Source organism: Variovorax sp. YR752 (assembly GCF_943372545.1).
Map to the genome: position 1 here is coordinate 1 of NZ_CALRZC010000002.1, position 54,795 is coordinate 54,795.

Here is a 54,795-nt window from a genome sequence, read left to right on the forward strand (position 1 = left end):
TGCGCTTCTCGTCACCGCCCAAATCGCCCCCAGCGGGCAGCGCCTGCCGCGAAGTCCACCACTTGGGGGCCCGCGACCGGCATGCCACCGATGGTTCAGCAAAGGCGCGCCCGGGCAGGTGGAGGCGCGCCTCTGAGGCGCCGAGAAGCGCAGGGCTCGTGGCCGCGCGCGCCAGCGCGCTTCGTTGTCTGACTCGTCGCGGTTGTTTGAACGCAGCGACCGCAGGTCGCGAAGTGAGTTCTGCGACGCGGCCGCGAGACCGAGCATCGCAGGGGAGTCGGTGCGCAGCACCGACCGCCGAGGCGAAGCGCCGGAGCCTGCCCGGGCGCGCCTTTGCCGCGCCGACCGCAACCCAGAGAGCAGACGTCGAAGGGCAGCTCAGGGCCACGAGCGTGCTTGACCGGATCCCACAACGACCCGTGGACCTTCTCCGAGGCTGTCAGCCCAGCGCCTGCAGCCCCAGCAGCGCCAGCGGCAACCCGGCCATGCCGATCAGCGTCGACAGCGTGACCAGGCCGGCGACGAAGCTGCCGTCGCCGCCCATGCGCGCGGCCAGCACGTAGGCGCTCGACGCCGTCGGCAGCGCCGCGAAGGCGACGACGATGGCCTGCTGGGCCGGCGGCATCTTCAATGCGATCGTCATGGCGATCGCCGCCGCGGGCAGGATGGCATGGCGGATAGCCAGGAAGGCCGCGGCCAGCCCCGGCGCCCGCTTCAGCCCGCCGAAGGTGAGCCCGGCACCCACCGCCATCAGGCCCAGCGGCAGCGCCGCCGCGCCGATGCGCACCAGTGTGGTGGTGGCCAGTTCGGGCAGTTGCAGGCCGATCAGGTTGCAGACCAGCCCGGCGGCGGTGCTGACGATCAGCGGGTTCTTCGCCAGCTCACGCCAGAAGCCGTGGCCGCCGTGGCGCGCCAGCGGCCAGACCGCGGCGATGTTGCACACCGGCACACACAGCGCCACCAGCAGCGCCACCCAGGCCACACCCTGGATGCCGGCCAGGCGCTCGGCCAGCGCCAGAGCGACGTAGGAGTTGAAGCGGAAGGCCACCTGCGCGCCCGAGGCGTGCAGCCGCGCATCGACACCTGGCCAGAGCTTGAGTGCATAGGCCAGCCCAATGCCCAGCCCGACCACGCCCAGCCCGCAACCGGCCAGCGCCGCCGCGGCCGAGGGTTGCAGCGGGTAGCGCAGGATGGCGCTGAACAGCAGCGCCGGGAAGAGCAGGTAGTAGACGAGGCGCTCGACGCCGTCCCACACGGCGCGGTTCAGCGGCGTGTGCCGGCACAGCAGCCAGCCGATCACGATCAAGGTGAAGTCGGGCAGCAGAAGCAGTGCGTCGGGCATGCGGCGAGTGTGCCAGCGGCCCGCCACGTCTCAGGGCGGACCCTGTTCGTGGTATCCACAAGGCCGGCGGTCGGCGGCTGGTGCAGCATGCGCGTTGAGGACGGGTCCGGGAACCTCCGGGCCGACCCACGCACCAATCCGCGATGCATCTTCTTCGCCTGTTCCTGAGCGCCGTGCTGTTCCTCTCCTTCGGCACGGCCCGTGCCGTGGTGATCGAGGGCCAGCATTTCGACGACAACATCCGCCTCGCCGACACCGATCTCGTGCTCAACGGCACCGGGCTGCGTGCCGTGGCCTGGTTCAAGGGCTACGCGGCCGGGCTCTACCTGCGCGAGAGGACGAAGGCGGCCGAGACGGCGCTGGCCGCCGATGGCCCGAAGCGGCTGCGCATGAAGATGATGGTCGAGGTGGAGTCCAAGGAATTCGTCAAGGCCTTCGGCAAGGGCATGCGCCGCAACCTGCAGGCGGCCGAGCGCGCCGCGCTGAGCGACCGCATCGAGCGCTTCGACCGCAGCGTCGCCGAACTGCTCGTGCTGAAGAAGGGTGACGTCGTCGACCTCGACTGGATACCCGGGCGCGGCATGGTGCTCAGCATCAACGGCCGGCCGCGCGGCGAGCCCTACGCCGGCGCACCGTTCTACGCAGCCATCCTGAAGATCTTCATCGGCCCCGATCCGGTCGACGACCGGCTCAAGGCCGGGCTGCTCGGCCAGACCTGACCCTACACTCGCCTTACCTCTCTCAACCACAAGGAGAACCGACCTATGCATCGACGCACCCTCATCGCCTCGGCCGCCCTGGCGCTCGCAGCCACGTCGCCGCTCGTGATGGCGCAGGCCTTCCCCAACAAGCCGGTTCGCCTGGTGGTGCCGTTCGCGCCGGGCGGGACGACGGACATCGTCGCCCGCATCATCTCCGAGAAGATGGGGGCCGCCCTCGGCCAGACGGTGGTGGTCGAGAACAAGGCCGGCGCCGGCGGCGCCATCGGCGCGATGGAGGTGATCAAGTCCGCGCCCGACGGCTACACGCTCAGCGTGGCGACGGTCTCGACGACCGCTGCGAACCCCGCCATCAACCCGAAGATCCCGTACGACCCGATCGCGGACTTCGTGCCGATCATGAACATCGCGGCGACGCCCAACCTGATCGCCGTGCATCCGTCCTTCCCGGCCAAGGACTACAAGGCCTTCATGGCGCTGCTCAAGAGCAGCCCGGGCAAGTTCAGCTACGCAAGTTCCGGCACTGGCGGCATCGGTCACCTGCAGACCGAGCTGTTCAAGAGCCTGTCGGGTACCTTCATCACGCACATCCCGTACCGCGGCGCCGGCCCGGCGCTGAACGACACTGTGGCCGGGCAGGTGCCGATCATCTTCGACAACCTGCCCTCGGCGCTGCCCTTCGTCAAGGAAGGCCGTCTGGTGCCGATCGTCGTCGCCGCGCCGCAGCGCCTGGCGGCGCTGCCCAACGTGCCGACCTTCAAGGAGGTGGGCCTCGAGCCGGTCAACCGCATGGCCTACTACGGCCTGCTCGCGCCCAAGGGCACGCCGAAGGAGGTCATCGACAAGATCCATGCGGCGGCAAAGACGGCGCTGCAGGACCCCGGCGTGCGCCAGCGCATCGAGGCCACCGGCTCGCTGATCGTCGGCAACACGCCGGCGGAGTTCGCCGAGCAGATCAAGGCCGAGCTGGCGGTGTACAAGAAGGTTGTCGCCCAGCAGAAGCTCACGCTGTAATCGCGCCCCGGCAGACCACGGCACCGGAAGCCACCTGCGGGTGGCTTTCCTCTTCATGACCCAGTCTTCCCCACCGATCGACCGCTTCATCGATGCCTTGTGGATCGAGGAGGGCCTGGCCGACCTGACCCTGGCCGCGTACCGGCGCGACCTGAGCCTGTTTGCCGACTGGCTGCAGCGTGAGCGCGGCCTGTCGATCGAGTCGGCCGGCGAGGCCGACCTGCTCGCCTACGCAGTGGCCCGCCACGCGGGGAGCAAGGCCAGTTCGGCGAACCGTCGGCTGAGCGTCTTCAAGCGCTTCTTCCGCTGGGCGCTGCGCGAACATCTGGTGCGGGCCGACCCGACGCTGCGGCTCGGCGCCGCGCGCACGCCATTGCGTGTGCCCAAGACACTCTCGGAAGCGCAGGTCGAGGCGCTGCTCGCCGCCCCCGATGTCGACACGCCGCTCGGCCTGCGCGACCGCACCATGCTCGAGCTGATGTACGCCAGCGGCCTGCGCGTCAGCGAGCTGGTGACGCTGAAGACCGTGCACCTGTCGCTGACCGACGGCGCGCTGCGTGTCACCGGCAAGGGCTCGAAGGAACGCCTCGTGCCCTTCGGCGAGGAGGCGCGCGTCTGGCTGGAGCGCTATCTGCACGAGGCGCGGGCCGCCATCCTGCACGGCCAGGCCAGCGACGCGCTGTTCGTCACCGGGCGTGGCGGGCCGATGACGCGGCAGATGTTCTGGAAGCTGGTCAAGTCGCATGCGCTGCGCGGCGGCGTGCACGTGCCGCTGTCGCCGCACACGCTGCGCCACGCCTTCGCGACGCACCTGCTCAACCACGGCGCCGACCTGCGCGCGGTGCAGATGCTGCTCGGCCACGCCGACATCTCGACGACGACGATCTACACCCACGTGGCGCGCGAGCGGCTCAAGTCGCTGCACGCGCAGCATCACCCGCGCGGCTGAACTTCGGCTAACCTCGCGGCCCATGCGCTACATGCTCCTGATCGTCGAGCCGCCCGGCCAGCGGGCCACCCGCAGCCGCGCCGAAGGCGAGGCTGCCTATGCGGCGATGCGCGAGTTCGGCGAGCGGCTGCGCGAGCGCGGCCAACTGGTCGCGGTCGAGTCGCTCGCCTCCCACAGCCAGGCCGCACGCGTACAGCGCAGCGGCGCGAAAGTGAGCGTCGTCGACGGCCCCTTCGCCGAAGCGAAGGAGATGATCGGTGGCTTCTTCATGATCGACGTTCCCAGCCGCGATGACGCGCTGGCCATCGCCGCCGAATGTCCTGCGGCGCAGTGGTGCCCGGTCGAGGTGCGCGCGCTGGCGCCCTGCTTCGACGATTCGGTCTGAACTGCACGACTGTCGAAAGCGCGCGCTGCGGTTCGTCGTGGGAATGAGCGGGGCAGGGGCCTCGCCACCGTCGCGAGGAGAAGTCAGATGCGCTACATGATCATCGTGCGGGCCACGGCCATGTCCGAGGCCGGCATCATCCCGGACGATCCGACGCTGCTGGCCGACATGGCCACCTACCACGAGGAACTCGCCCAGGCCGGCGTGCTGCTCGACGGCTCGGGCCTGCAGCCCAGCGCCAAGGGCTGGCGCATCCGCTGGGGCGTCGGGAAGCCGGTCGTGGTCGACGGCCCGTTCGCCGAGACCAAGGAACTGATCGCCGGCTACACGGTGATCCAGGTGCGCTCGCCGGAGGAGGCGATGGAGTGGTCGCGGCGTTTCCCGCGCCCCTTCCCGGCCGGCGTGGACTGCGAGATCGAGGTGCGCCGCCTCTACGAACTGGAAGACTTCGGAACCGATCCCGCGCTCGATCGCATGCGCGAGATCGGCCTGGGCCGCAGCGAACGCTGAGAAGGAGCGCACCATGGGACGCCAGATCTTCGTCAACCTGCCGGTCAAGGACATTCCGCGCACGCGAAGCTTCTTCACCGCGCTCGGCTTCGAGTTCAACCCGAAGTTCAGCAACGACCAGGGGCTGTGCATGCGGATCGCCGAGGACATCTTCGCGATGCTGCTGGCCGAGCCCTTCTTCCAGGGCTTCACGAAGAAGCCGGTGGCGGATGCGACAAAGACCACCGAGGTGCTGCTGGCGCTGTCCTGCGAAAGCGTTGCCGAGGTGGACGCACTCGTCGCGAAGGCGATCACTGCGGGCGGCCGCGCGCCGGTCGAGCGCAAGGACCTCGGCTTCATGGTCCAGCACGGCTTCGAGGATCCCGACGGGCACCAGTGGGAGGTGTTCTGGATGGACCCGAAGGCCGCGCCGCCGCAGGGCTGATGGCCGACGCCACGCATGCGGCGATAGCCGCGGTCTGGCGCATCGAGTCGGCGCGCATCGTCGCCGGGGTCGCGCGGATGGTGCGCGATGTCGGCCTCGCCGAGGAACTGGCGCAGGACGCGCTGATCGCCGCGCTGGAGCACTGGCCGAGCGAAGGTGTGCCCGACAACCCGGGAGCCTGGCTGATGACCACCGCGAAGCACCGCGCGCTGGACCGGCTGCGCCGCGACCAGAACCTGGCGAAGAAGCTGGAGGAGATCGGCCTCGACCTGGAGGCGCAGCAGGCGCTGGTGGTGCCCGACTTCGTCGACGAACTGGACGCGAAGCGCGCCGACACCATCGGTGACGACCTGCTGCGCCTGATCTTCACCGCCTGCCACCCGGTGCTGTCCACCGAAGCGCGGCTGGCGCTGACGCTGAAGCTGCTCGGTGGCCTGTCGACCGCCGAGATCGCGCGCGCCTTCCTCGCCACCGAGCCGACCATCGCGCAGCGCATCGTGCGCGCCAAGCGCACGCTGGCCGAGGCGCGTGTGCCCTTCGAGCTGCCGCGGGGCCAGGCGCTGCGCGAGCGGCTGGCCTCGGTGCTGGAGGTCATCTACCTGATCTTCAACGAGGGCTACACCGCCACCGCTGGCGAGGACTGGATGCGCCCCGCGCTGACGCAGGAGGCGCTGCGCCTGGGGCGTGTGCTGGCCGAGTTGATGCCCGACGAGCCGGAGGTGCAGGGCCTGGTCGCGCTGATGGAACTGCAGGCCTCGCGTTCGGCGGCGCGCGTCGATGCGCAGGGCCGGCCGGTGCTGCTGATGGCGCAGAACCGGGGTCGCTGGGACCGGCTGCTGATCCGCCGCGGCCTGCTGGCGCTGGCGCGTGCGGAGTCGCTGTGTCTGGCGGCGGGTGGCGCACTCGGCCCCTATGCGCTGCAGGCCGGCATTGCCGCCTGCCATGCACGCGCCGGCACGCCGGATGCGACCGACTGGCCGCAGATCGTGGCCCTCTACGACGCGCTGGCGCAGGTCTCGCCGTCGCCGGTGGTCGAGCTCAACCGCGCGGTGGCGGTGGGCATGGCCTTCGGTCCGGAGGCGGCGCTGGCCATCGTCGATGCACTCGCCGACGAACCGGCGCTGAAGAACTACCAGTGGCTGCCCAGCGTGCGAGCCGACCTGCTGGCCAAGCTCGGCCGCCGGGCCGAAGCGCGCGCCGAGTTCGAGCGCGCCGCGAGTCTTGCGCGCAACGCGCGCGAGCGTGAGCTGCTGCTGGAGCGCGCCCGCGCGATGGAAGGCTGATCGTCAGGCCGCGACGACCGGGATCTTGCCGATCTTCGCCTGCCACTCCTTCGGCCCGGTGTTGTGCACGCTGATGCCCTGGGCATCGACGGCCACGGTCACCGGCATGTCCTGGATCTCGAACTCGTAGATCGCTTCCATGCCGAGGTCGGCGAATCCGGCCACGCGCGACTTCTTGATCGCCTTGGAGACGAGGTAGGCCGCGCCGCCCACCGCCATCAGGTAGGCGCTCTTGTGCTTGCGGATCGCCTCGATCGCCACCGGGCCGCGCTCGGCCTTGCCGATCATCGCGATCAGGCCGGTCTGCGCCAGCATCATCTCGGTGAACTTGTCCATGCGCGTGGCCGTGGTCGGGCCGGCCGGGCCGACCACCTCGTCGCGCACCGGGTCGACCGGGCCGACGTAGTAGATGACGCGGTTGGCGAAGTCCACCGGCAGCGTCTCGCCCTTGGCCAGCATGTCCTGGATGCGCTTGTGCGCAGCGTCGCGGCCGGTGAGCATCCTGCCGGACAGCAGCAGCGTGTCGCCCGGCTTCCAGCTCGCCACCTCTTCCTTCGTCAGCGTGTCGAGGTTGACCTTCTTCGACTTGTTGTAGTCGGGCTGCCAGTGCACGTCGGGCCACAGGTCCAGGCTGGGCGGCTCCATGTAGGCCGGGCCGGAGCCGTCGAGCACCACGTGGGCGTGGCGCGTCGCGGCGCAGTTCGGGATCATCGCCACCGGCTTGCTCGCCGCGTGGGTCGGGAAGGTGGCGATCTTCACGTCGAGCACGGTCGTCAGGCCGCCCAGGCCCTGCGCGCCGATGCCCAGCGCGTTGATCTTCTCGTACAGCTCGATGCGCAGCTCTTCGAGCTTGTTGCTCGGGCCGCGCTGGAGCAGGTCGAACATGTCGATCGGCTCCATCAGCACTTCCTTGGCCAGCAGCATCGCCTTCTCGGCCGTGCCGCCGACACCGATGCCCAGCATGCCCGGCGGGCACCAGCCGGCGCCCATGGTCGGCACCGTCTTCATCACCCAGTCGACCAGGTTGTCGCTCGGGTTCATCATGATGAACTTGCTCTTGTTCTCGCTGCCGCCGCCCTTGGCGGCCACGGTCACGTCGAGCGTGGCGCCCGGCACCACCGTCATGTGGATCACCGCCGGCGTGTTGTCCTTGGTGTTCTTGCGGTCGAACAGCGGGTCGCCGAGCACCGAGGCGCGCAGCGTGTTCTCCGGGTCGAGGTAGCCGCGGCGCACGCCGTCGTTGACGGCGTCCTCGATGCTGCCGGCGAAGCCCTCGAAGCGCAGGTCCATGCCGATCTTCAGGAACACGTTGACGATGCCGGTGTCCTGGCAGATCGGCCGGTGACCTTCGGCGCACATCTTCGAGTTGGTCAGGATCTGCGCGATCGCGTCCTTCGCCGCCGGGCTCTGCTCGGAGGCGTATGCGCGCGCCAGGTGCTCGATGTAGTCGGCCGGGTGGTAGTAGCTGATGTACTGCAGTGCGGCGGCGACGCTGTCGACCAGGTCGGCGTAGCGGATGGTGGTGGTCATGGTGGTTCCCGATCAGGCGCGAAGGCGGCATGACGCCGCCGATCCCGAAAGTGTAGCCAGAGGGCTGACGCCTGCCTGATCGCGGGCTGCGGCGCAAGCGCGGCGCGCATGTCCGTCAGAACCAGAGCCTTCTGCGCGGATCAGCAGGAACCCCCACCTAGAATCCGCGCTCCCCTTGCTCCGCCACTGTCCACGCGCCGAATGAGCCTGCTGCCCATCGTCGTCCTGTTGCCCCTGCTGCTGGGGACCCTGCTGTGTTTCTGGAGCGGCCGTGTGGAAACGCCGGCGCGGCGCCGGCTCACCGCCTGGCTGGCCGCGGCGGTGACGGGCAGCGCCCTGATGCTGCTGCTGGTGATGGCGCCGGCGGTGTTCGACGGCCAGGTACTGCTCGCCGGGGCCGACTGGGTGCCGGCCATCGGGCTGAATGCCCGCTTCCGTCTCGACGGACTGGCGCTGATGTTCGCCGGCCTGATCACCGGCATCGGGCTGCTCATCATCCTCTACGCCGCCTGGTACCTGAAGGCGAGCGACCCGGCGGGCAAGTTCTACACGCTGATGATGCTGTTCATGGCGGCGATGCTGGGCATCGTGCTGTCGGACAACCTGCTGCTGCTGGTGGTGTTCTGGGAGCTGACCAGCGTCTCGTCCTTCCTGCTGGTCGGCTACTGGGGCCACAAGGCCGAGGCACGCGCCGGCGCGCGCATGGCGCTGGCGGTCACCGGCGGCGGCGGCCTGGTGCTGCTGGCCGGTGTCGTGCTGCTCGGCCACATCGCCGGCACCTACGAGCTCTCGGCGATGTTCGAGCGCGCCGGGCAGATCCGCGCCCACGCGCTGTTCCCGCTGGCCACGGTGCTGGTGCTGATCGGCTGCTTCACCAAGAGCGCGCAACTGCCGTTCCACTTCTGGCTGCCCGAGGCGATGGCCGCACCGACGCCGGTGTCGGCCTACCTGCACTCGGCGACCATGGTCAAGGCCGGCATCTTCCTGCTCGCGCGGCTGTACCCGGTGCTCGGCGGCACCGGGCTGTTCGAGGGAATCGTCGCCACGACGGGCCTGGCCACCATGGCCTTCGCCGCCTACGTGGCGGTGTTCAAGCACGACCTGAAGGGGCTGCTGGCCTACTCGACGATCAGCCACCTCGGGCTGATCACCTTCCTGATCGGGCTGGCCTCGCCGCTGTCGGCGGTGGCGGCGGTGTTCCACATCCTCAACCACGCCACCTTCAAGGCCTCGCTGTTCATGACCGCGGGCATCATCGACCACGAGACCGGCACGCGCGACATGCGCCGGCTCGCCGGCCTGATGAAGCTGATGCCCTGGACGGCCACGCTGGCGATGATCGCCGCCGCCTCGATGGCCGGCATCCCGCTGGCCAACGGCTTCCTCTCCAAGGAGATGTTCTTCGCCGAGGCGGTGGGCATCGAGCGCGGCGCCGTGTGGGGCGTGCTGGTGCCGCTGGTGGCCACCTTCGGCGGCATATGCTCGGTGGCCTACTCGCTGCGCTTCATCCACGACGTCTTCTTCAACGGCGAGCCGAAGGACCTGCCCAACCCGCATCCGCACGAGCCGCCGCTGTTGATGAAGGCGCCGGTGGCGCTGCTGGTGGTGAGCTGCCTCGTCGTTGGCGTGGCGCCGGCGCTGACCTTCGGGCCGCTGGTGCACGTGGCCGCCACCGCGGTGCTGGGCCACGCGCCGCCCGAGTACCACCTGGCCCTCTGGCACGGCTTCAACCTGCCGCTGGCGATGAGCGCGGTGGCGCTGGTCGGCGGCGTGGCGATGTACTTCGCGCTGCAGCGCCGCTTCAACCTGCACCTGCATCACCCCAGGGGCTGGACCGGGAGGCTGATCTTCACCCACGCGGTCGACGGCCTGTTCGCGCTCGCCGGCAAGATCACGCAGCGGCTGGAGAACGGCTCGCTGCAGCGTTATGCGGCGTGGATGGTCGGCTGCGCCGTGCTGCTCGCCGCCTGGCCGTGGCTGACAGGGCAGGGTGATGCACCGGGCACCGGCACGCGCAGTCTGCTGCCAGCCTCGCCATTGTCGATGGTGGCCTGGGCACTGCTCATCGCCGCCGGCGCTGCGCTGGTGCTGACCCACCACCAGCGCTTCCGCGCCGTGGTGCTGGTCGGCGTGGTCGGGCTGGTGACCTCGCTGACCTTCCTCGCGCTGTCGGCGCCCGACCTCGCACTGACGCAGTTGTCGGTGGAGGTGGTGTCCACCGTGCTGCTGCTGATGGGCCTGGCGCTGCTGCCGCAGACCTCGCCGCGCGAGTCGAGCGGGCGGCGCAAAGCCCGTGATGCGGTGCTCGCGCTGGCCGGCGGCAGCGGCATCGCCTGGCTGACCTGGCTGATGCTGACGCGCGACCACGATTCGATCGCCTGGTACTTCCTCGAGAACAGTGTGTCGAAGGGCGGCGGCACCAACGCCGTCAACGTGATACTGGTCGACTTCCGCGGCTACGACACCTTCGGCGAGATCACCGTGCTGGGCATTGCCGCGGTCGGCGTGCTGGCGCTGCTCGACGGCTTGCGCGTGCGCCGACCCGAGGCCGACCCCCAGGGCCGCGCCTGGAGCTTCGAGCGCGAGCCGCTGATGCTGCGCGTGGCCGCGCGCATCGTGCTGCCGCTGGCGCTGGTGGCCAGCGTGTACATCTTCTGGCGCGGCCACAACCTGCCCGGTGGCGGCTTCATCGCCGGCCTGGTCACCGCGGTGGCGCTGGTGCTGCAGTACATGGCCAGCGGCCAGGACCGCGCCGAGGCGCTGCTGCACGCCGGCGGCGGCCGGCGCTACACACGCTGGGTCGGCACCGGCCTGGCGATCGCCGGGCTGACCGGCATCGGCGCCTTCGTGTTCGGCCGGCCCTTCCTGACCAGCGCCTTCGGCCACCCCGTGGTGCCGGTGCTGGGCGAACTGCCGCTGGCCACGGCGGCGCTGTTCGACCTCGGCGTCTACATCACCGTGGTCGGCGCGACCATGCTGATGCTCTCGGCGCTGGGCGCTGCCAGCAAGGAGCGGCACGCATGATCAGCATGGAACTGCTCGTCGCCAGCGGCGTGGGCTGGGTCACCGCCTGCGGCATCTACCTGCTGCTGCGCGGCCGCACCTTCCCGGTGGTGCTGGGCCTGACGCTGATCGGCTACGCGGTCAACGTCTTCATCTTCGCGATGGGCCGGCTGTGGAGCAATGCTGCGCCCATCCTCGCCGGTGGCCCGGACGTGGCCGACCCGCTGCCGCAGGCGCTGGTGCTGACGGCGATCGTGATCGGCTTTGCCACCACCGGCTTCGTGATCGAACTGGCGCTGCGCAGCCGCCACGAGTCGGGCTCCGACCATGTCGACGGCCGGCGCGACAAGGACGACGCCGAAGGGGCCGAGCGATGAGCCTGGCCAGCCTGTTCGACACCCATCTGGCCATCCTGCCGGTGCTGCTGCCCGCGGCCACGGCAGTGCTGCTGCTCCTGCTCGGCGATGCCGCCGGCGACACCTCGGGCAGCCATGGCCACCAAAAGCGCCAATGGGCGCGGCGCATCGCCATCGCGTCGGTCGCGTTGGGCCTGCTGCTCGCGGCGCGGCTGATGATCGAGGCCCATGCCGGAGCGGGTGCGCTGCGGGTCTACCGCGTCGGCGACTGGCCCGCGCCGTTCGGCATCGTGCTGGTGGTCGATCGGCTGTCGGCGCTGATGCTGCTGCTCACCGCCTGCGTGGCGCTGCCGGTGCTGGTCTACGCCAGCGGCGGCTGGGACGCGCACGGCCGCCACTTCCACGCCCTGTTCCAGTTCCAGCTGATGGGCCTGAACGGCGCCTTCGTCACCGGCGACCTGTTCAACCTGTTCGTCTTCTTCGAGGTGCTGCTGATCGCCAGCTACGTGCTGATGCTGCATGGCCAGGGCCGCGAGCGCTATCGCGTCGGCGTGCACTACGTGGTGCTGAACCTGGTGGCGTCGGCGCTGTTCCTGATCGGCGTGGCGCTGCTGTACGCGTTGACCGGCACGCTCAACTTCGCCGACCTCGCGCTGCGCGTGCCGAAGGTGGCCGGCCCCGAGGCCGTGGTGCTGCAGGCCTCGGCGCTGATCCTGCTCGTCGTGTTCGGCTTCAAGGCGGCGCTGATGCCGCTGGCGATGTGGCTGCCGGCCACCTACGCCGCCGCCAGCGCGCCGGTGGCGGCGCTGTTCGCGATCATGACCAAGGTCGGCGTCTACGCGATCGTGCGTGTGCACGGCGTGGTGTTCGGCGCCGATGCCGGCGCTTCGGCCTTCACCGTGCAGCCGCTGCTGCTGCCGCTGGCGCTGCTCACCTCGGCGGTGGGCGTGCTGGGCGCGCTGGCCGCCACCACGCTGCCGCGCCTGATCGCCTGGCTGACGGTGGCCTCGGTGGGCACGGTGCTGGCGGCGCTGGGCCTGTTCAGCGCCGCGGCCTGGTCGGCGGCGCTGTACTACATGGCCAACAGCACGCTGGTGATCGCCGGGCTGTTCCTGCTCGCCGAACTGGTGGCGGCGCAGCGCGGCGAGGTCGGCGAGCGCCTCGAGCCGGCCTCGGCCGTGGCGCAGCCGACGCTGCTCGGCCTGATGCTGCTGCTGGCCGCGGCCTCGGTGGCCGGCCTGCCGCCGCTGCCGGGCTTCATCGGCAAGCTGATGATCCTCGAGGCCGCGCTGCCTCACGCCGGCGTGGTGGCGGTGTGGGCAGTGGTGCTGACGGTCGGCTTCTTCACCCTGATCGGGCTGGCGCGCGCCGGCAGCATCCTGTTCTGGAATGTGCGGGCCGACATGCCCGCCACGACCTCCGGGGCGAGCCCGCGCCTGATCGTCGCGACGCTCGTGCTGCTGGCCTTCAGCGTGGCGATGAGCGCCTTCGCCGAGCCGCTGAAGCGCTACACCGACGCCGCCGCGGCGCAGTTGCTCGACCGCCGCGCCTACGCCGAGGCGGTGCTCGGCGAGCGCGGCGTGGAGACCGACACCACGCGGCCCTATCGCATCACGCCGGGGAGGGCGAAATGAACACGCCGCCCAAGACCCCGGCCGGCTGGCTCTCGCACCCGGTGCTGTCGCTGCTGCTGGCGGCCGCCTGGCTGCTGCTGCAGCAGAGCCTGGCCGTGCCGCAGCTGATCAGCGCCGTCGTGCTCGGCCTGGGGCTGCCGCGGCTGCTGCACGGCTTCCTTGGCCCCGGCGCGCGCTTGCGCGCGCCGGTCACTGCGCTTCGTTTTGCCGGCATCGTGCTGTGGGACATCGTGCTGTCCAACCTCACGGTGGCGCGCCTCGTGCTGAACCCGGCTTCGCGGCCGCAGCCGGCCTGGGTGCCGGTGCCGCTGGCGCTGACGAACCCCACCGCGATCACGCTGCTGGCCACCATCATCACCACCACGCCGGGCACGGTGTCCTGCGTGGTCGACGAGGCGCGCGGCGAGATCCTGGTGCATGCGCTGGACTGCACCGACCCGGCCGGGATGGCGGCCCAGATCAAGCAGCGCTACGAGGCGCCCCTGCTGGAGATCTTCGGATGAACCTGATCGACGCGGCATTGAACTTCGCGATCGCGGCTGCATCTGTGGCCATGGTGCTGTGCGCGTGGCGGCTGTTGCGCGGCCCGGAAACCACCGACCGGCTGCTCGCGCTGGACACGCTCTACATCAACACCGTCGCGCTGGTCATCCTGCTGGGCCTGCGCTGGCGGACCGACCTGCTGTTCGAGGCCGCGCTGATCATCGCGATGCTCGGTTTCGTTTCCACCGTCGCCCTGGCGCGCTACCTCAGCCGCGGCGACGTGATCGAGTGACGGAGGCCAGACGATGGATCAACTGCCGATGTGGGTGGAAGTGATCGTGGCGGCGCTGCTGGTGGTCGGCGGCGTGTTCACGCTGGTCGGAGCGATCGGCATGCTGCGGTTCCCCGACTTCTACATGCGCCTGCACGCCCCGACCAAGGCCACCACGCTGGGCGTGGGCGGCGTGCTGCTGGCCAGCCTGGCGCTGAGCTGGTGGCGCGGCGAGTTCGGCGTGCATGAACTGCTGATCACGCTGTTCCTGTTCATCACCGCGCCGGTGTCGGCCAACCTGATGGCCAAGGCGGCGATGCACCTGCACGTGCCGTCTAAGGCGGGCGAGCCGCCGCGGGGCGCGCGGCCGTGAAGCCCGGCGCCTGGCGCGACTGGCTGCCCAGCCCGCAGGCGCTGCAGGGCAACCGCTGGCTGCGCTGGATCGGCCCGGCGCTGCACCATCCGCGCCTGTGGCACCTGAACCGCCGCGGTGTGGCGCTGGGCCTGGCGCTGGGGCTGTTCTTCGGCCTGCTGATCCCGATCGCGCAGATTCCGCTGGCCGGCGCCGCCGCGGTACTGCTGCGCGCCAACGTGCCGATGGCGGTGGCCAGCACGCTGGTCACGAACCCGGTGACCTTCGGCCCCGTGTACTACGCTGCCTGGCGCACCGGCAATGCGATCCTCGGTGACGACGGCCGTTCGCAGCCTCCTGCGCCGCAAGCGGACGCACCACAGGGCAGTTGGTGGGAGCGCGCCTGGCAGCGCATCGAGCAGGCCGGCAAGCCCCTGCTGCTCGGCCTGGCGATCTTCGCCACCGGCTTCGGGCTGCTCGGCTACCTGCTGGTCACGCTGGCGTGGCGCATCAAGGTGGTGCTGGCGCGGCGCCGCCGCTGCAAGGCCTACGCCTGACGAGCTGGCCGCAGCAGCATCACGATCAGCGTCACCACCGTCAGCGGCACCACGAAGCCCAGCATCACGTTGCTGAAGAAGGGCAGGGCGTCGTGCTGCTGCGCCGCGAGGATCAGGTAGGCGACGTAAGCCACGTAGTAGCCAACGAAGACACCGCCCTCCCAGCGGGCGATCTCGCGGCCGGTGACGAACACCGGCAGGCAGGCCAGGCTGACCGCCAGCATCACCCAGATGTCGAAGGACAGCAGCGAAGGCGCCAGCGGCAGCCCCGCGGAACCGGCGGCCAGCCCGGAGATTCCCAGGCAGCCGAGGATGTTGAAGGTGTTGCTGCCCACCACGTTGCCCACCGCGATGTCGCGCTCGCCCTTGAGCGCGGCGGCGATCGAGGTGGCCACCTCGGGCATGGACGTGCCGGCGGCGACGATGGTCAGCGCGATCACCACGTCGCTGACGCCCAGCGCCTTGGCGAAGTTCACCGCCGCGCCGACCAGCGCCTCCGAGCCGACGACCAGGAAGCCCAGCCCGGCGGCGATCAGCAGCAATTGCACCGGCAGCTTGGCATCCCAGGCGCCCTCGGCGGCGGGCCTGACCTCTTCGTCGTACTCGGTGGCCTGCGCCGAGGCGCGGCGCGACTGCACGATGAGGAAGACCGTGTAGGCGGCCATCAGCACGGCGAGCAGGGCGGCATCGAAGGCGCCGAGCCGGCCGTCCAGCCCGAGCAGGAGCAGCAGCAGCGCCGCGCCGATCATGATCGGCACCTCCTGGCGGATCAGCTGCAGGTTCACCACCAGCGGCGTGATCAGCGCGCTGGCGCCGAGGATGAACAGCACGTTGAAGATGTTGCTGCCGACCGCGTTGCCGGCCGCGATGTCGGTGCGGCCGTCGAGCACGGCGCCGACGGACACCGCCACCTCGGGCGCGCTGGTGCCGAAGGCGACGATCGTCAGGCCGACCACCAGCGGCGAGATGCCGAAGGACAGCGCCAGCTTCGAGGCGCCGCGCACCAGCAGCGTGGCGCCGATCACCAGGCCGGCAAGGCCGGCGACGAACAGCAGAGCGTCGGCCATGGTACGGAGATCTCCCGGGTCAGTGACTCGACTTGCTCGGCGCGTGCACCATCACGCGGTCGGTCAGTGCGATGGCCAGCGCGGAAAGCAGGAAGGCGATGTGGATCACCGTCTGCCACAGCAGCACCTTGTCGGTGTAGTTGGCCGCGTTGATGAAGGTCTTAAGCAGGTGGATCGAGCTGATGCCGATGATCGCCGTGGCCAGCTTGACCTTCAGCACCGAGGCGTTGACGTGGCTCAGCCACTCCGGCTGGTCCGGGTGGCCTTCGAGGTCGAGGCGCGAGACGAAGGTCTCGTAGCCGCCGACGATGACCATGATCAGCAGGTTGCTGATCATCACCACGTCGATCAGCGCCAGCACCACCAGCATGATGATGGTCTCGTTCAGCGCGGTGGGAGCGATGTCGCTCTTGTAGCCGATGCTCGAGACCAGCTTGTCCAGCGCGCCGGTGTTGCCGAAGGCGGCCTCGATCAGGTGGACCAGCTCGACCCAGAAGTGGAACACGTAGACCGCCTGCGCCAGGATCAGGCCCAGGTACAGCGGCAACTGCAGCCAGCGGCTGGCGAAGATCAGCCGCGGCAGGGGGCGCTGGGGGGAGAGCGTCGGCGGGCGGTCGGGGGCGGCCATGGTGATTTCGCTTGGTGTTGTTCCGGGTTTGGCGCAGGATTCTAGGCTGCGTAGCATGACGGCCGTGCCGGGGCGTCAGCCCTTCGTAAGAGCTTCTGCCTAATGTCCGGGCCAAAGCAACCACCACCATCGAGGAGACTTCATGAGCTCGAGCCACCTGTATCCGCCGCCTGAGAACGCCGTCAAGGGCGCCCACGTCTCGGGCATCGAGGCCTACAACACGCTGTGCGCCGAGGCGGAGGCCGACTACGAAGGCTTCTGGTCCCGCCAGGCGCGCGAGCTGCTCAGCTGGAAGAAGCCCTTCACCAAGGCGCTGGACGAGAGCGGCGCGCCGTTCTTCAAGTGGTTCGAGGACGGCACGCTCAACGTCTCCTACAACTGCCTGGACCGCAATGTCGAGAAGGGTCTGGGCGACAAGACCGCGATCATCTTCGAGGCCGACGACGGCAAGGTCACCAAGGTCAGCTACAAGACGCTGCTCGCGCAGACCTGCCAGCTCGCCAACGCGCTGAAGGCGCGCGGCATCAAGAAGGGCGACCGCGTCGTCATCTACATGTCGATGAGCGTCGAGGGCGTCGTCGCGATGCAGGCCTGCGCGCGCATCGGCGCCACCCACTCGGTGGTGTTCGGTGGCTTCTCGGCGCAGTCGCTGCGCGACCGCATCGAGGACGCCGGCGCGGTGGCCGTGATCACCGCCGACGAGCAGTTGCGCGGCGGCAAGCAGCTGCCGCTGAAGTCCATCGTCGACGAGGCGCTCGCGCTCGGCGGCTGTGATGCCATCAGGAACGTGATCGTCTACAAGCGCACCGGCGGCAACATCGCCTGGACCGCCGGCCGCGACGAGTGGCTGCACGACGTGGTGGCCAGCCAGAGCACCACCTGCGAGCCGGAGTGGGTCGGCGCCGAGCACCCGCTGTTCCTGCTCTACACCTCGGGCTCGACCGGCAAGCCCAAGGGCGTGCAGCACAGCACCGGCGGCTATCTGCTGCACGCAGCGCTGACCACCAAGTGGACCTTCGACCTGAAGGACAACGACATCTTCTGGTGCACCGCCGACATCGGCTGGGTCACCGGCCACACCTACATCGCCTACGGCCCGCTGGCCCTGGGCGGCACCGAGATCGTCTTCGAGGGCGTGCCCACCTACCCGGACGCGGGCCGCTTCTGGAAGATGATCCAGGACCACAAGGTCACGATCTTCTACACCGCGCCGACCGCCATCCGCTCGCTGATCAAGGCCGCCGAAGCCAATGACGCGGTGCACCCGAAGAGCTACGACCTGAAGAGCCTGCGCATCCTCGGCTCGGTGGGCGAGCCGATCAACCCTGCAGCCTGGGAGTGGTACCACCTGCACGTGGGCGGCGGCCGCTGCCCGATCGTCGACACCTTCTGGCAGACCGAGACCGGCGGCCACATGATCACGCCGCTGCCGGGCGCCACCACGCTGGTGCCGGGCTCCTGCACGCTGCCCTTCCCGGGCATCATGGCCGCGGTGGTCGACGAGACCGGCAAGGAAGTGCCCTGGGGCCAGGGCGGCATCCTGGTCGTCAAGCGCCCCTGGCCGTCGATGATCCGCACCATCTGGGGCGATCCGGAGCGCTTCAAGAAGAGCTACTACCCGGAAGACTTCAAGGGCAAGTACTACCTCGCCGGCGACGGTGCGATCCGCGACGAGAAGACCGGCTACTTCACCATCACCGGCCGCATCGACGACGTGCTGAACGTCTCCGGCCACCGCATGGGCACGATGGAGATCGAGTCGGCGCTGGTCTCGCACACCGAACTGGTGGCCGAGGCTGCCGTGGTCGGCCGCCCGGACGACACCACCGGCGAGGCGATCTGCGCCTTCGTCGTGCTCAAGCGTCCGCGCCCGACCGGCGAGGAGGCCAAGCGCATCGCCAAGGAACTGCGTGACTGGGTCGGCAAGGAGATCGGCCCGATCGCCAAGCCCAAGGACATCCGCTTCGGCGACAACCTGCCGAAGACCCGCTCGGGCAAGATCATGCGCCGCCTGCTGCGCTCGGTGGCCAAGGGCGAGACGATCACGCAGGACACGTCCACGCTGGAGAATCCGGCCATCCTCGATCAACTGTCACAGGTGAACTGAGCCTCGAAGCCTGAAGCGAAACGCGGCGCCCCGGCGCCGCGTTTTCGTTGGTGGCGACAGCGACTATTCGCGGGGCCTGAAGCTGATCTCGAAGGAGGAGGGCACACGCCCGTCGGTGTCGCGCGGCAGGATCTCGGTCTTGTCGATCGCGCGCAGCACAGCCTCGTCCCAGGCCGGCACGCCGCTGCTCTTGAGCAGGCGTTTGCCGATGATGGTGCCGTCGGGTGCCGCCTTGACCTCGACAGTCGCCAGCGGGTTGCCGGAGATGGTGTCGCTGAAGACGATGTTCGGCAGGATGCGCGCCTTGATTCGGCCGGCGTAGGTCGCCGACGGCCCGGCCGTGCGCGCGGCGGCGCCGGGCGAGTTCGGTGCGCCGTCGCCGGCCAGCGCGGCCATGCGGGCGATCTGGTCCTCGCGGCGCTTCTCCGCTGCGGCGGCCTCGGCGGCCTCGCGCTTCTTCTTCTCGGCCAACTCCTTCTTCTTCAGCTCGGCCTCGTCCTGCTTGCGCTGCGCTTCTTCCTTCTGGCGCTGCAGCTCCTCGCGCTTCGCCTCTTCCTTGCGCTTCTCTTCCTCGCGCTTCGCCTTCTCGATGGCGATCTGCGCGTCGGGCACCTTGGGCGTGGGCTCGACCTTGGGCGGTGGTGGTGGCTCGACCTTCTTCGGCTGCGGCGTCGGCTCCGGCTCCACCGGCTTGGGCGCGGCGATCTGCGGCACCGCTGCCCACAGCTCGGCCTCGACGCCGGCCGGGTCGCTGGTGCGCCAGCTGACGCTGAAGGCGATCGCCACCACCAGCAGCGCGTGCACGCCGAGCGCGAGCATCAGCCCGCGGCCGGTGCCGTCGGGGCTGCGCGGAATCAGCGCGTCGCGTGTCAGTACCGCCGAAGTCATGCCGCGCTCAGCCTCCGCTGCTCTTCACCGACAGGCCGACGCGCTGCACGCCGGCACGCTGCAGGGTGTCCATCACCTTGACGACCGATTCGTACTTCACCGCCTTGTCGGCCGAGATGACCACCGGCGTCTCGGCGTTGCCGGCCTGCACCTGCTTCACCCTCGCCGCGAGGTTCTTCAGCACGATGGGTTGTTCGTCCTTGCCGTCGACGCGCATCTTCAGCGCCTCGTCGTTGACGACGACGATCTCGATGACATGCTCCGGCGCCTTCTTCGCCTTGCCCACCGTCGGCAGGTCGATCACGCCGGTGGTGATCAGCGGCGCGGTGACCATGAAGATGATCAGCAGCACCAGCATCACGTCGATGAAGGGCACCATGTTGATCTCGCTGATGGTGCGGCGGCGCGAACCGCGGGCGGCGACGGCGGGCATGGCGGGCTCCGGTCAGCGCGAATGCTGGAAACCGCCGTGCACCTGCGCCGTGGCCGGCGTGGGCGGCGGCGGCGCGCCGGTGTTGCGCTGCAGGATGTTGGAGAACTCCTCGATGAAGGTCTCCTGCTGCATCGCGATGCGGTCGATCTGGCGCGCGAAGCGGTTGTAGGCGATCACCGCGGGGATCGCCGCGAACAGGCCGATCGCGGTCGCCACCAGCGCCTCGGCGATGCCGGGCGCGACGGTGGCCAGCGTCACCTGCTGCATGTTCGACAGGCCGACGAAGGCGTGCATGATTCCCCACACCGTGCCGAACAGGCCGACGTAGGGGCTGACCGAGCCGACCGAGGCGAGGAAGGACAGGTTCGATTCGACTGCGTCGATCTCGCGCTGGAAGCTCGCACGCATCGCACGGCGTGCGCCGTCGAGCAGCGCGCCGGGGTCGGTCACGCGCCTCTCGCGCAGCTTGAGGAACTCGCGCATGCCCGAGGCGAAGATGCGCTCCATCGGCGCGCCGTCGGTGCGCTTGGCAGCGTCCGAGTACAGCTCGTTGAGGTTGCGCCCGGCCCAGAACTCGCGCTCGAACTCCTCGTTCTCGCCATTGACGCGCTTGAGGCCGAACAGCTTGCCGAAGATGACCGTCCAGCTCGCCAGCGAGGCGAGCAGCAGGCCGGCCATGACCAGCTGCACGACGAGGCTGGCCTGCGTGACGAGGGTGAAGATGGACAGGTCTTGGTTCATCGCAGTGTCTGGAGGATGGCCGTCGGAATTCGACGGGGGGTGAAAGTTCCGGCATCGACGCAGCCGATGCGGATGCTGCCTTCGGCCAGCAGCGTGGCGGTGCCGGCGTCGTCGCGCCAGGCCTGCTGGTGCACGACCATCGAGGCGCGGCCGACATCCTGCGGCTGCACCGTCACCTCGAGCAGGTCGTCCAGCCGCGCCGGGCTGAGGTAGCGCAGCGAAGTATCGGCGACCACGAAGATCGCACCTGTGTCGGTTCGCAAGCGCTGCTGCGCGAAGCCAAGGGCGCGCAGCCACTCGGTGCGCGCACGTTCGAAGAACTTCAGGTAGTTCGCATAGAACACCACGCCGCCGGCGTCGGTGTCCTCCCAGTACACGCGCAGCGTGTGGCGAAACGGCGTGGGGTTGTCGGTTCGGGCCAAGCCCGGATTATCGCTGCACCCGCTGGTAGACCGGGCCCCACAGCGGATGGCCGGCCTCCGACTTGCTCAGCGCAAACGCCGGGTCGGCCGCACGCGCGGCGCGGAACTGCGCCTCGCAGTCGGCGCTGCGGTTGCTGGTGCAGTAGACGAAGGCAAGCAGCTTGTGCGCGGCGGCGCGGTCGCGTGGCGAGACCAGGCCGGCCTGCAGCGCGGCCAGCAGGTTCTTCTCGGCCGCCGGGTATTGGGCGTCGTCGTAGGCGCGCATGCCGGCGAGCAGCGCCTTCTCGGCCGGGCGCTCGGCGACGTCGAGCAGGCCGACCGGTGCCGTCTCGGTGACGGTCGGCTGCTGGGCGCAACCCACCAGCAACCCCAGCAGGGCGGACAGGGCAATGGCAGCGATCCGAAGGCTCATGATCCGAACTTGTGCTTGAGGTTGACCGGCTGGCCGGGCGCGACGCTGATCGTCGCGCTGTAGGGCGGGAAGTCGGCGTTGCGGATGACGATCTGGTGCCGGCCCTCGGGCAAGGTCAGTTCGTTCAGCGGCGGCGTGGTGCCCACCGGCGTGCCGTTGACCTCGATGTTGCCCCAGGGGCTGACGGCGATGCGCACGCTGCCCGTGCCGGTGGCTGCGGCCGGCGCGGCAGCCTTGCGCGCCTCGCGCGGCGGGCGGGCGAGCTTGGCCGGCGCCGGCTTGGCAGCGGCACGGGGCGGCTCGGCCGGTGCCGGCGGCTCGGCGATGGTGGCCGGCGCAGCCGCGAGTTCGACCGGCGCGGCGGGAGTGGCTGCCTCGATGGTGGTGGGTGCCGCGGGCGCCACCGTGGCGGCCGGCGCCGGCGCAGGTTCAGGAGCCGGGATCGTCGCGGGCGCCGGCGCCACCGACGCCGATGCCGATGCCGATGCCATCGCCTCGGCGGGCGCCGACCGCTGCATCGCCACCCAGACCAGTACCGCACCCACGCCGAGCACCAGCCCGGCGGTGATGGCGACCAGGCTGCGCTTGCGCCGCGGCAGGGCGTCGGCGCCGTCTGGCGGCAGGCTCTCGGGCGAGTTGGCGTTCTCGTCCAGCCAGTGGCGAAGTTCGCGCGACAGCGCGCGCGCCGAGCGGTAGCGGTGCTCCGGGTCCTTTTCCATCGCCCGCGCGGCAATCTCGGCCAGCGCCGTGGGCACGTTCGCATCGAGCTCGTCGGCCCGCGGCGGCTTGTGGTCGAGCACCGCGTTGGTGATCTCGCTGAGCGTGCTGCCGCGGAAGGGCTTCTGGTCGGTCAGCAGTTCGTAGAGCACCACGCCGAGCGAGAACACGTCGGCGCGGCGGTCCACCGTCTGCTGGCGCGCCTGCTCGGGCGCCATGTAGTAGGGCGAGCCAGCAGCGACATCGCCGGCGCCGTCGTGCTGGTGGGCGATGCGCGCGATGCCGAAGTCGAGCACGCGCGGCTGCGTGCGCCCGACCATGAAGATGTTCGCCGGCTTGATGTCGCGGTGCACCACGCCCTTGCTGTGCGCGTAGGCCAGCGCATCGGCGACGCGGCGCACGATGGTCGCCGCCTGCGCCGGCGTCGGCCGCCAGCCTTCCTGGCGCAGCTGGCGCAGGTCGCGGCCCTTGAGCAGCTCCATGGCGATGTAGGCGCTCTGGTCGCTGACGCCGGCGTCGAACACCGTCACGATGTGCGGGTGCGACAGGCCGCCGGCGGCGCGGGCCTCGTTCAGGAACAGTGCGTTGAAGGCCTCGCGCTCTTCCGGCGCGATCTCCAGGTTCAGGGTCTTGATCGCGATGAGGCGCGACAGCAGCGGATCGTGCGCGGCGTAGACGGTGCCCAGCCCTCCGGCGCCGATCTTGTACTTGAGCGCATAGCGGCCGATGTGCCCGATGGTGGGCATCTGGTCATCGGGCTGGTTCGGCGGATTGGTCGGGAAGGCCCTCGCCGGCCCGGGTGGTGCGCCGATGTCGGTATCGCCCCACGGCGCGATGTCGGACGCGGTGGGCGGCAGGGTCGGTGCTGCGGGCTCGACCGGCTCGGTGTCCGGCGCCACGGGCCGCTGCGAGGGGCTCGGTGAAGTCACCGCGGGAGCTTAGTGCACCGCCTGGGGGCGAGCGCGTGAAAAACGCCCAGTTGAGCGACGTTAGTAACAGCTTCTCACCAAAGTTTGACCTGTGCCCGTGCCGGGCGTCACGCGCGCGCCACGAGCACCTCGGCCAGCCGCGTCATCGCCTCGTTCAGCTGGTCCATCGAGTTGGCATAGGACAGACGCACGAAACGCTCGGTGCCATGGCGGCCGAAGTCGCGCCCGGGCGTGAGTGCGACGTGGGCACGGCGCATCACGTCGAAGACGAAGTCCCAGCTGCTGCTCGCATGTGCCGAGCAGTCGGCCCAGGCGTAGAAGGCGCCGTCGGGCATCACCGGAACCGTCAGGCCGAGCGCGTTCAGGGCCGGAACCACCACGTCACGCCGGGCCTTGAACTCGCTGCGGCGGCGTTCGTACTCGGCAATCGACTCCGGCTCGAAGCAGGCCAGCGCCGCATGCTGCGACAGCGTGGAGGCGCAGATGAAGAGGTTCTGCGCGAGCTTCTCGACCGCTGGGACCAGCGACACCGGCAGCACCATCCAGCCCAGCCGCCAGCCGGTCATCGAGAAGTACTTCGAGAAGCTGTTGATCGAGATGACGTCGTCGCCATGCGCCAGTGCGCTGGTGCCGAAGCGCTCGTCGTAGCTCAGGCCGAGGTAGATCTCGTCGACGATCGCGAAGCCGCCGCGCGCACGCACTGCGGCCACGATGCGGCCCATCTCGGCCGGGTCGATCGAGGTGCCGGTGGGGTTGGACGGCGAGGCCAGCAGCACGCCGCGCGTGCGCTCGCCCCAGGCTGCTTCGACGCCGGCGGCGTCGGGCTGGAAGCGCTGTTCCGGCCCGCAGGGCAGCAGCACCGGCACGCCGTCGGCGGCGGCGACGAAGTGGCGGTTGCAGGGGTAGCTCGGGTCGGGCATCAGCACCTCGTCGCCGCGCTCGACCAGCGCCAGGCAGGCGAGCTGCAGCGCCGCCGAGGCGCCCGCGGTGATCACGATGCGCGAGGGCGCGATGTCCAGGCCGAAACGCTGCGCGTACCAGCCGCTGAGGCGCTCGCGCAGCGCCTCCAGCCCGACGGCGTGGGTGTACTGCGTGCGGCCGCCACGCAGCGCGCGCTCGGCGGCCTCGCGCACCAGCGGCGGGGCGGTGAAGTCGGGCTCGCCGATGTTGAGGAAGACCATCGGCTTGTCGCGCCAGGCAGGCGAGCGTGCCAGTTCGCTGGCCGCCTTGGCGCACTCCATCACGTAGAAGGGCTCGATGTGATCGAGCCGCGAGGCTGTCCGCATGGAGCTGCTCAGCGCCGTGCTGCGCGCGCCGCCTGCACCTCGACCGGCCGCAGTTCGGCGGCCGCCTTGTCGAGCACGCCGTTGACGTACTTGTGGCCGTCGGTGCCGCCGAAGTTCTTGGCCAGTTCCACCGCCTCGTTGATCGCCACCTTGTAGGGCACGTCGATGCAGTGCTTGAGCTCGTAGGTGCCGATCATCAGCACGCCGTGCTCGATCGGCGACAGCTCCGTGGTCTTGCGGTCGACGTGCCTGGCGAGCACGGCGTCGATGTCGGCCGCCTCGGCGATGCAGCCATGCAGCAGGGCGTCGAAGTGGGCCGCGTCGACTTCCGAGAAGCCGTCCTGCTCGCGCATGTGGGCGTCGATCACGCCGGGCTCGCCGCCGCCGATCAGCCATTCGTACAGGCCCTGCAGCGCCGCCTCGCGCGAGCGGCGGCGTGCAGAGGGCGGACGCTGGCCCGGCGCACGCGGCTTGGGCTTCTTCTTCTCGGGCGTATCGGTCACGACAGGTCTTCCAGCAGGTTGGCCATCTCGACCGCCACGCGTGCGGCGTCACGGCCCTTCTCCTCGGCGCGGGCCCAGGCCTGGGCCTCGTTCTCGACGGTGAGGATGGCGTTGGCGATCGGCAGGTGGTGGTCCAGCGAGACGCGGGTGACGCCGGCGCCGCTCTCGTTGGCGACCAGCTCGAAATGGTAGGTCTCGCCGCGGATGATGCAGCCCAGCGCGACCAGCGCGTCGAAGTCCTCGCTCTCGGCCAGCGCGTCGAGTGCCAGCGGCACTTCCAGCGCGCCGGGCACGGTGACGTGGCGGATGTGGCGTTCGTTGACGCCGAGCGCCTTCAGTTCGGCCAGGCAGCTCTCGGCGAGCTTGGCGGTGAGCGCGGCGTTGAAACGCGCCTGCACGATGCCGATGCGCAGGTCCTGCCCTTCGAGGCTGGCGGCGTTGCCCTTGTCAGCGTCCTGCATGGCGGTCTTTCGTCGAGTCGTTCATTCCTGGGCCGACACGAAGCCGGTCACTTCCAGCCCGTAGCCGGTCATGCTGGGCATGCGGCGCGGGCTGCCGAGCAGACGCATCTTCGCGATGCCCAGCTCGCGCAGGATCTGCGCGCCGACGCCGTAGGTGCGCAGGTCCATCTGGCCACGCACCGGCGCGCTCTCGCGCTTGCGGCCATCGACCTGCGGCAGCAGGGCCGCCACGTCCTCGCCGCAGTTGAGCAGCAGCGCTGCGCCGCGCTGCGCGGCCTGGATGGCTGCCAGCGCCTTCGGCAGCGGCCACGAATGGCCGCAGATGCCGGTGTCGAGCAGGTCCATCACCGACAGCGGCTCGTGCACGCGCACCAGCACCTCGTCGTCGGGCGTCCATCGGCCGTGCACCAGCGCGAGGTGCAGGCCGCCGGTACGGTCGCGGAAGGCGGTGCAATCGAACTCGCCTTGCGCCGTGGACAGCTTGCGCGAACCGGCACGCTCGATCAGCGACTCGTTGCGGCTGCGGTACTCGATCAGGTCGGCGATGGTGCCGATCTTCAGGCGGTGTTCGCGCGCGAACTCGATCAGGTCGGGCAGGCGCGCCATCGTGCCGTCGTCCTTCATGACCTCGCAGATCACCGCGGCGGGCGTCAGCCCGGCCATGCCGGCGAGGTCGCAGCCGGCCTCGGTGTGACCGGCGCGCATCAGCACGCCGCCGTCCTGCGCCTGCAGCGGGAAGATGTGGCCCGGCTGCACCAGGTCGCGGGCCTGGGCATTGCGCGCCACTGCGGCCTGCACGGTGCGGGCGCGGTCGGCAGCCGAGATGCCGGTGGTCACGCCCTCGGCCGCCTCGATCGAGACGGTGAAGGCGGTGCCGGTCTTCTGGCCGTTGCGTGCGGCCATGGGCGTGAGTTGCAGCCGCTCGCAGCGTTCGCGCGTCAGCGTCAGGCAGATCAGCCCGCGGCCGAACCTGGCCATGAAGTTGATCGCCTCGGGCGTGACGTGGTCGGCGGCGAGCACGAGGTCGCCCTCGTTCTCGCGGTCTTCCTCGTCGACGAGGATGACCATGCGGCCGGCGGCCAGCTCGGCCACCAGTTCCGGAATCGGGGAAATGGACATGGCGGAATTGTAGGTGGCGGGGTGCGTTGCGCCCCGGTGGAGCAGGCTCAGTGCCGCGGCAGCGAGCCGCCGAGCATGCGCTCGACGTAGCGGGCGATCAGGTCGATCTCGAGGTTGACGCGGCTGCCGGCGCGCAGCGTGCCCAGCGTGGTGTTTTCGATCGTGTGCGGGATCAGGTTGATGCTGAACTCGCAGCGGTCCTGGTGGTCGACGACGCGGTTGACGGTCAGGCTGACGCCGTTGACGGTGATCGAGCCCTTGTAGGCGAGGAAGCGCGCCAGCGCCGGGGGTGCGCTGATGCGCAGCTCCCACGACTCGCCGACCGGTTCGAACAGCACCACCGCGCCGATGCCGTCGACATGCCCGCTGACCAGGTGGCCGCCGAGGCGGTCGTTCGCGCGCAGCGCCTTCTCCAGGTTGACCGGGCCAGGTTCGCCGAGCCCGGCGGTCTTGTCCAGGCTCTCGGCCGAGATGTCGATGGTGAACTGGCGCGCGCCGGGCGACAGAGTGGTGACGGTCATGCAGGCGCCGTTGAGCGCGATGCTGTCGCCCAGCACCACGTCGTCGAGGTAGCCGGCGGGCGCCTCGATGGTCAGGCGCCGCCCGTGGGATGCGTCGCCGCCGAGCGGCGTGGCGTCGACGATGCGGCCGACGCCGGTGATGATGCCGGTGAACATGGGGGCGATTGTCGCAGGGCGCGGCCGCCCCACGAGTCGCCTGGGTGTCAGAACGCCTCGCGCCCCGGCGGGCGGGCGATCAGGCGCAGGTCGTCGCCGAGGCGATCGACACTCGTCCAGTGCAGGTCCAGCGTGTCCTGCAGGCGCTCGAGCGGGCCGAACGCCGCCAGCTCGCGGCCGACGCCGAGCAGCCGCGGCGCCATGTAGACGAGGAACTCGTCGACCAGGCCTTCGCGCACCAGCGAGCCATTGAGTTTGTGGCCGGCCTCGACGTGCAGTTCGTTGACGCCACGCGCCGCCAGATCGGCGAGCATCGCCGCCAGGTCGACCTTGCCGCCCGGGCCGGGCGCGAAGGCGATCTCGGCGCCTGAGGCCTTCAGCGCCGCCTCGCGCGCGGCGTCGGGGTGCGCAGCGTAGATCAGAACCGCGCCGGGCGGGGCGAGCAGCTTCGCCGTGACTGGCGTTTCCAGCCGCGAATCGACCACCACGCGCATCGGCTGGCGTGGCGTCTCGACCAGGCGCACGTCGAGCCGTGGATCGTCGTCATGCACCGTGCCCACGCCGGTGAGCACCGCGCTGGCGCGGCGGCGGAAGGCATGGCCGTCGGCGCGCGCATCCGGCCCGGTGATCCACTGGCTCACGCCGTTGGGCAGCGCGCTGCGCCCGTCCAGCGACACCGCGACTTTCAGGCGCACCCACGGCCGGCCGCGCACGATGCGCGAGAAGAAGCCGATGTTCAGCTCGCGCGCCTCGGTGGCGAGCAGGCCGCTTTCCACGGTGATGCCGGCGGCGCGCAGCCGCGCCGCGCCCTGGCCGGCGACCTGCGGGAACGGATCCTCGATCGCCATCACCACGCGGCCGATGCGGGCAGCGATCAGCGCATCGCAGCACGGCGGCGTGCGGCCATGGTGGGCGCAGGGCTCCAGCGTCACGTAGGCGGTGGCGCCGTGCAGGATCTCGTGCTGCGACTCGGCCTCGCGCAGCGCCATCACCTCGGCGTGCGGCCCGCCGGCCTGCTGCGTGCGGCCTCGGCCGATCACGCGGCCGTCGGGCGCGACGATCACGCAGCCGACGCGCGGGTTGGGCTCGGTCAGGCCGACGGACTGCTCGGCCAGCGCGAGCGCCTCGTGCATCGGCGTGGGGAAGTTCGGCGAGGACATGCGCCGCATTCTGCGTGATCAGTGCGCGCTTCAGCGTGCCAGCAGCAGGGCGCCGGCGGCCGCTGGGTCGCTCGCGCCGATCAGCGTGGCGAGGGCGACCTGCTGTGCCTCGCCGTTGCGGTCGGGCCAGCGGACCACGATCTCGACGCTGCGCGAGCGTGGCCACGCCGCCGCATCGACGCGCCGCTGCACCGTGTAGGGCGGGCTGCCCAGGCCGTCGGGCTCGACGGTGTAGGCCGCGCTCGCGATCGCCTCGAACGACGTCGCGGCGATGCCGCGCAGCGTTTCGACGTCCTGCTGCGCCAGGCGCGTGGCCTCGCTGCGCTGGCGGGCCAGTTCGGCATGCTGGCGCAGTTCGGGCTGCATCCGCACGACGGCAAGCATGCCCAGCGACAGCACGAGGAAGGCGATCAGGGCCTCGATCAGCGTGACGCCGCGCTGGGCCCGGCGAAGGGGGTGTTTCATCGTCGGGTCTCCGGTGGATCAGAAGTCGCGCCAGCTGCCGGGCAGGCGGACGAAGCTGCCCTGGCGCGTGCGCAGGGCGTCGAGCACGTCGGCATCGCGTGTGAGCACGAGCGAGGTGTCTCCGCCCGCTGCGCCCTCGCTGAACAGCGCGCCGTTGACCGTCGCCGCCGGCGCGGACCAGGCGATGCCGTTGCCGTACAGCACGCCGTGCAGCGTCACCGCCCCCTGCAACTGGACCGTGCCGCTGGCGACGATGAGCATCGGGCGCTGCGGTGTGCCGAGCGTCAACGGGCCGCGCAGCAGCAGGTCACCAGGCAGGGCGACGAGCGTCACGCCTTCGCTGGCGAGTGCGGCCAGCGCCGCGCTGCACTCGCCCTGGCAGTCCAGCGTGCGAACGGCCGGCTGGCGCAACCACGCCGCCTTCGACACGCCGAAGTGGGCAGCAAAGAAGCTGGCCGGCTCGACCGCCGCCGGTCGCATCGTCAGCGCCGCGGCGGGCGGCGACGCCAGGGCCGGCTGCAGCGCCAGCACGGCCGCGTGGCGCGACACCGCGCGGTCGCTGCCGCTGCCATCCGGGCGGCACTCGCCGCTCCAGCGGCTGCAGCCGACGGCGCTCAGTCGCAGCAGGCCCGGGTGCGGGCCGGGTTCGAGGCGCAGGGCGAAGGCCGCGCCGTTGGCGACAGTGGTGTCGGGGAAGGCCGCGGTGTCGGCGGGGCAGCCGCAGGCCCAGCCCTCGGCGCCGAACACGCAGGCCGGGCGCAGTTCGCGGGGCGTGAGGGCCGCACTGGCGGTGTTGAGATGTCGCTCGCGAAAGCTCGCACCGCCCGCCGCCAGGAGACAGTCGTCGCCGCGGGCAGTACTGTCGTTCAGCAGCGCGGTGGCCCACTCGAGCCCCGCCTCGGCGGCTTCGAACGCCAGGGTCGATTCGCTCTGGTTGGCCGACTGGCGCAGCTCGAGCAGCAGGTTGCGGTTGGCGGCGACGAGCGCGAGCAGCATTGCGGCCAGCAGCATCAGCGCGACGGCAAGCGTCGCCGCGCCGCGCTGGGAACGGGGCATCGGTGTCTTCATCGTGGGGCTCCAGGTCGGGCTCAGGCCGGGCAGGCGCCGGCCACGTGCTCGTTGCGCAGTTGCACGCGGCTCGACAGGCGGCGGATCAGGTCGGCGTCGCCGGCAGCGCGGGCGGTGATGCGGATGGTGACGCTGCGCTGTTCGATGCGCGGGCCGCAGGCCTCGCCTGGCGGGCACGGCGTCGTGCAGTGCTCCGCCAGCGGGGTCGACTGCAGTTCCGGCGTCACGCTGAACTCGGTGACCACCAGCGTGCCCGCATCGGTCAGCGCCTGCCAGTGGCCGGCACCGAGCAGCAGTTCGAGCACGCCGTTGCGCAGGCGCAGGCCGAACTGTTCGTTGCCGTCGAGCAGCTGGTTCTCGGTGCTGTCGCGTGAGTAGGCGAACTGCGCAGCGTCCGATGCCGCCGCCTGCGGCGCGAACGCCGCATACGGATTGGCCGTGCCGGCCGCCGGCGCCGCCCAGTGGCCGGCGCGGCGCAGGTCGCGGGCGATGATGTCGGCAGCGCTGCGCAGTTCCTGCATCAGGCGCATCGCGGCGGTGGCGCTGCGGTGTTCGCGCCACTGGCCCGCCAGCGGCGACAGGCCGGCAGCGCTGATGAACAGGCCCAGCGCCAGGCCGATCATCAGCTCGACGAGCGAGAGACCCTTCTGCTGCGTGTGCATGGTGGCGCTCCGCTCAGAGGCCCCAGCAGCGGCGGTTCGCTGCTGCATCGTTGGCCACACGATCGTCCTCGCCGGAGCGGAGGGTCGGCGTGCCGTCGATGACGCTCAGTTTCAGCACCCGGCACCGCACATCGCCCGCCTGCGAGCCGGTCGCGCGGGCCATCAGCTCGTAGCCGCGTTCGTCGGCCGACTGCATCTCGAGCAGGTAGTGCCCGGCACTGGAGCGGTCGGCCGTGCGCAGTTCGGCCAGGCCGGCATAGCGGCGGCGGTTGGCGTAGCTTCGCTCCTGCGCGATCTGCACCTGCGCCACGGCCACCAGCGCATCGGCGCGGCGTGCCTTGTGCAGGCTGCTCTGGAAGCTCGGCCAGGCGATGCTGGACAGCACGCTGGCGATGCCCAGCACGCTCAGGATCTCGATCAGCGTGAAGCCGCGGGCGGCGCGGCGTGCGTTCGGGGTCTGACGGGTCATGGCGGTTCCTCCTCGGTTCGACTGGGGTTCGGTGGGCGCTTCAGCAGGGGTGATAGCCCGCCACGCCGGCCAGCGGCGAGCAGCTGCGCACGCGGCCCATGACGTTGATCACGTGGTGGATCGCGCGGCCATCGCCCAGGGCGATGCGCCAGGTCGCGGTGGGCGTCGCTGTGCCGTGCAGCGGGTCGAAGGCGATCGACGCGGTGTTCGACTGCAGCGAAACCCGTGCGCCGGAACCCCAGGCCACGCTGCGGATCGGCGTGCTGCCGGGCGTGCAGTGCGCCTGGCCGTCGGCATCGCAGCCGCAGGCCTCGGCCGGGCCGGTGTGAAGCAGGTAGCAGGCGGAGGCGGCGTGCCAGCTCAGCCGCACCACGCGGTTGCGCGCGATGCTTTCGTTGCGGGCGAGCTGCAGGTCGGCGGCGAACTGCGTGGCGGCGGCGTCGAGCCGGTAGCGGTCGATCAGCCGCTGGAAGCCGGGAGCGGCCGAGGTGGTCGTGATCGCGACGATGGCGAGGACGACCGCGGCTTCGACGAGCGTCAGGCCGTGCTGGCCGTGCTGGTCGTGTTGGCCGTGCTGTGGGCGGTGGGGTTCCATGCTGTGCTCCGCGAGTGGCGATGCACAGACTCTAGGAATCGCAGCGTCGGCGCGCGTCCCACGCAGGGGCGGGCCTGCAGGCCTCGCAGCGGTGCGCCCGCTGCGGTGTCCCCCGCTCGGGGGAGGGTCAGCGGGGCAGCCTCAAATGTCTCTGATGAGCTGCCGGAACTCGTCCACGTCCTCGAAGGAGCGGTAGACGGACGCGAAGCGCACGTAGGCGACCTTGTCGATGCGCTTGAGCTCGCGCATCACCAGCTCCCCCAGCCGGGTGGAGCTGACTTCCTTGGCGCCGCTGTTGAGCAGCTTGTCCTGGATGCGCTCGACCGCGGCGTCGATCTGCTCGACGCTGACCGGCCGCTTGCGCAGCGCCAGCGCCATCGAGGCGCGCAGCTTGGCGAGTTCGAACTCGGCGCGCGTGCCGTCCTTCTTGACGACGGAGGGCAGCGCGATCTCGGCCCGCTCGTAGGTGGTGAAGCGCTTGTCGCAGTGCTGGCAGCGCCGCCGCCGGCGCACCACGTCGCCTTCGTCGGACTCGCGCGTCTCGACGACCTGGGTCTCGTCGTGGCTGCAGAAGGGGCAGCGCATGCCAGCGGCCGGCGGCCGTGTCAGCGGTAGACGGGGAAGTCGCGCGTCAGCGCCGCGACCTTGGCACGCACCGCGGCGATGTTCGCCTCGTCGTGCGGCTTGTCGAGCACGTCGGCGATCAGGCTGGCGGTCATGCGCGCCTGCTCTTCCTTGAAGCCGCGCGTGGTCATCGCCGGCGAGCCGAGGCGGATGCCGCTGGTCACCATCGGCTTCTGCGGGTCGTTCGGGATGCCGTTCTTGTTGCAGGTCATGTGCGCCGCGCCAAGGATGCCTTCGGCCTCCTTGCCGGTCAGGCCCTTGGGGCGCAGGTCGACCAGCATCACGTGGCTCTCGGTGCGGCCGCTGACGATGCGCAGGCCGCGCTGCACCAGCGTCTCGGCCATCGCCGCGGCGTTCTTCACCACCTGCTGCTGGTAGACCTTGAACTCGGGCGACAGCGCCTCCTTGAAGGCCACCGCCTTGCCGGCGATCACATGCATCAGCGGGCCGCCCTGGATGCCGGGGAAGATCGCGCTGTTGACCTTCTTGGCGATCTCCTCGCCGCGCATCAGGATCAGGCCGCCGCGCGGGCCGCGCAGCGTCTTGTGGGTGGTCGAGGTGACGACGTCGGCGAAGGGCACCGGATTCGGGTACACGCCCGCGGCGATCAGGCCGGCGTAGTGCGCCATGTCGACCATGAAGTAGGCGCCGATGGCCTTGGCCACCTTCGCGAAGCGCTCGAAGTCGATGCGCAGCGCGTAGGCCGAGGCGCCGGCGATGATCAGCTTCGGCTTGTGCTCGTGCGCGAGCCGCTCCATCGCGTCGTAGTCGATCTCTTCCTTGGCGTTCAGGCCGTAGCTCACCACCTTGAACCACTTGCCGCTCATGTTCAGCGGCATGCCGTGGGTCAGATGGCCGCCTTCGGCCAGGCTCATGCCCATGATGGTGTCGCCCGGCTGCAGCAGGCCGAAGAACACGCCCTGGTTGGCCTGCGAGCCGGAGTTCGGCTGCACGTTGGCGAACTCGGCGCCGAACAGTTGCTTCGCACGCTCGATGGCCAGTTGCTCGACCACGTCGACGTTCTCGCAGCCGCCGTAGTAGCGCTTGCCCGGGTAGCCCTCGGCGTACTTGTTGGTGAGCTGCGAGCCCTGCGCGGCCATCACCGCCGGCGAGGCGTAGTTCTCCGAGGCGATCAGCTCGATGTGGTCTTCCTGGCGCTGGTTCTCGCGCTGGATGGCGACCCAGATCTCGGGGTCGACGTTGGCAACGGTGGAAGCGGTACGGTCGAACATGACGGCAGTCCTTGACAGCAGAGGATCCCGGCGCAGGCCGCACGCGATGCGACCGCAGGGCTGCCCAGGCGAACGGCTGATGCGACGCCCGCAATTGTCGGGCGCCGACCGCGCTTCCCGGTGGTACACCACCTCAGGCCCCGGGGAGGGGCCGCATCGCCAGTCGCGCGGTGGCGGGAGTTTAGCGGAGGCGCGCCGGGCCGGTCAGCGCAGCCACGCCACCTGTTCGGTGGGTTCGCCTTGCTCGGCCGGCGCGGCGGCCGGCTGCGGCTCGCTGCGCTGCGCGCCGGAGGCAGCGGTCGACACCGGAATCAGCGCCACGTTGGCCGGCACCGACTTGCCGGCGGCGATCTGGCGCAGGTTGGCCTGCTCGGCCAGCACCTTGCCGGCGTAGCCGCCGTCGTCTTCCAGGTTGGCCGCGCCGACGTAGTAGCGCAGGCCGGCTTCCAGGCTGCCGGCGCGCGAGATGCACTCCTTGAGCACCTGCACGCCGACGCGCAGGTTGGTCACCGGGTCGAAGGCGGCATGGTTGCCGCCGAAGGCCTCGTACTTGTCGTCGTGGATCTTGGTCATGACCTGCATCAGGCCCTGGGCGCCGACCGAACTCTGCGCGAACGGGTTGAAGCTCGACTCGACCGCCATGATCGCCAGGATCAGCGTCGGATCGAGATTGGCGCGCTCGCCCACGGCCCAGGCCTCCTGGACCAGGCGGCTGATCGGTTCCGGCGCGACGCGGTAGCGGCGCGAGATCCAGTGCGCCACGGCGGCTTGCTGGCGGGTCAGTTCCTTCGGGTCGGCGGCGGTGGCGCGGGTGATCGCGCCCGGCTCGCTGAGCTGGCTGGCCAGCAGTTCCGCCGGCTCGGCGCGCGCTTCGTGGCGGGCTTGCAGCCAGCCCAGCACGTGCGTCTCTGCAGACTGGCGCAACTCGGGCCGACCGAGCGCAAACACCGCGCCGGCGACGATCAGCAGGCCGACCAGTGCCAGCATGTTGTGGCTGACCTCGAGCAAGCCGTGCCCGACGTCCTTCAGGAACACCGTGGCCGACTCGCCGATGGCATCGCGCACCCGCAGGGCACGCGTCAAGCATCGCTTCAGCGTTGTCATGTCACTCCTTTGTCTGCGCCGCCGGCCCGGTTGGGCAACCCCGCTGCAAGGTGCGCGCGGGGCGACGGTGATAATCCTGGGCCGGTCTTGCGGTGCCGTCTTGCGCGGCGTCTTCCGGCAGCGAATCGAACCTGGGTTCGACTGTGGCAGCGGCTCGGCTGCCTCTCTATCCCTGCACCGAGGGTTGGGGTTATCCCTTGGTGGTGCAAACGGGCCGAATTCTAGGAAGCCATTTCATAACCGGTCAAGGTTATTGATCCTGTTCTTAATTACGATTTCGTATGAAGTACCGAGATCTTCGTGAGTTCATCGCCGGCCTGGAGGCGCTTGGAGAGCTGCGCCGGGTCGCCGAGCCAGTCTCCGCGCGGCTGGAAATGACAGCGGTCAGTGACTTCGTGCTGCGCCAGGGTGGCCCGGCACTTTTGTTCGAACGACCCGACGGTTACAACTATCCCGTGCTCGCCAACCTGTTCGGCACGCCCCGGCGGGTGGCGCTCGGCATGGGCGCCACCGAGGTGAGTGAGCTGCGCGAGGTGGGTCAGCTGCTGGCACGACTGAAGGAGCCGGAGCCACCGAAGGGCCTCAAGGACACGGGCCGGTTGTTACAAATGGCGAAGGCGGTCTGGGACATGAAGCCTGCCGTGGTGCGCCATGTGCCCTGTCAGGAAGTGATCCTGGAAGGTTCGGACCTCGACCTGACCCGCCTGCCGGTGCAGACCTGCTGGCCGGGCGACGCCGGCCCCCTGATCACGTGGGGGCTGGTGGTGACGCGCGGCCCGCAGGGCGGGGCGAACGCACGCTCGCGGCAGAACCTGGGCATCTACCGCCAGCAGGTGATCGGGCGGCGCCAGGTGATCATGCGCTGGCTGGCGCACCGCGGCGGCGCGCTCGACTTCCGCGAGTTCGCGCTGGCCCGGCCGGGCCAGCCGTTTCCGATCGCCGTCGCGCTCGGCGCCGACCCGGCGACCATCCTCGGCGCGGTGACGCCGGTGCCCGACACGCTGTCCGAGTACCAGTTCGCCGGCCTGCTGCGCGGCAGCCGCACCGAGGTAGCCGACACCGCCGTGGGCGACGCCGGGGTGATGCTGCAGGTGCCGGCCAGTGCCGAGTTCGTGCTCGAAGGCCGCATTCCGGCGGCCGAGCCAGGCTGGACGGGCACCAGCGAGCATGGTGTGGCGATGAAGGAGATCAACGGCTACCTGCACGCGCTGGAAGGGCCGTTCGGCGACCACACCGGCTATTACAACGAACAGGACTGGTTCCCGGTGTTCGAGATCACGCGCCTCACGCACCGCCGTGACCCGATCTACCACTCCACCTACACCGGCAAGCCGCCCGACGAGCCGGCTGTGCTGGGCGTGGCGCTCAACGAGGTGTTCGTGCCGATCCTGCAGAAGCAGTTTCCGGAGATCGTCGACTTCTACCTGCCGCCCGAGGGCTGCAGCTACCGCATGGCGATCATCAGCATCCGCAAGGCCTACCCCGGTCATGCCAAGCGGGTGATGTTCGGGCTGTGGAGCTTCCTGCGTCAGTTCATGTACACCAAGTTCATCGTGGTGACCGACGACGACGTCGACATCCGCCGCTGGGAAGAGGTGATCTGGGCCATCACCACGCGCATGGACCCATTGCGCGACACCACGCTGGTGGGCAACACGCCGATCGACTACCTCGACTTCGCCTCGCCGGTCAGCGGCCTGGGCGGCAAGATGGGCCTGGACGCCACCAACAAGTGGCCCGGCGAGACCACGCGCGAGTGGGGGCGCACGATCCGCATGGATGCGGCCGTCGAGCGCCGTGTCGCCGACATCGTGTCCCGGATCACCAAGCCGGCTGTCTGACAAGAGGGTTCACGAGCAGCCCGCCGTGCTTGAAGTCGGCGCGCTCATGGCCTAGTTTTGTGAGGCCTGCCTGCAGGCAAACCCGATGGCGCAGTCCCTGCGCGCCAGGAGCCCCGGACCACTTTCCTCCGGAGCCCCAACCGGTGGCGTCAGCCACCCGCCCCTCCCACCTCTGGTCGGGAGGGGTTTGTCTTTGTGGCCGTCGAGTTCCCTGCTCTCAGCGCGGGCCCATCGGCAGGCCCTCGTGCAGGGCCACTCGTTCCAGCGCCTCCTCGAAGCGGGCCCGTGCGCCGGCGGTCACCGCGCCGAGGTAGGCATGCAGTTCGGCGTCCGCCGGGCTGCGATGGGCGCACTCTGCGCTGTAGCGCTCGAAGTGGGTCAGTTGCATCAGCAGTTCGGCGATGTGGCGTGGGCATTCGCAGGCGATGGTCGAGGACAGGCCGGCGATGTCGATCAATGCGGCGTCGTCCCAGCGGCGTGGCGGAGCGGGCTCGGCGGCGGGCAGCGATCCGGGGGTGGACACCGGACTCCCGCTCACGCCGGCCAGCCATTGCCCGAGCACCGCGTCGGACAGTGGTTCGCGCAGCAATGCCACCCCGGCGGCAGCGAGCTGTTCGCATGTCGGCTCCGCAGCGAAGCGGTACAGCGCGGCCAGCCGCACCACCGGCAGGGCGGGGGCGGACGCCCGCAAGTCATTCAGCCAGTCCGCGTGCAGGCTCGGCGTCTGGATCAGCAGGACGTCCACCGATTGCCCCACGAGCGCCGCCGCCGCCTCGGCGACGTCGGCGAAGGGGCCGACGATGTCCAGCGGCCCGGGCAATCGCCGCCGAACGCCCGGCCTGTCCAGCCGCCGGGCCAGCGCCTCGCCGACCACGGCCACCCGTGACGGTACCGAGGCGCGTGGCGAGGGTGCTCCGAGCGTGCGCGTGACGGTGCTGGCGTGCGTCGCGGCAACATCCTGCAGCTCCGACAGGTCCATGCCCGCCAGCGTGCCGATGGCGTGGCCGAGGTCAGACAACTGCTTGAGCAGCGCGATGCGGCGCACGTCCGCTGCCGTGTAGAGCCGCTGGCCGCTGGCCGTCAAGGCGGGTGACGAAAGACGGTAGCGGCGCTCCCAGACGCGCAGCGTTGCCACCGGCATGCGGACCATTCTTGCCACGGCGCCACTGCGATGGCGGGGCTCGTGGTCGTTGTCCTGTGGGAGTGATGAAGCCATGGAGATCGGCGCGAAGCGTTAATGACGTCGATTATCGGACGATGAGACGGGGTGTTGGTATTGATGACCTGTGAATGACATGGATATGAGTATGCTTTCGTGGTCACTGAGTCGTTGTGCTGCTTCCCCCGATGAAACCCATCCCTCGCCCCTTCAAGGGCAACAAGGCCTCGCTGCCGCTCAAGCCCTGCCAGGCCTGCGGCCGGCCGATGAGCTGGCGCAGGGCGTGGGCGCGCCACTGGGACGAGGTGAAGTACTGCTCCGAAGGCTGCCGCCGCGCGAAGGGCCCACGTGGCTGAGTTGCGCTCGCTGGTGCTGGTGCTGGGCGATCAGCTCGATGCCGAGTCGTCGGCATTCGACGACTTCGACGCCGCCCGCGACGCCGTCTGGATGGCCGAGGTCGCGCAGGAGTCGACCCATGTCTGGTCCAGCCAGTCGCGCATCGCCCTGTTCCTGTCGGCGATGCGCCACTTCGCGCAGACCTTGCGTTCACACGGCCGGCCGCTGCACTACACCGCGCTCGATGCGAGCCACAACCGCGGCAGCCTCGCCGCGCAACTGAGCGCCGACATCGAGCGGCTGCAGCCGCAGCGGCTGGTGATCACGGCGCCGGGCGACTGGCGGGTGCTGCAGGCGCTGCGCGGCGTGGCCGAGGCCTGTTGCCTGCCGCTGGACGTGCGCGAAGACCGCCACTTCTTCTGCAGCGTGCGCGAGTTTGCTGCCCATGCGCGCGGCCGCAAGTCGCTGCGGCTGGAGTACTTCTACCGCGAACAGCGTGTGCGCCACCGGGTGCTGATGGACGGCGACCAGCCGATCGGCGGCGAGTGGAACTTCGATGCCGACAACCGCGAGTCCTTCGGCGCGGCAGGCCCCGGCCGCGTGCCGCCGCGCAGCCGCTTCGAGCCCGACGGCATCACCCGCGACGTGATGGCGCTCGTTCGCGCGCGCTTTGCCGGCCATCCGGGCAGCCTCGACGAGTTCGCCTGGCCGGTGACCCGCGAGCAGGCGCAGGAGGCGCTGTACCGCTTCGTCGACGAACGCCTGCCGAAGTTCGGCCGCCACCAGGATGCGATGTGGCCCGGCGAGCCCTGGCTCTACCACGCGCACATCGCCGCGGCGGTGAACCTGAAGCTCATCCATCCGCGCGAGGCGGTGGCCGCCGCAGAGGCGGCCTACCACGCCGGCAAGGCACCGCTGGCCAGCGTCGAGGGCTTCATCCGCCAGATCCTCGGTTGGCGCGAGTACGTGCGCGGCATCTACTGGACGCAGATGCCCGGCTACCTGGAGCGCAACGCGCTGGGGGCCCGCGAGGACCTGCCGCCCTGGTACTGGACCGGCGAGACCGACATGGCTTGCCTGCGCGACGCGATCGTGCAGACGCTGAAGCACGGATATGCCCACCACATCCAGCGGCTGATGGTGACGGGGCTGTTCGCGCTGCTCTATGGTGTCGACCCGAAGCAGGTGCATGGCTGGTACCTGTCGGTCTACGTCGATGCGGTCGAGTGGGTCGAACTGCCGAACACGCTGGGCATGAGCCAGTACGCCGACGGCGGGCTGATGGCGAGCAAGCCCTACGCCGCCACCGGCAAGTACATCGATCGCATGAGCCCGCACTGCGCCGGCTGCCGCTACGACCCGGCGCTGCGCAGCGGCGAGCGTGCCTGCCCGTTCACCACGCTGTACTGGGACTTCCTGGGGCGCCACGAGGCGCTGCTGGCGAAGAACCCGCGCATGGCGCTGCAGGTGAAGAACCTCGCGCGCATCGACGAAGCGCAGAAGGCTGCGGTGGCTGAGCGTGCGGCCGCGATCCGCCGCGGCGAGGTGGGCCATGCCGGGCGAGACTGAGCCGATGCAGCCGACGCTGGCCGCCGCCCGCGCGCGCATCGCCGCCGTGCGGCCGAAGGACTACGCGGCCACGCGCAACCATCTCGATGGCGCGGTGAGCGGCTTGTCGCCCTACCTCACGCATGGCTTCGTCACGCTGACCGAGGTGCTGTCCGGCGTGGCGGCGCGCCATCCGCTGCACGTGCAGCACAAGTTCGTCTACGAACTCGGCTGGCGTGCCTTCTTCCGCCATGTCTGGGCGCACCGTGGCGACGGCATCCTGCGCTCCCTGCACGACGGCATGCTGCCCGACGAAGCCTATGCGCGGGAACTGCCGTCCGACCTGCGCCAGGCACGCACCGGCGTGCCGGCCATCGACGCCGCGGTTCGCACGCTCTACGCCACCGGCACGCTGCACAACCACGCCCGCATGTGGCTGGCCAGCTATGCCGTGCACCTGCGCAAGCTGCACTGGCGCAGCGCGGCCGACTGGCTCTGCGCGCACCTGCTCGACGGCGATCTGGCGAGCAACCACCTGAGCTGGCAGTGGGTGGCCGGCACCGGCAGCCACAAGCCCTACCTGTTCAACGCCGGCAACGTGGCGCGCTTCGCCCCTGCAGCGTGGCACAGCCCGGGCACGGTGATCGACACCGCCTACGAGATGCTGGACGCCATCGCGCGCTCGCCGCAGGCGGTGCCGTCGGCACCGCAGGGCGAGGGCGTCACCGAACCCGCCTGCCTCGCCGAACCGCCCGCCGCACTCGGCTGCACGGCACCGGATGCCGATGCGGTGCGCGGCCGCGAGGTCTGGCTCGTGCATCCGTGGAACCTCGGCGCGCTGCCCGCGGATCTCGATCCTGACGCGCGGGTGATCGGCCTCTTCGTCGCCGACTTCCATCGCGCCTGGCCGTGGAGCGAACGGCGCTGGCAGTTCGTCGGCACGCGCATGGCCGAACTGGCGCCGCAGCGCTGGCATGGCGATGCACGGTCGATCGGCCAGGCATTGGCGGCCGCGAAGCGGGTGCGTTCGCTCGACGAGCCACACCTGGCGCCGTGGCTGTCGCGCTGGGCCGACTGCGCGCCGGCGCCGCTTCTGTTCCCCGATGTGGCCTACCGCTTCAACTCGTTCTCGCCCTGGTGGGCACACGTGACTCGCGGGCTGCACTCGATCGACGACCTGCTGGCCGGCCGGCCGATCCAACCGGAGGTGTTCCCATGAACGACATCGCCCTGATCACCGGCGCCAGCGGCGGCATCGGCCGCGCGCTGGCGCAGACGCTCGCTGCGCAAGGCTGGCGCGTGGTCGCCGTCGGCCGCGATGCGGCGCGCCTGGCCGACGTGCCGGCGGTGCTGCGCATCGCCGCGGACACCAGCACCCCCGAGGGCGCCGAGCTCGCGCTCGCGGCTTCGCGCGAGGCGCTCGGCGAGGCGCCGGCGCGGCTCGCGCATTGCGTCGGCAGCACGCTGATCGCGCCGCTGCACCGCACGAAGCACGAGGCCTACCGCGAACTGATGCGCGTGAACCTCGACAGCGCCGTGTGGATGCTGCAGGCCTGGCTGGCCGCGCAGCAGGGCGGCGCCGGCGCGGCGGTGTTCGCCAGTTCGGTGGTGGCGCGCATCGGTGTCGCCAACCACGAGGCGATCGCGGCGGCCAAGGGCGGCGTCGAGGCGCTGGTGCGCAGCGCCGCCGCCACCTACGCAGCGCAGGGCGTGCGCGTGAACGCCGTCGCCCCCGGAATGACCGAGACGCCGATGACCGCCGCGATGCTCAAGCTGCCGGCGATGCGCGAGGGCGCCGGCCGGCAGTACCCGCTGGGCGGCGTGCAATCGGCGGCGCAGGTGGCCGACACGATGGCCTGGCTGCTCGGCGACGGCGCGGCGCGCCTGACCGGGCAGGTGATCGCTGTCGATGGCGGCTTCACGACCATCCGTCCGCTGGTCAAGTGATCCGATGAGCGAGCCGCTCGCGCTGGTCTGGTTCAAGCGCGACCTGCGCGTGCGTGACCACCAGCCGCTCGTGCAGGCACAGACTTTCGGGCGCTCGATCGCGCTGTTCGTGATCGAGCCCGAGTGGCTGGCCAGCCCCGAATGCGATCCGCGCCATGTGCAGTTCGCGCTCGACTGCCTGTCACCCTTGCGCGATGAACTGGCGCGGCGTGGGCTGCCACTGCTGGTGCGCATCGGCACGGTGACCGAGGTGCTCACGGCGCTGCGTCGCGAGTTCGCCTTCACGCACCTGTTCAGCCACGAGGAGACTGGCCCCGGCTGGAGCTATGCGCGCGACCGCGAAGTCGCCGCCTGGTGCCGCGCGCAGGGCGTGGCCTGGACCGAGTTCGCGCAGACCGGCGTGGTGCGACGGCTGCGCACGCGCAACGGCTGGGCTGCCCAATGGGCGCGGCGCATGAACGCCGCCGAAGCGGTGGTCGAGGGCGGCTTCGCCGGCGTGCCGGGTCTCGTGCCCGAGGCCTTGCCGACGCTGCGCGATCTCGGGCTCGCGGCACCCGCCGCTGCGCTGCCGCCCGCCGGCGAGGCACCGGCCTGGCACCGGCTCGACAGCTTCCTCGCCGGCCGCGGCCGCGACTACCGCCGTGCCCTGTCCAGCCCGCTCAGCGCCGCCGAGGGCTGCAGCCGCCTGAGCGAACATCTCGCGTTCGGGACGATCTCGATGCGCTGCGTGCACCAGGCCACCGAGGCCGTGATCCGCAGCACGCCCGACCGCGGCCTGGCACACGCGCTGCGCGGCTTCGCCGGCCGCCTGCGCTGGCATTGCCACTTCATGCAGAAGCTGGAGGACGAGCCGCAGATCGAGTTCCGCAACTTCGCGCGGGCCTGCGACGGCCTGCGCGAAGAGAGCTTCGACCGCGAGCGTTTCGAGGCCTGGTGCGCGGGCCGCACCGGCTATCCGATGGTCGATGCCTGCATGCGCCAGTTGCGCGCGACGGGCTGGATCAACTTCCGCATGCGTGCGATGCTGGTCAGCTTCGCCGCCTACCACCTGTGGCTGCACTGGCGCGAGCCGGGGCTGTTCCTGGCCCGCCAGTTCCTCGACTTCGAACCCGGCATCCACTGGAGCCAGATGCAGATGCAGTCGGGCACGACGGGCATCAACACGCTGCGCATCTACTCGCCGGCCAAGCAGGCGCGCGACCACGATCCGGCCGGCGCGTACGTTCGGCGCTGGGTGCCGGAGATCGGCTCGCCGGCGTATCCGGAGCCGATCGTCGACGAGCGCGCGGCGCTGGCGGCCGCGCGCGAGCGGCTGTACGCGCTGCGCCATGGCGACGAGGCCCGGCGCGAGGCCGACGCGATCCAGGCCCGGCACGGCTCGCTCCGCAGCGGCCTGCCGCCGTCGGGCAAGCCGATGCGGCGGGGCCGCGCTGTGGCGCCGGGGCAGGGCGACCTGTTCTGAGCAGCGCGCAATCCCACGCGCTTGTCACGGCAAGGCCCGCGTGACATCGTCCTCACCCCGATCACCGAGGAGTGCGAGATGACGCAGTGGCGACGCAAGGGTGCGGACGAGGTCTACCCAGCGGACGAGGTGGAAGCGCGGCTGAAGGCCGAACTGCCGCAGTGGTACCTCGAGGACGGCTGGATCCGCCGCAAGTACAAGACCAGCGGCTGGAAGGCCACGCTGATGGTGGTGAACACCGTCGGCCATCTGGCCGAGGCCGCGTGGCATCACCCGGACCTCAGCGTGTCGTATGCCTTCGTCACCGTGAAGCTGATGAACCACGCCGCCAAGGGCATCACCGAGAAGGACTTCGCGCTGGCGAGGAAGATCGAGGAGGTGCTGATGTGGCAGCCAGGCAAGGACGAGCCGGCGGTGCTCGAGGGCACGCCGGACGACCCGCGCTTCAAGTACCTGAAGTACGACTGAGCGCCTGCGGCCCGGGCGGGCTGCGTTGACAGACTGTCCCCCAATCGGGACACCGCACCTGCCTGACCACGGTTCGTCGCGGGTTGACGCTGCGGAACGGGCCTTGCTACCCGAAGCCGTATGCTTCGCCCGATCGACGCCCCGCTGCCGACCATGGCCTCTTCCTCGCCGCCTGCCGAGCGCGCCGCCGTGCGTGCCGGCGTGAGCGTGTGCGCGCCGGGCCGGCTGCACCTCGGTTTCCTCGATCCCTCCGGCACGCTCGGCCGGCGCTTCGGCAGCATCGGACTGGTCGTCGACGGCTTCGAGACCGAGCTCGAGCTCCATGGGGCGCCGCGTGACGAACTCCACGCCGACGGCCCTGCGGCGCGCGCCGAACTCGACCGTGCCGCCGCTCACCTGTCGGCGCTGCGCGAGCGCAGCGGCCTGCGCGAGCCGCTGTCGCTGCGCCTGCGCCGCGTGCTGCCGGCCCATGCCGGTTTCGGTTCCGGCACGCAGCTCGCGCTGGCCGTCGGGCGTGCCTTCGCGCGCTGGCATGGCCTGGACGTCGACACACCCACGCTGGCGCAGTGGCTGGGCCGCGGCCTGCGCTCGGGCATCGGCATCGCCGGGTTCGATGCCGGCGGTCTGCTGCTCGACGGCGGCCCGGGCCGCGACGGCCAGCCGGCCAAGGTGCTCTCGCGCGTCGAGCTGCCTGCAGCGTGGCGGGTGATCGTCGTGCTCGATCCGCGCTGCCGCGGCCTGTCCGGCGCGCAGGAGCGCGAGGCCATCGCCACGCTGCCGCCGCTGCCGCAGGCCGCTGCCGCCGACATCTGCCACCAGCTGCTGATGCGCGTGCTGCCTGGCGCCGCGCTCGACGACTTCGCCGCCTTCGCGCCCGGTTTGAACCGCGTGCAGCAGCTGCTGGGCGACCATTTTGCCCCCGCGCAGGCCGGCAGCGCGTGGACCAGCGCCAGCGTCGGCCGGCTGATGCAGTGGTGGGGCGAGACCGCCGGCGCCGCGGGCGGCGCCGCCATCGGCCAGAGTTCCTGGGGCCCGACCGGCTTTGCCATCGTGCCTTCGGCCGCAGCGGCGCAATCGCTCGTCGACGCTGCGCGCTCGGCGGGTGTGGTCGATCCGGCGCTCGAACTGCAGGTGGTCGGTGCGCGCCGCCGCGGCGCCCGGGTGATCGACCTGCCGGCGCGCTGAAACCCTTCCTTCTTTCACTTCACCGAGAGCGATTCGCCATGGAACGCCCCTACATCCTGCACATGATCACGCCGGGCAAGCAGATGAGCCCGTTCGACATCAACATGGCGGCCGACGCCGGCTACCAGATCATCGTGCCGTACTGCGAGGCCGACATGAAGAGCGTGACGGCGCTGACGCAGGACGCGATCTTCTCGCGCGGGCCCAAGGGCGTGGCGCGCACCGGCATCTTCATCGGCGGGCGCGATGCGGTGGTCGCGGCCGACATGCTCGAGACGTCGACCAAGGCCATGGTGCCGCCGTTCGTCGTCTCGGTGATGGCCGATCCCAGCGGCGCCTACACCACCGCCGCGGCGATGGTCGCCTGCGTCGAGGCGGCACTGCTGAAGACCTCGGCCGAAGGCTTGAAGGGCCGGCGCGTGGTCGTGCTCGGCGGCACCGGGCCGGTGGGCCGGATCGCCGGCGTGCTGGCGGCGCAGGCCGGCGCCGAGGTGGCGCTGTCCAGCCGCAACGGCATCGACGTCGCCGAGGAGGCCGCGCAGCAGACCGGCAAGCGCTTCGGCGTGACGATCCACGGCGTCTCCGGCGGCGACCGCGCGGCCGTGCGCACCTCGATCGCCGATGTCGACGTCGTGCTCGCCTGCGCCGCCGCTGGCGTGCAGGTGGTGTCGGCCGAAGACCTCGGCTTCGCGAAGAGGATGCTCGTCGCCGCCGACGTCAACGCCGTGCCGCCCGAGGGCGTGGCCGGCGTCGGCGTGATGGACGACGCGAAGCCGCTGGCCGGCACCAACGCGGTGGGCATCGGTGCGCTGGCCATCGGCAACGTCAAGTACCAGACCCAGCATCGCCTGCTCGCGCAGATGCGCGAGGCGCCCAAGGCGGTGACGCTCGGCTTTGCCGAGGCCTTCGCCACCGCGCGCGCCTTCCTGGCCGAATCCAGGGCCGGCTGAGCGGCGCGCGCGTGCTGGCCGTCGCGGCACTCTCCGCCCGCGCGATCGTCGATGCCGCGGCGCTCGACGGCTTGCGCACGGTCGCGCTGGACTTGTTCGGCGACGTCGACACGCGGCGCCGCGCGCACGAGTGGCGATGCATCGGTGACGCCGCCACGCTGCGCATCGACGACGATCGCCTGCTCGCCGCACTCGACGCGCTGGCCCGTCGCGGCGAGGTGCGCGGATGGATCGCCGGCAGCGGCTTTGACGGTCGAGCCGATCTGCTCGAGCGCGGCGCCGCCTGCCTGCCGCTGGTCGGCACTGCGCCGGAGGACGTGCGCCGCGTGCGCGACCCGCAGGCCTTCTTCGACCTGCTGCGCTCGCACGGCATCGGCCATCCGGCCACCGCGTTCGAGCCGCCACTGTCGACCGCGGGCTGGTTGTGCAAGGACGCCGGCGGCAGCGGCGGCTGGCAGGTGCGCCGAGCGCAGGCCGGTGATCCGCCAGCGGCCGGGTGCTACTGGCAGCGCGAGCGCTCGGGCGTGCCGATGTCGGCCACGCTGGTGTGCAATGGTCGCGATGCCGTGCTGCTCGGCTTCAACCGGCAGCTCACGCAGGCGATCGGCGAGCGGCCGCACGTGTTCCGCGGCGTGATCGGGCCGCTGCCGGTGAGCGATCGGGTGCAGCGCGAGCTCACGGCCATCGCGCGGCTGCTCGCCGGCGTGTTCCGCGTGCGCGGCCTGGCCAGCCTCGATTTCCTGCTCGACGGCGATACTGTCGAGGTGCTCGAACTGAACCCGCGCCCGCCGGCCAGCCTGTCGCTCTATCCGCGCGTCGGCGACGGCGGGCCGCTGCGCGCCCACCTGCGCGCCTGCGAGCAGGGCGAACTGCCGAGTGCGCCGGCGGCGGGCGGCCTCGTGCGTGGCGTGGCGATCGTCTTTGCGCCGCATGAACTGGGCGTCGATGCAGCCTGCGCGGCACGCATCGAAGGCTGCGATGGAACGCACGACCTGCCGCAGCCCGGCACGAGGGTCGCCGCCGGCGACCCGCTGTGCAGCCTCGACGCCGAGGGCCGCGACGAGGCCGACACCACACGACAACTGGCACAGCGCCGCGCCGCGCTGCAAGCCACCCTGGAGACAAGAACATGAGTGACCATTCCCCCGCACTGGCCGGCTGCACGCTCAGCCTGAACGCCCACGTGCAAGCGTGGGTCGAGCGGCTCGTCGAGCAGGCCGATGCACTGCGCGTGGCGGTGCGGCGAGACGACTCCGGCGCGCGCATCGTCGATGCCGGCATCGAGGCCCCGGGCAGCATCGCCGCCGGCCTGATCGTCGGCGAGATCTGCCTCGGCGGCTTCGGCAGCGTGAGCCTGAAGAGCAACGCGGCCGACGGCTGGCCGAGCTGGCTGGAAGTGCGCAGTTCGCAGCCCGTGCTCGCCTGCCTGGCCAGCCAGTACGCCGGCTGGAGCCTGGCGGCCAGCAAGGAGGAGACCGGCGGCAAGAAGTTCTTCTCGCTCGGCTCCGGCCCGGCGCGCGCGTTGGCCGCCAAGGAGGCGCTGTACGCCGAACTCGGCTACCGCGACCGCGCCGACCGCGGTGTCATCGTGCTCGAGGTCGATCGTGCGCCGCCGACGGTGGTGGTGCAGAAGATCCTGCGCGACTGCGGCCTGCAGGCCGAGGGGCTGACCATCGTGCTGACGCCGACCAGCAGCGCCGCCGGCACCACGCAGGTGGTGGCGCGCGTGCTCGAGGTGGCGCTGCACAAGTCGCACGAACTGGGCTTCGACCTGTCGCACGTCGTCGACGGCGTGGCCAGCGCGCCGCTGCCGTCGCCGAGCCCGGACGGTGTCGAGGCGATGGGGCGCACCAACGACGCCATCCTCTACGGTGGCCGCGTGCACCTGGCCGTGCGTGGCAGCGACGAAGCCGCGCGTGATCTCGCCGCGAAGCTGCCCTCGCGCAACTCGAAGGACTATGGCCGCTCGTTCGCCGAGATCTTCAAGGCGGTCGAGTACGACTTCTACAAGATCGACCCGGCGCTGTTCGCACCCGCCGAGGTGTGGGTGAGCAACCTCGACACCGGCGCCACCTTCCACGCCGGTGCGCTGAACATGGACCTGCTGCGCGGGCTGTGGCTGAAGGACGCGTGACGCTGCGATGAGCACGCGGATCGCGATCATGACCGATGAGGTCGGCTGGCACACCCGCCAGTTGCAGGCGGCGCTGCGCGAGCGCGGCGTGGTCGGCCGCTGCGTGGACCTCGAAGACTGCCGCATCGACACGCTGGCCTCGGCGCACGGCCTGGTCATCCCCGGCTTCGGCACCGAGCTGCCCGATGCCGCGATCGTGCGCGGCATCGCCGGCGGCAGCTTCGAGCAGGTCACCAAGCGCCTGGGTGTGCTGCATGCGCTGCGAGAACTCGGCGTGCCGGTCTACAACGATGCGCGCGCCATCGAGCGCAGCGTCGACAAGGCGATGACGAGCCTGCTGCTGTACGCCGCCGGCGTGCCGACGCCGCCGACATGGGCGATGGAGTCGGCCGCGCAGGCACAGCGCGTGGTGATGCGCGAAAGCGCAGCCGGCCATGCGCTGGTGCTCAAGCCGCTGTTCGGCTCGCAAGGCAAGGGCCTGCAACTGATCGGCTGCGTCGACGGCGTGCACCGGCCGCTGCCCGAGTTGAAGGGCGCCTACGGCTCGCTCGCCTACCTGCAGCGCTTCCTGCCACCGCTGACCCGCCCGGGCTTCGACTGGCGCGTGCTGGTCGTCGGCGGCCGGGCCGTCACGGCGATGAAGCGTGTCAGCGAACACTGGGTGCACAACGTCAAGCAGGGCGCGGCCTGCGAGCCGGCCGAACTGTCGCAGCCGCTAGCCGAACTCGCCGAATCGGCGGCGCGCACGCTGGCGATGGACTACGCCGGCATCGACATCCTGCCCGCATCCTCGATGAACGACCTGCAGGTGCTCGAGGTCAACGGCGTTGCCGCCTGGCAGGGCCTGCAGCGTGTCACGCCGTTCAACATCGCGCGCTGCATCGTCGACGATCTGCTCGAGCGCCGGCTCGGCCTGTCCCGGCACGGCGCGCGTCGCGCATGAGCCTGCGGTGAGCCCGCGCGACTGCTTCCTGCGCGCCTGCTGGCTCGACGTCGCGGTACGCAAGCCCGGCAATGTCAGCGTGTTCTCCGCCGGCCATCGCATGCAGGCGCAGCAGTTCGTCGACAGCGCTCGTGCGGCGGCGGCGCCCTTGTTCGAGCCCGGCGCATCGGTCGGCCAGCGCATCGAAGCGGCGATGGACGCCACCTGGCGCGCCGCTGGCTGCAACACCAACCTGGGCATCCTGCTGCTGTGCGCGCCGATTGCCGCGGCGGCGGAGCGCGAAGGTGCTCACGCGAGTGCGGCGGCTCTGCGCGTGGCGCTCGAGGCGGTGCTGAGCGCGCTCGATGTCGACGACGCCCGCGCGGCCTACCGCGCCATCGCGCGGGCCAATCCCGGTGGCCTGGGCAACGCCCCCGCGCAGGACGTCCACGACGAGCCGACATTGGCCCTGCGCGAGGCGATGGCGCTGGCCGCCGGGCGCGACACGATCGCGCGGCAGTACCTGAGCGGGCACGCCGACTTGTTCGATGTCGGTCTGCGCGCCTTGTCCCCTGGGTTTGTACTGATGGAAGCCGGATCGGGCGAGCCAGCGGGCGACGCCACTGCGGCTGCCGTGCAGCGGGTTTTCCTGGCCTACCTGCGACTCATTCCCGATTCACACATTGTTCGAAAACACGGCGAGGCCGTGGCACACACTGTCATGACCGCGGCGCAGCGCTGGCATGGCATGGCCGAGCCCGGCAGCGACCCGGCCTTCGCCGCCTGGGACGAATCCCTCAAGGCACGAGGCATCAACCCCGGCACCAGCGCCGACCTGACGGTCGCGACGCTGCTGCTGGCCGGCCTGATCGCACCGGTGTGGCATGGAACGTGATAGCGTTTGCGACGCGCTGGGCATCGGACCAGTGTGTCGACGACTCAGAATCATTCACAGGAGATAGAAACGCCATGGCAAAAATCGATCGCATGATGGTTGGTGAATCGCTCGTCGGTGACGGCAACGAAGTTGCCCACATCGACCTGATCATCGGGCCGCGCGGCTCGGCGGCCGAAGCCGCCTTCGCCAACGCGCTGACCAACAACAAGGACGGCTTCACCTCCCTGCTGGCCGTGGTCGCCCCGAACCTGCTGACCAAGCCCGCCACCGTGATGTTCAACAAGGTGACGATCAAGGGTGCCAAGCAGGCCGTGCAGATGTTCGGCCCGGCGCAGCGCGGCGTGGCGATGGCCGTTGCCGACAGCGTCGAGGACGGCACCATCCCCGCCGCCGAAGCCGACAACCTGTTCATCTGCGTTGGTGTCTTCATCCACTGGCTGGCCGAAGACGACAAGAAGATCCAGGACTACAACTACCGCGCCGTGCGCGAGTCGATCCAGCGCGCCGTCGCCGGTTCGCCGACCGCTGCGGAAGTCGTGGCCAAGAAGGGCTCCGTGGCCCACCCGTTCCAGGCGAAGTGAAGAGAGCGACGCGCCGGCAACGGTGCGTCAGGAGAGAGGGTTGAGATTGCCGACCGGTCCGCCGGTCGGCTTTTTCTTGGGGCCTCGTTTCGGGCCGCGTTCAGCGGCCGCCGGGCACCATGCCGCTGCCGATCAGGTGCAGCACCGCGGCGCCACGCTGCGGCGCATCGGGCTCGGCAGCAAAGCGCTCGATCTGCACGCCGACCGACTCCACGTCGTCGAACTTGCGCGGCTTGACCACCTTCACGCGCACCCAGCTGGCGCGGAACTCGTCGATCAGGATGTCGGCGATCGCCTCGGCGAAGGCCTCCAGCAGTTGCAGCCGATGTTCGATCAGCAGGCGCTGCAGGCGCTCGCGCACCACGCCGTAGTCGATGGTGTCGGCGATGCGGTCGGTGTCGCAGGCGCGCGCGTGCGGCACGCCGGCATGCAGGTCGATGACCACCGGCTGCGGGTCGTGCAGCTCGGTGTGGTGGATGCCGATCACCGTCTGGCCGCGCAAGCCCTCGATGAAGATCAGGTCCATCGGCGCGGCGTTCTGCGCGCTGGCCGAGGGGGCGGCGACGAAGCCGCTGCTGCGTGCATTGAGGGAGGTCAAGACGGTGTCTCCGTGGGGTTCGTGTGATGTCCGTCGCAGGGCAGCAAAATGCAGGCCCGCCGGAGCATAGTGCCCCCGTGGTTTACCCGGTGCGGGGTGGTCCGGACGGACTCCACAATCGGGAATTGTTCCCGATATCGCGGCCGGCCTGCCCTGGAGATGACGATGACCCTGACGATGCGTGACGCCCACCGGCATGCCGACCGGATCCTGGAGCTGGTGCGCAGCGGAGTCGAACCGCAGGCCAACGACCCGGTCGCGCAGTCGTGGAGCCGCTGCCTCAACGAGTACCGGCTCGATCCGGCGCGGCCCTGCGAGCCGTCCTTCGTCGCCCGTGTCGAGCTGGAGGAGCGCCGCGCCCGCCGTGCCGACGTGATCGCCTGCGCGCGCTACGAGATGACCACGCTGTACCAGCAGCTCGGCGACGCCGAAGCCGCGGTGGTGCTGACCGACACCGATGGCGTGATCGTGCACATGGTGTCGTCGCCCGAGTTCGCCGCCGAGGTCGGCCCGCTGGGCCTGCGCGTGGGCGGCACGTGGAGCGAGGCGGCGATGGGCACCAACGGCATGGGCACCTGCCTGGCCGCCGGCGGGCCGGTGTCGGTGCGCAAGGAAGACCACTTCTTCAACGAGTTCACGCAGCTGACCTGCTCGGCCGTGCCGGTCTACGACCCGTCGGGCGAGATCGCCGCGGTGCTCGACGTCACCAGCCGCTCCAGCCTGATGCAGCAGCACCTGCTGGTGCTGCTGGGCATGACCGCGCGCATGATCGAGAACCGCCTGATCGACGCGCGCTACCGCAACGCCCATCCGCTGCACTTCCACAGCCGGCCGGAGTTCGTCTACACGCTGCACGAAGGCAAGCTGGCCGTCGGCGACGACGGCCGCATCCTGGCCGCCAACCGCAGCGCGCTGTTCCAGCTCGGCCTGCAGTCGATGGAGGACATCCGCTCGCGGCGCATCGAGGACCTGTTCCAGACCTCGCTGGAAGACATGCTGCAACGCAGCACCTCGGCATCGTTCCACCCGGTGGTGACCTACCGCGCCAATGCCGCGCTGCGCTTCTTCGCGGTGGCGCGCCGGCCGGCATCGGATGCCAAGGCGCCGCTGCTGGCAGTGCCGGCGATGCCGGGCACGCCGCCGCTGGCGGTGCCGGCGAAGGCTCCACCGCGCCTGCCGGCCGCGGCGAAGCCGGGGGCCGGCACGACCTTCAAGGACGCACGACTCGTCGCCCATCTCGATACCGCGCGCCGTGTCATCGCACGGCAGACGCCGGTGCTGCTGCACGGCGAGACGGGTGCCGGCAAGGAGGTGTTCGCGCGTGCCGTGCACGAGGCCAGCCCGCACGCCGGCGGCGCCTTCGTCGCGGTGAACTGCGCCAGCCTGCCCGAGACGCTGATCGAATCCGAACTGTTCGGCTACCGTGCCGGCGCCTTTACCGGCGCGCAGCGCACCGGCCGGCGCGGCAAGATCCTGCAGGCCGACGGCGGCACGCTGTTCCTCGACGAGATCGCCGACATGCCGCTGGACCTGCAGGCGCGGCTGCTGCGCGTGCTCGACGAGCGGCTGGTCACGCCGCTGGGCACCGAGGAGACCCATCCGGTCGACTTCCAGCTGATCAGCGCCAGCCACCAGAACCTGCCGGCGCTGGTGCGCGAAGGCCGCTTCCGCGAAGACCTCTACTACCGGCTTGCCGGCATCGAGCTGAACCTGCCGCCGCTGCGCGACCGCGCCGACAAGCGCGACCTGATCCAGGCGGTGCTGGCGGCCGAAGCCGGCGGCGCCGGCTCGCTCAGCCCCGAGGCCGAGCGGCTGCTGCTCGACCACCCGTGGCCGGGCAACATCCGCCAGTTGCGCCATGTGCTGCGCACCGCGGCCGCGCTGGCCGACGGCAAGCCGATCACGCGCGAGCACCTGCCGTCGCTGCAGCACGTGAGCGCCCCGATCGCGGCGCCGGTCCTGCCGGTGGCACCCGCCGCGCGCGTGGCCGAGTCGCAGGCCGCCGAGCTGCCGGACGACCTGCCGGTCAAACTCAACCCGATCCAGGCCAACGAACGCCAGGTTCTGCTCCAATTGCTCGAACAGCATCGCTGGAATGTGAGCAACGTCGCCAAGGCGCTCGATGTCAGCCGAAACACCCTCTACCGCAAGCTTCACAAGCTCCACATCGAGGTCTCCCACCCCGATTGAGCCCGACATCGCGAAGCGTTCACGCTTCGCCTGGTGCATCACCGGCTCCGGCCACTACCTCGACGAAGCGATCGCACTGGCACAGCGCCTGCCGAACCTCGACCTGTTCCTGTCCGACGCTGCCGAGGAGGTGCTGCCGATCTACGGCATGAAGCTGGAGGATCTGCGGCCGCGCTTCGCAACCGGCTTCCGCCTGGTGCGCGACAAGACGGCCAGCGCCGTGCCGGTGGGCATGCTCTACGACGACATCTACCACACGGTGGTGATCGCGCCGGCGACCAGCAACACGGTGGCCAAGTGCGTGATCGGCATCAGCGACACGCTGCCGACCAACATGTTCGCGCAGGCCGGCAAGCTCGGCATCCCGGGCATCGTGTTCGCCTGCGACACCGAGCCGGTGGTGGTGACCAAGTCGCCGCACGACTGGGTGACGCTGCGGCCGCGCCGTCTGGAGCTCGACAATGTCGATCGCCTGCGCGAGATCGACTTCTGCGAAGTGGTCACCTCGCCCGCGGAGCTGGAGGCGGCGATCCAGCGCCGGCTGGACTCGCTCTCACTCGCATGGAACACATCCTCTTCCTGACCGGGCGCCTGGCGCAGCCGCAACTGGAGAAGGTGCTCGCCGGCATCGCCGATGCGCCGTTCACGCACGAGGTGCGCGATATCGGCCTGCAGGTCGCCGCGCTGATGACGGCCGACATGATCCGCCGCCGTGTCGAGCCGCCGGTGAATGCGCACCGCATCATCGTGCCCGGCCGCTGCCGCGGTGACCTCGATGCGCTGAGCGCGCACTTCGGCATCCCGGTGCAGCGCGGCCCGGAGGAGCTGAAGGACCTGCCGCGCTTCTTCAACCGGGCCGCCAGGCCGGTCGACCTGAGCGAGTACGAGGTGGCGATCTTCGCGGAGATCGTCGATGCGCCGCGGCTGTCGGTCGAGGCGATCGTGCAGCGTGCCCACGCACTCAAGCGCGACGGCGCCGACGTGATCGACCTCGGCTGCCTGCCCGAAACGCCGTTCGAGCACCTCGAGGACAGCGTGCGCGCGCTGAAGGCCGAGGGGTTCGCGGTCAGCGTCGACTCGGTCGATGCGCAGGAACTGCTGCGCGGCGGCCGCGCCGGCGCCGACTACCTGCTCAGCCTGACGATCGACACGCTGTGGCTGGCCGGCGAGGTGGGCAGCACGCCGGTGCTGATCCCGAAGACGCCACACGACGAGGCCTCGCTGCACGCTGCCATCGACGCGATGACGGCGCAGGGCCGCGCCTTCCTCGCCGACCCCATCCTCGACCCGATCCCGTTCGGCTTCACCGCCTCGATCGTGCGCTACCACGCGCTGCGCTCGCGCTATCCCGAGGCGCCGATCATGATGGGCGTGGGCAACCTCACCGAGCTGACCGAGGCCGACACCAGCGGCATCAACGCGCTGCTGTTCGGCATCGCCGCCGAATTGAACGTGGCGGCGGTGCTGACCACGCAGGTCAGCGCGCATGCGCGGCGAGCGATTCGCGAGGCCGACTGGGCGCGGCGCATCATGCATGCGGCGGCGCGTCAGCGCTCGCTGCCCAAGGGCATGAGCGGCGCGCTGATGACGGTGCACGCCAAGCACCCCTTCCCCGACACCCCCGAGGAGATCGCCGTCACTGCCGCGCAGGTGCGCGACCCGAACTTCCGCGTGCAGGTCTCCGAGCGGGGCCTGCATGTCTACAACCGCGACGGCCTGCGTCACGGCCACGGCGCCTTCGAGCTGTGGCCGCGCCTCGGGCTGGAAGGTGACGCCTCGCACGCCTTCTACATGGGCGTGGAACTTGCACACGCGGAGATCGCCTGGAAGCTCGGCAAGCGCTACGTGCAGGACCAGCCGCTGGATTGGGGCTGTGCGGTGGAGCGCGAGGCCGATGAGCTCGACGGCTGGTGTGCGCCGGGAACGACACGTTCTGCGCCGAAGAAGACCCAACCCTGAATGAAACCCCCAAGCTCACTTCGTTCGCTGCCCCCC

58 protein-coding genes and 1 riboswitch are annotated in these 54,795 nt (G+C 70.5%); of the genes, 32 read left to right on the top strand and 26 right to left on the bottom strand.

The features are described from left to right. Positions 1-439: 439 nt before the first annotated feature. Positions 440-1,342, bottom strand: coding sequence for an AEC family transporter (locus tag AAG801_RS00445; RefSeq protein WP_341886652.1), 903 nt, complete (start codon positions 1,340-1,342; stop codon positions 440-442). 143 nt (positions 1,343-1,485) lie between these two features. Between AAG801_RS00445 and AAG801_RS00450 the strand changes: the two genes are divergently transcribed. From AAG801_RS00450 to AAG801_RS00480, 7 genes are all read left to right on the top strand, one after another. Then, positions 1,486-2,061: a chalcone isomerase family protein gene (locus tag AAG801_RS00450; protein ID WP_341886653.1), complete on the top strand. Its 576-nt coding sequence runs from the start codon at positions 1,486-1,488 to the stop codon at positions 2,059-2,061. A 45-nt stretch (positions 2,062-2,106) separates the two neighbouring features. Next, positions 2,107-3,075 carry a tripartite tricarboxylate transporter substrate binding protein BugE gene (locus AAG801_RS00455; RefSeq protein ID WP_341886654.1) on the top strand — a complete coding sequence of 323 codons (969 nt, stop codon included), beginning with the start codon at positions 2,107-2,109 and terminating at the stop codon, positions 3,073-3,075. Positions 3,076-3,130: 55 nt separating this feature from the next. After that, positions 3,131-4,024: a site-specific tyrosine recombinase XerD gene (gene xerD / locus AAG801_RS00460; RefSeq protein ID WP_341886655.1), complete on the top strand. Its 894-nt coding sequence runs from the start codon at positions 3,131-3,133 to the stop codon at positions 4,022-4,024. Positions 4,025-4,046: 22 nt separating this feature from the next. Then, positions 4,047-4,409, top strand: coding sequence for a YciI family protein (locus tag AAG801_RS00465; protein WP_341886656.1), 363 nt, complete (start codon positions 4,047-4,049; stop codon positions 4,407-4,409). An 87-nt stretch (positions 4,410-4,496) separates the two neighbouring features. Beyond that, the gene (locus AAG801_RS00470) at positions 4,497-4,919 is read left to right on the top strand and encodes a YciI family protein (RefSeq protein WP_341886657.1); all 423 of its coding nucleotides are present in this window, start codon (positions 4,497-4,499) and stop codon (positions 4,917-4,919) included. Between the two features lie 13 nt (positions 4,920-4,932). Then, the gene (locus AAG801_RS00475; protein ID WP_341886658.1) at positions 4,933-5,343 is read left to right on the top strand and encodes a VOC family protein; all 411 of its coding nucleotides are present in this window, start codon (positions 4,933-4,935) and stop codon (positions 5,341-5,343) included. Further along, on the top strand, positions 5,343-6,626 hold the full coding sequence (locus AAG801_RS00480) for an RNA polymerase sigma factor (protein ID WP_341886659.1): 1,284 nt from the start codon (positions 5,343-5,345) through the stop codon (positions 6,624-6,626). The genes AAG801_RS00475 and AAG801_RS00480 overlap by 1 nt, the downstream gene beginning before the upstream one ends. A 3-nt stretch (positions 6,627-6,629) precedes the next feature. Here AAG801_RS00480 and AAG801_RS00485 read toward each other — a convergent pair whose 3' ends face one another. Further along, the gene (locus AAG801_RS00485) at positions 6,630-8,156 is read right to left on the bottom strand and encodes a fumarate hydratase (protein WP_341886660.1); all 1,527 of its coding nucleotides are present in this window, start codon (positions 8,154-8,156) and stop codon (positions 6,630-6,632) included. Positions 8,157-8,357: 201 nt separating this feature from the next. On the opposite strand from AAG801_RS00485, the gene AAG801_RS00490 reads away from it, so the two are divergent. Genes AAG801_RS00490 through AAG801_RS00520 form a run of 7 tightly spaced genes read left to right on the top strand, consistent with a single transcriptional unit; the run spans position 8,358 to position 14,812 of the window. After that, complete coding sequence (locus tag AAG801_RS00490) at positions 8,358-11,180, top strand: monovalent cation/H+ antiporter subunit A (protein WP_341886661.1); 2,823 nt, start codon at positions 8,358-8,360, stop codon at positions 11,178-11,180. Continuing rightward, on the top strand, positions 11,177-11,536 hold the full coding sequence (locus AAG801_RS00495) for a Na+/H+ antiporter subunit C (RefSeq protein WP_341886662.1): 360 nt from the start codon (positions 11,177-11,179) through the stop codon (positions 11,534-11,536). Before AAG801_RS00490 ends, AAG801_RS00495 begins: the two co-directional genes overlap by 4 nt. After that, positions 11,533-13,149 (top strand): monovalent cation/H+ antiporter subunit D, encoded by a 1,617-nt coding sequence (locus AAG801_RS00500; protein WP_341886663.1) that lies wholly within the window; start codon positions 11,533-11,535, stop codon positions 13,147-13,149. The genes AAG801_RS00495 and AAG801_RS00500 overlap by 4 nt, the downstream gene beginning before the upstream one ends. Further along, positions 13,146-13,652: a Na+/H+ antiporter subunit E gene (locus tag AAG801_RS00505; RefSeq protein WP_341886664.1), complete on the top strand. Its 507-nt coding sequence runs from the start codon at positions 13,146-13,148 to the stop codon at positions 13,650-13,652. Before AAG801_RS00500 ends, AAG801_RS00505 begins: the two co-directional genes overlap by 4 nt. Next, a complete protein-coding gene (locus tag AAG801_RS00510; RefSeq protein WP_341886665.1) occupies positions 13,649-13,924 on the top strand; it encodes a K+/H+ antiporter subunit F in 276 nt (91 codons plus the stop codon). The genes AAG801_RS00505 and AAG801_RS00510 overlap by 4 nt, the downstream gene beginning before the upstream one ends. A 13-nt stretch (positions 13,925-13,937) precedes the next feature. After that, positions 13,938-14,276 (top strand): Na+/H+ antiporter subunit G, encoded by a 339-nt coding sequence (locus AAG801_RS00515; protein WP_341886666.1) that lies wholly within the window; start codon positions 13,938-13,940, stop codon positions 14,274-14,276. After that, positions 14,273-14,812 (top strand): DUF2062 domain-containing protein, encoded by a 540-nt coding sequence (locus tag AAG801_RS00520; protein WP_341886667.1) that lies wholly within the window; start codon positions 14,273-14,275, stop codon positions 14,810-14,812. The genes AAG801_RS00515 and AAG801_RS00520 overlap by 4 nt, the downstream gene beginning before the upstream one ends. On the opposite strand, the gene AAG801_RS00525 is transcribed toward AAG801_RS00520, so the two are convergent. Beyond that, a complete protein-coding gene (locus AAG801_RS00525) occupies positions 14,803-15,879 on the bottom strand; it encodes a calcium/sodium antiporter (RefSeq protein WP_341886668.1) in 1,077 nt (358 codons plus the stop codon). The genes AAG801_RS00520 and AAG801_RS00525 overlap by 10 nt on opposite strands. 19 nt (positions 15,880-15,898) lie before the next feature. Then, complete coding sequence (locus AAG801_RS00530; RefSeq protein ID WP_341886669.1) at positions 15,899-16,507, bottom strand: TIGR00645 family protein; 609 nt, start codon at positions 16,505-16,507, stop codon at positions 15,899-15,901. A 142-nt stretch (positions 16,508-16,649) separates the two neighbouring features. Here AAG801_RS00530 and acs point away from each other — a divergent pair, with 142 nt between their 5' ends. Continuing rightward, the gene (acs, locus tag AAG801_RS00535) at positions 16,650-18,614 is read left to right on the top strand and encodes an acetate--CoA ligase (protein WP_341886670.1); all 1,965 of its coding nucleotides are present in this window, start codon (positions 16,650-16,652) and stop codon (positions 18,612-18,614) included. 63 nt (positions 18,615-18,677) lie between these two features. Here the strand turns inward: acs and tolA are convergent, their stop codons facing one another. The 20 genes from tolA to AAG801_RS00635 form a co-directional block, all read right to left on the bottom strand. After that, entirely contained in the window at positions 18,678-19,502 is an 825-nt protein-coding gene (gene tolA, locus AAG801_RS00540; RefSeq protein WP_341886671.1) for a cell envelope integrity protein TolA, read from the bottom strand. 7 nt (positions 19,503-19,509) lie between these two features. Beyond that, positions 19,510-19,935 (bottom strand): biopolymer transporter ExbD, encoded by a 426-nt coding sequence (locus AAG801_RS00545; protein WP_341886672.1) that lies wholly within the window; start codon positions 19,933-19,935, stop codon positions 19,510-19,512. A gap of 12 nt (positions 19,936-19,947) precedes the next feature. Continuing rightward, complete coding sequence (gene tolQ / locus AAG801_RS00550; protein ID WP_341886673.1) at positions 19,948-20,676, bottom strand: protein TolQ; 729 nt, start codon at positions 20,674-20,676, stop codon at positions 19,948-19,950. Then, the gene (gene ybgC / locus AAG801_RS00555) at positions 20,673-21,098 is read right to left on the bottom strand and encodes a tol-pal system-associated acyl-CoA thioesterase (protein ID WP_341886674.1); all 426 of its coding nucleotides are present in this window, start codon (positions 21,096-21,098) and stop codon (positions 20,673-20,675) included. The genes tolQ and ybgC overlap by 4 nt, the downstream gene beginning before the upstream one ends. A gap of 7 nt (positions 21,099-21,105) precedes the next feature. Then, positions 21,106-21,510, bottom strand: coding sequence for a TssQ family T6SS-associated lipoprotein (locus tag AAG801_RS00560; protein ID WP_341886675.1), 405 nt, complete (start codon positions 21,508-21,510; stop codon positions 21,106-21,108). Then, positions 21,507-23,156 (bottom strand): serine/threonine-protein kinase, encoded by a 1,650-nt coding sequence (locus tag AAG801_RS00565; protein WP_341886676.1) that lies wholly within the window; start codon positions 23,154-23,156, stop codon positions 21,507-21,509. Before AAG801_RS00565 ends, AAG801_RS00560 begins: the two co-directional genes overlap by 4 nt. 107 nt (positions 23,157-23,263) lie before the next feature. Further along, positions 23,264-24,442, bottom strand: coding sequence for a pyridoxal phosphate-dependent aminotransferase (locus tag AAG801_RS00570; protein WP_341886677.1), 1,179 nt, complete (start codon positions 24,440-24,442; stop codon positions 23,264-23,266). Between the two features lie 8 nt (positions 24,443-24,450). Next, positions 24,451-24,945: a transcription antitermination factor NusB gene (nusB, locus tag AAG801_RS00575; protein ID WP_341886678.1), complete on the bottom strand. Its 495-nt coding sequence runs from the start codon at positions 24,943-24,945 to the stop codon at positions 24,451-24,453. Continuing rightward, entirely contained in the window at positions 24,942-25,406 is a 465-nt protein-coding gene (gene ribH / locus AAG801_RS00580) for a 6,7-dimethyl-8-ribityllumazine synthase (RefSeq protein ID WP_341886679.1), read from the bottom strand. The genes nusB and ribH overlap by 4 nt, the downstream gene beginning before the upstream one ends. 21 nt (positions 25,407-25,427) lie before the next feature. Further along, positions 25,428-26,525 (bottom strand): bifunctional 3,4-dihydroxy-2-butanone-4-phosphate synthase/GTP cyclohydrolase II, encoded by a 1,098-nt coding sequence (gene ribBA, locus AAG801_RS00585; RefSeq protein ID WP_341886680.1) that lies wholly within the window; start codon positions 26,523-26,525, stop codon positions 25,428-25,430. A gap of 47 nt (positions 26,526-26,572) precedes the next feature. After that, complete coding sequence (locus tag AAG801_RS00590) at positions 26,573-27,202, bottom strand: riboflavin synthase (RefSeq protein ID WP_341886681.1); 630 nt, start codon at positions 27,200-27,202, stop codon at positions 26,573-26,575. A gap of 47 nt (positions 27,203-27,249) precedes the next feature. Beyond that, positions 27,250-28,362 carry a bifunctional diaminohydroxyphosphoribosylaminopyrimidine deaminase/5-amino-6-(5-phosphoribosylamino)uracil reductase RibD gene (gene ribD / locus AAG801_RS00595; protein WP_341886682.1) on the bottom strand — a complete coding sequence of 371 codons (1,113 nt, stop codon included), beginning with the start codon at positions 28,360-28,362 and terminating at the stop codon, positions 27,250-27,252. 30 nt (positions 28,363-28,392) lie between these two features. Continuing rightward, positions 28,393-28,827: a prepilin-type N-terminal cleavage/methylation domain-containing protein gene (locus AAG801_RS00600; protein WP_341886683.1), complete on the bottom strand. Its 435-nt coding sequence runs from the start codon at positions 28,825-28,827 to the stop codon at positions 28,393-28,395. 18 nt (positions 28,828-28,845) lie between these two features. Next, the gene (locus AAG801_RS00605) at positions 28,846-29,895 is read right to left on the bottom strand and encodes a PilX N-terminal domain-containing pilus assembly protein (protein WP_341886684.1); all 1,050 of its coding nucleotides are present in this window, start codon (positions 29,893-29,895) and stop codon (positions 28,846-28,848) included. A 20-nt stretch (positions 29,896-29,915) separates the two neighbouring features. After that, positions 29,916-30,557, bottom strand: coding sequence for a prepilin-type N-terminal cleavage/methylation domain-containing protein (locus AAG801_RS00610; RefSeq protein WP_341886685.1), 642 nt, complete (start codon positions 30,555-30,557; stop codon positions 29,916-29,918). 13 nt (positions 30,558-30,570) lie between these two features. Then, positions 30,571-31,026 (bottom strand): type IV pilin protein, encoded by a 456-nt coding sequence (locus AAG801_RS00615; protein ID WP_341886686.1) that lies wholly within the window; start codon positions 31,024-31,026, stop codon positions 30,571-30,573. A 40-nt stretch (positions 31,027-31,066) separates the two neighbouring features. Continuing rightward, positions 31,067-31,621: a GspH/FimT family pseudopilin gene (locus tag AAG801_RS00620; protein WP_341886687.1), complete on the bottom strand. Its 555-nt coding sequence runs from the start codon at positions 31,619-31,621 to the stop codon at positions 31,067-31,069. Positions 31,622-31,762: 141 nt separating this feature from the next. Continuing rightward, on the bottom strand, positions 31,763-32,206 hold the full coding sequence (gene nrdR / locus AAG801_RS00625; protein WP_341886688.1) for a transcriptional regulator NrdR: 444 nt from the start codon (positions 32,204-32,206) through the stop codon (positions 31,763-31,765). Between the two features lie 20 nt (positions 32,207-32,226). After that, positions 32,227-33,477, bottom strand: coding sequence for a serine hydroxymethyltransferase (gene glyA / locus AAG801_RS00630; protein WP_341886689.1), 1,251 nt, complete (start codon positions 33,475-33,477; stop codon positions 32,227-32,229). A gap of 55 nt (positions 33,478-33,532) precedes the next feature. After that, positions 33,533-33,654: riboswitch (ZMP/ZTP riboswitch) on the bottom strand. 27 nt (positions 33,655-33,681) lie between these two features. Then, positions 33,682-34,560, bottom strand: a complete 879-nt coding sequence (locus tag AAG801_RS00635; RefSeq protein ID WP_341886690.1) for a lytic transglycosylase domain-containing protein — start codon at positions 34,558-34,560, stop codon at positions 33,682-33,684. A gap of 302 nt (positions 34,561-34,862) precedes the next feature. Here AAG801_RS00635 and AAG801_RS00640 point away from each other — a divergent pair, with 302 nt between their 5' ends. After that, positions 34,863-36,422 carry a UbiD family decarboxylase domain-containing protein gene (locus tag AAG801_RS00640; RefSeq protein ID WP_341886691.1) on the top strand — a complete coding sequence of 520 codons (1,560 nt, stop codon included), beginning with the start codon at positions 34,863-34,865 and terminating at the stop codon, positions 36,420-36,422. A 217-nt stretch (positions 36,423-36,639) separates the two neighbouring features. Here the strand turns inward: AAG801_RS00640 and AAG801_RS00645 are convergent, their stop codons facing one another. After that, complete coding sequence (locus tag AAG801_RS00645) at positions 36,640-37,581, bottom strand: MerR family transcriptional regulator (RefSeq protein WP_341886692.1); 942 nt, start codon at positions 37,579-37,581, stop codon at positions 36,640-36,642. Positions 37,582-37,769: 188 nt separating this feature from the next. On the opposite strand from AAG801_RS00645, the gene AAG801_RS00650 reads away from it, so the two are divergent. From AAG801_RS00650 to fae, 13 genes are all read left to right on the top strand, one after another. Next, positions 37,770-37,937 carry a DUF2256 domain-containing protein gene (locus AAG801_RS00650; RefSeq protein WP_341886693.1) on the top strand — a complete coding sequence of 56 codons (168 nt, stop codon included), beginning with the start codon at positions 37,770-37,772 and terminating at the stop codon, positions 37,935-37,937. Then, a complete protein-coding gene (locus AAG801_RS00655) occupies positions 37,930-39,486 on the top strand; it encodes a cryptochrome/photolyase family protein (RefSeq protein ID WP_341886694.1) in 1,557 nt (518 codons plus the stop codon). Before AAG801_RS00650 ends, AAG801_RS00655 begins: the two co-directional genes overlap by 8 nt. 4 nt (positions 39,487-39,490) lie before the next feature. Beyond that, on the top strand, positions 39,491-40,684 hold the full coding sequence (locus tag AAG801_RS00660) for an FAD-binding domain-containing protein (protein WP_341886695.1): 1,194 nt from the start codon (positions 39,491-39,493) through the stop codon (positions 40,682-40,684). After that, positions 40,681-41,412 (top strand): SDR family oxidoreductase, encoded by a 732-nt coding sequence (locus tag AAG801_RS00665; protein WP_341886696.1) that lies wholly within the window; start codon positions 40,681-40,683, stop codon positions 41,410-41,412. The genes AAG801_RS00660 and AAG801_RS00665 overlap by 4 nt, the downstream gene beginning before the upstream one ends. A gap of 4 nt (positions 41,413-41,416) precedes the next feature. Beyond that, positions 41,417-42,874: an FAD-binding domain-containing protein gene (locus AAG801_RS00670; RefSeq protein WP_341886697.1), complete on the top strand. Its 1,458-nt coding sequence runs from the start codon at positions 41,417-41,419 to the stop codon at positions 42,872-42,874. A 78-nt stretch (positions 42,875-42,952) separates the two neighbouring features. Then, positions 42,953-43,342, top strand: a complete 390-nt coding sequence (locus tag AAG801_RS00675; RefSeq protein WP_341886698.1) for a 4a-hydroxytetrahydrobiopterin dehydratase — start codon at positions 42,953-42,955, stop codon at positions 43,340-43,342. Positions 43,343-43,495: 153 nt separating this feature from the next. Further along, positions 43,496-44,527, top strand: coding sequence for a beta-ribofuranosylaminobenzene 5'-phosphate synthase family protein (locus AAG801_RS00680; protein WP_341886750.1), 1,032 nt, complete (start codon positions 43,496-43,498; stop codon positions 44,525-44,527). 38 nt (positions 44,528-44,565) lie between these two features. Further along, a complete protein-coding gene (locus AAG801_RS00685) occupies positions 44,566-45,477 on the top strand; it encodes an NAD(P)-dependent methylenetetrahydromethanopterin dehydrogenase (RefSeq protein ID WP_341886699.1) in 912 nt (303 codons plus the stop codon). Between the two features lie 11 nt (positions 45,478-45,488). After that, positions 45,489-46,610, top strand: coding sequence for an ATP-grasp domain-containing protein (locus tag AAG801_RS00690; protein ID WP_341886700.1), 1,122 nt, complete (start codon positions 45,489-45,491; stop codon positions 46,608-46,610). Further along, a complete protein-coding gene (mch, locus tag AAG801_RS00695; protein ID WP_341886701.1) occupies positions 46,607-47,611 on the top strand; it encodes a methenyltetrahydromethanopterin cyclohydrolase in 1,005 nt (334 codons plus the stop codon). The genes AAG801_RS00690 and mch overlap by 4 nt, the downstream gene beginning before the upstream one ends. A 7-nt stretch (positions 47,612-47,618) precedes the next feature. Further along, complete coding sequence (locus AAG801_RS00700) at positions 47,619-48,554, top strand: RimK family alpha-L-glutamate ligase (protein ID WP_341886702.1); 936 nt, start codon at positions 47,619-47,621, stop codon at positions 48,552-48,554. A gap of 7 nt (positions 48,555-48,561) precedes the next feature. Then, on the top strand, positions 48,562-49,428 hold the full coding sequence (locus AAG801_RS00705) for a triphosphoribosyl-dephospho-CoA synthase (RefSeq protein WP_341886703.1): 867 nt from the start codon (positions 48,562-48,564) through the stop codon (positions 49,426-49,428). Positions 49,429-49,502: 74 nt separating this feature from the next. After that, positions 49,503-50,012, top strand: a complete 510-nt coding sequence (gene fae / locus AAG801_RS00710; RefSeq protein WP_341886704.1) for a formaldehyde-activating enzyme — start codon at positions 49,503-49,505, stop codon at positions 50,010-50,012. Between the two features lie 100 nt (positions 50,013-50,112). On the opposite strand, the gene AAG801_RS00715 is transcribed toward fae, so the two are convergent. Beyond that, the gene (locus AAG801_RS00715) at positions 50,113-50,538 is read right to left on the bottom strand and encodes a dihydroneopterin aldolase (RefSeq protein WP_341886751.1); all 426 of its coding nucleotides are present in this window, start codon (positions 50,536-50,538) and stop codon (positions 50,113-50,115) included. Between the two features lie 237 nt (positions 50,539-50,775). Between AAG801_RS00715 and AAG801_RS00720 the strand changes: the two genes are divergently transcribed. The 3 genes from AAG801_RS00720 to AAG801_RS00730 are packed head-to-tail and all read left to right on the top strand — an operon-like array spanning position 50,776 to position 54,759. Further along, positions 50,776-52,800 carry a sigma-54-dependent Fis family transcriptional regulator gene (locus tag AAG801_RS00720; protein ID WP_341886705.1) on the top strand — a complete coding sequence of 675 codons (2,025 nt, stop codon included), beginning with the start codon at positions 50,776-50,778 and terminating at the stop codon, positions 52,798-52,800. After that, positions 52,733-53,383 carry a flavoprotein gene (locus AAG801_RS00725; protein ID WP_341886706.1) on the top strand — a complete coding sequence of 217 codons (651 nt, stop codon included), beginning with the start codon at positions 52,733-52,735 and terminating at the stop codon, positions 53,381-53,383. Before AAG801_RS00720 ends, AAG801_RS00725 begins: the two co-directional genes overlap by 68 nt. After that, a complete protein-coding gene (locus tag AAG801_RS00730) occupies positions 53,362-54,759 on the top strand; it encodes a DUF6513 domain-containing protein (protein ID WP_341886707.1) in 1,398 nt (465 codons plus the stop codon). Before AAG801_RS00725 ends, AAG801_RS00730 begins: the two co-directional genes overlap by 22 nt. The last annotated feature ends 36 nt before the right edge of the window (positions 54,760-54,795 follow it).

Bases quoted from the DNA above. Each gene is read 5' to 3' on its own strand.
- AAG801_RS00495 (WP_341886662.1), top strand. From the start codon at position 11,177: ATGATCAGCATGGAACTGCTCGTCGCCAGCGGCGTGGGCTGGGTCACC.
- AAG801_RS00485 (WP_341886660.1), bottom strand. From the start codon at position 8,156: ATGACCACCACCATCCGCTACGCCGACCTGGTCGACAGCGTCGCCGCC.
- ribH (WP_341886679.1), bottom strand. From the start codon at position 25,406: ATGCAGGACGCTGACAAGGGCAACGCCGCCAGCCTCGAAGGGCAGGAC.
- tolQ (WP_341886673.1), bottom strand. From the start codon at position 20,676: ATGAACCAAGACCTGTCCATCTTCACCCTCGTCACGCAGGCCAGCCTC.
- AAG801_RS00455 (WP_341886654.1), top strand. From the start codon at position 2,107: ATGCATCGACGCACCCTCATCGCCTCGGCCGCCCTGGCGCTCGCAGCC.
- AAG801_RS00510 (WP_341886665.1), top strand. From the start codon at position 13,649: ATGAACCTGATCGACGCGGCATTGAACTTCGCGATCGCGGCTGCATCT.
- AAG801_RS00615 (WP_341886686.1), bottom strand. From the start codon at position 31,026: ATGACCCGTCAGACCCCGAACGCACGCCGCGCCGCCCGCGGCTTCACG.
- AAG801_RS00675 (WP_341886698.1), top strand. From the start codon at position 42,953: ATGACGCAGTGGCGACGCAAGGGTGCGGACGAGGTCTACCCAGCGGAC.
- AAG801_RS00600 (WP_341886683.1), bottom strand. From the start codon at position 28,827: ATGAAACACCCCCTTCGCCGGGCCCAGCGCGGCGTCACGCTGATCGAG.
- AAG801_RS00505 (WP_341886664.1), top strand. From the start codon at position 13,146: ATGAACACGCCGCCCAAGACCCCGGCCGGCTGGCTCTCGCACCCGGTG.
- AAG801_RS00620 (WP_341886687.1), bottom strand. From the start codon at position 31,621: ATGGAACCCCACCGCCCACAGCACGGCCAACACGACCAGCACGGCCAG.
- AAG801_RS00670 (WP_341886697.1), top strand. From the start codon at position 41,417: ATGAGCGAGCCGCTCGCGCTGGTCTGGTTCAAGCGCGACCTGCGCGTG.
- fae (WP_341886704.1), top strand. From the start codon at position 49,503: ATGGCAAAAATCGATCGCATGATGGTTGGTGAATCGCTCGTCGGTGAC.
- AAG801_RS00680 (WP_341886750.1), top strand. From the start codon at position 43,496: ATGGCCTCTTCCTCGCCGCCTGCCGAGCGCGCCGCCGTGCGTGCCGGC.
- AAG801_RS00640 (WP_341886691.1), top strand. From the start codon at position 34,863: ATGAAGTACCGAGATCTTCGTGAGTTCATCGCCGGCCTGGAGGCGCTT.
- AAG801_RS00590 (WP_341886681.1), bottom strand. From the start codon at position 27,202: ATGTTCACCGGCATCATCACCGGCGTCGGCCGCATCGTCGACGCCACG.
- AAG801_RS00525 (WP_341886668.1), bottom strand. From the start codon at position 15,879: ATGGCCGACGCTCTGCTGTTCGTCGCCGGCCTTGCCGGCCTGGTGATC.
- mch (WP_341886701.1), top strand. From the start codon at position 46,607: ATGAGTGACCATTCCCCCGCACTGGCCGGCTGCACGCTCAGCCTGAAC.
- tolA (WP_341886671.1), bottom strand. From the start codon at position 19,502: ATGACTTCGGCGGTACTGACACGCGACGCGCTGATTCCGCGCAGCCCC.
- AAG801_RS00480 (WP_341886659.1), top strand. From the start codon at position 5,343: ATGGCCGACGCCACGCATGCGGCGATAGCCGCGGTCTGGCGCATCGAG.
- AAG801_RS00730 (WP_341886707.1), top strand. From the start codon at position 53,362: ATGGAACACATCCTCTTCCTGACCGGGCGCCTGGCGCAGCCGCAACTG.
- ribD (WP_341886682.1), bottom strand. From the start codon at position 28,362: ATGTCCTCGCCGAACTTCCCCACGCCGATGCACGAGGCGCTCGCGCTG.
- AAG801_RS00605 (WP_341886684.1), bottom strand. From the start codon at position 29,895: ATGAAGACACCGATGCCCCGTTCCCAGCGCGGCGCGGCGACGCTTGCC.
- AAG801_RS00685 (WP_341886699.1), top strand. From the start codon at position 44,566: ATGGAACGCCCCTACATCCTGCACATGATCACGCCGGGCAAGCAGATG.
- AAG801_RS00665 (WP_341886696.1), top strand. From the start codon at position 40,681: ATGAACGACATCGCCCTGATCACCGGCGCCAGCGGCGGCATCGGCCGC.
- xerD (WP_341886655.1), top strand. From the start codon at position 3,131: ATGACCCAGTCTTCCCCACCGATCGACCGCTTCATCGATGCCTTGTGG.
- AAG801_RS00490 (WP_341886661.1), top strand. From the start codon at position 8,358: ATGAGCCTGCTGCCCATCGTCGTCCTGTTGCCCCTGCTGCTGGGGACC.
- AAG801_RS00700 (WP_341886702.1), top strand. From the start codon at position 47,619: ATGAGCACGCGGATCGCGATCATGACCGATGAGGTCGGCTGGCACACC.
- AAG801_RS00545 (WP_341886672.1), bottom strand. From the start codon at position 19,935: ATGCCCGCCGTCGCCGCCCGCGGTTCGCGCCGCCGCACCATCAGCGAG.
- AAG801_RS00530 (WP_341886669.1), bottom strand. From the start codon at position 16,507: ATGGCCGCCCCCGACCGCCCGCCGACGCTCTCCCCCCAGCGCCCCCTG.
- glyA (WP_341886689.1), bottom strand. From the start codon at position 33,477: ATGTTCGACCGTACCGCTTCCACCGTTGCCAACGTCGACCCCGAGATC.
- AAG801_RS00445 (WP_341886652.1), bottom strand. From the start codon at position 1,342: ATGCCCGACGCACTGCTTCTGCTGCCCGACTTCACCTTGATCGTGATC.
- AAG801_RS00570 (WP_341886677.1), bottom strand. From the start codon at position 24,442: ATGCGGACAGCCTCGCGGCTCGATCACATCGAGCCCTTCTACGTGATG.
- AAG801_RS00560 (WP_341886675.1), bottom strand. From the start codon at position 21,510: ATGAGCCTTCGGATCGCTGCCATTGCCCTGTCCGCCCTGCTGGGGTTG.
- AAG801_RS00470 (WP_341886657.1), top strand. From the start codon at position 4,497: ATGCGCTACATGATCATCGTGCGGGCCACGGCCATGTCCGAGGCCGGC.
- AAG801_RS00660 (WP_341886695.1), top strand. From the start codon at position 39,491: ATGCAGCCGACGCTGGCCGCCGCCCGCGCGCGCATCGCCGCCGTGCGG.
- AAG801_RS00500 (WP_341886663.1), top strand. From the start codon at position 11,533: ATGAGCCTGGCCAGCCTGTTCGACACCCATCTGGCCATCCTGCCGGTG.
- AAG801_RS00650 (WP_341886693.1), top strand. From the start codon at position 37,770: ATGAAACCCATCCCTCGCCCCTTCAAGGGCAACAAGGCCTCGCTGCCG.
- AAG801_RS00465 (WP_341886656.1), top strand. From the start codon at position 4,047: ATGCGCTACATGCTCCTGATCGTCGAGCCGCCCGGCCAGCGGGCCACC.
- ribBA (WP_341886680.1), bottom strand. From the start codon at position 26,525: ATGTCCATTTCCCCGATTCCGGAACTGGTGGCCGAGCTGGCCGCCGGC.
- AAG801_RS00720 (WP_341886705.1), top strand. From the start codon at position 50,776: ATGACCCTGACGATGCGTGACGCCCACCGGCATGCCGACCGGATCCTG.
- AAG801_RS00515 (WP_341886666.1), top strand. From the start codon at position 13,938: ATGGATCAACTGCCGATGTGGGTGGAAGTGATCGTGGCGGCGCTGCTG.
- AAG801_RS00610 (WP_341886685.1), bottom strand. From the start codon at position 30,557: ATGCACACGCAGCAGAAGGGTCTCTCGCTCGTCGAGCTGATGATCGGC.
- acs (WP_341886670.1), top strand. From the start codon at position 16,650: ATGAGCTCGAGCCACCTGTATCCGCCGCCTGAGAACGCCGTCAAGGGC.
- AAG801_RS00725 (WP_341886706.1), top strand. From the start codon at position 52,733: ATGTCAGCCGAAACACCCTCTACCGCAAGCTTCACAAGCTCCACATCG.
- AAG801_RS00475 (WP_341886658.1), top strand. From the start codon at position 4,933: ATGGGACGCCAGATCTTCGTCAACCTGCCGGTCAAGGACATTCCGCGC.
- AAG801_RS00450 (WP_341886653.1), top strand. From the start codon at position 1,486: ATGCATCTTCTTCGCCTGTTCCTGAGCGCCGTGCTGTTCCTCTCCTTC.
- AAG801_RS00715 (WP_341886751.1), bottom strand. From the start codon at position 50,538: ATGGACCTGATCTTCATCGAGGGCTTGCGCGGCCAGACGGTGATCGGC.
- nrdR (WP_341886688.1), bottom strand. From the start codon at position 32,206: ATGCGCTGCCCCTTCTGCAGCCACGACGAGACCCAGGTCGTCGAGACG.